Genomic DNA, 53,755 nt, shown 5'->3' with positions numbered 1-53,755 from the left:
ATACCGGAACCAACGCGGCTCCTGTGCCTGTGGGTTGAGACTTCGAACACCTCCCCCAACGGCACGGGAGCCTCGTGCGTTGCGCACCCTGTTGGCGTCACCCGATCGATGGCCGAGTTGAAAACGCTCAGTGTGTCGAGGCTTGGCTGGGTCTGCTAAGCAACGAATCCCTGCAAGCGGCCAGCGATCTCCGGGTTCGACAACTGAGACTGGGCCACTGCCAACACGAACTCCTCAGCCGCGTCCTCGTCCAGAGGTTCCTTCAGCGGATGTCCGTTGATGTCTAGGAAGACGATGGCGGATGCCCACCCAGTGCGCTTGTTCCCGTCTACCAGGCTGTGATTGCTGGAGATGGAGTGCAGCAGAGCTGCTGCCTTTTCGAAGAGCGTCGGGTAGGCATCCTCGCCGAACACGCTGGTCTGAGGGCGACCGACGGCGCTTTGCAGTAGCCCCCAGTCGCGTACGCCAACTTGGCCGCCAAGGGTGATCTCCGCGATCTGGATGACGTCGTTGGCGTCCAGGTACTCGGTTATGGCGGAGGTTCCTTACTTGTTGGCGAGGCGCTTGTTCAGGCCTGCGGAGATACGGGCAGTCCTGATAGCGGCAGCGGTCACCTTGCGCCGGTGGACCTCAGCCAGGACGGCGTCGTGCGCCAGTGCCTTCATACTGACATCCTCCTTTGCCGCCTGGTCGCGGAGCGTGGCCATCTCGTCGTCAGTGAAAGTGACGTTCAGTGCAGGCATGGTCAACTCCAATCTGGTACCTGTTCTGGTACCAAGGTAGCACTGCCGTCAAGCCCTCAGTCCCGCACCGTTGGTGATGATCGAACTTTCCAGTAAATATGCAGGTCAGATGCTTCTGATCATGAAGTGGGCTTGACGAAGGCCTATGCAGGTCGCGCTAGTCGCTTGGCTGAAGTCGCCGACGTCCTGTCGCGGCTCTGGCCGCCGTTCGGCGTTCCGCAAGGGGCGCGATACGTCGCTGTGTGCACAGCTGGCCGGAGCGCAGGCAGCCGGCGCTACCGGGGCACGGCACGGCTCCGGAGCACAAGCAGAGTTGAGCTTGCGTATGGGCTCTGACCATCGGATTCCTTGATCACGAGACTCGGGCGATGCGCTTGTGTATCGCAGATAGTGCGAAGCGGAGTTGGAGCGACAGATGTCGCGACTCCGTGAAACGCCCGCCCGGCGGGCCCACGGGCGCGACGACGCGCCCGGCGGGCCCACGGGCGCGACGACGCGCCCTCCGAAAGGCGCCGAAAGCATTCCGTTTCCACGGGGAGGCGCCAGGGAGGCGGGGAGTTCTCCCTGAGTGCCTCCCTGGGCTGCCTCTCCGTATCTGACCTGCATAGATCAACGATCAGGGAGGCGGGGAGGCGTGCAGGTCAATCCCGAGAAACCCCCTTCTGAGGGCCACCGCCAGCGGGTGTCTCTGCCTCCCTGGGCTGCCTCCGAAGAGATTCCGCTTACTGCTTGGGACCCCGGCTGTGGAGTCGGGTAGAGGGGGGCGTCCCGCATCCGCCCCGCTCCGCCGTGCCGTACAGCCGGACCGGAGCGGCACTCCGTGAGGGCCGTTGGGTAGACGGGGGGCCTTACCCCGGTAGAGGGGCAGGTAGTGCCCTCTGTGCTGCGAGGTAGGGCGGGTAAAGGGCATCTGCCGGGCCGTCGTGCGACGGCCCGAAGGGCAGGAAGGACCGCCCTTCGGGCGGGCGACCCTCAGGCGCCTACGGTCGCTGGGAGCTCCCGCCGTCCTGCGTCCGCCGCCCCCTCCTCCAGGGGGCGCTACTTCCGCTACCGCCGCTACCGTGCAGGTCGGAGCGCTGGTTGGGGTAGCGGGAAGGGGTAGCGGTAGCGGCTACGGCCACCCTCGGACGGCCCGCAGACAGCTCGGCTCGGGCCCCTGAAGAGCCCCTAGCGCTAGCGGCAGGGACCGCTAACGTTAGCGACCCCGCTAGCGACCAAAACCGCTGGTGACCAGCACGTTAGCGGTTAGCGAGCCGTCTGGGCAGATCCCCGGAATCGAGCCGTGCGGCGCCTCGGAGAGGGGCACCAAGGCGCCTTCTTGTCGAGCGCGCTACCACCGGAACTCCGGGCAACCCCCGCGCGTGGACGAGCTTGCCTAAGAGCCGTGGGTCGTGGACCGCATGGCTGAGAAGGAGTCTTCAGGGCGAACGAGGGAAATGTTGCCTCCCCGGATAATGAGTGGCGACGCGTTGGGATGCATGACCGCATGGACGAAAGGCGAGCTGAAACTGACGAAGAGCCCCCATCGAAGAGTCTGTCAAGGCGCCTTGTGACATGGATGGGTGTGGCGGCGAGTGCTGCTGGCGTCCTAGCCGGAGTGCTACTTGTAGTGGACCGTTGGGGCCCCAAGGAGATCTCGCTTGCCGACTGGCGGACCAAGGCTAATGCAGTCTGCGATAGATCCTTCAATCTATCCTCGGCGCTCAGTACGTGGAATTCTTTCCAGCAATTTGCGTATGAGTCAGATTCACTTTCGAGTAGCCAGTTTCAGAGTCAGCGGGAAAAGGTCGCACGCGAGTTGGATCAATTGGGTGATAGAGTGCGGCAGGGTAAAGCTGGTCTGAGTGGGATTGGAAGGCCAAAAGGAAATAAAGAGGAGGTTGATAAGCTCGTTGCTAGCCTTGATCGCAGCAGTGAAATGATTTTTCAGATTGCGTACGATCTGCGGAATACTGTTGATCAAGGTGAGGTCGAGAATCTTTTTGATGAGGCGCTGGAAGAAACCAGCGCGGTTGGAAGTGAGCAGAGAGATCTCTTCAAGAAGCTCGGCGCCGAGGAATGCTATGTGGAATCCGGCTCGTGAGGCGTCTCTGGGGGGCGCTGCTAGCCGGTCGGCCCCGCCATATGGGGTGGTCGGCTGCTGAGGAAGAGCAAGAAGGAGCGGCCTACGGCCGCGCGTCCCTTGGCGGCTCGCTGCGCTCGCGCGGGTCCGCCTACGGGGCTGGGGATGCCCCCTTGGAAGGCGTCCGAGAGCCTTCCAAGGGGCAGACGGCAGGCATGGGTGCGCGCCGCCGGGCCCCTCCCGCTCTGTGTGGCCAACCACGGCTCTTCAGGAGGGGCGCCCGGGGCCGGCGCACCACGTCCGCCCCCTCTGAAGAGCCGTGGTTGCGTTCTGCGCAAGCAAGAAGAGCACCAGGGCGGGCGCGGGGTGCTCTTCTTGCTGTTTCGGCGGCTAGCCGCTGCCCATAGTCGCGCCGCGAAGCGGCTCGTTCTTCACGATCTGAGGCGCACTGCACCAGTAAGAACCACCCCCCTCTTTTTTCCTAAGTAGGGAAGCTCTGCGTCACCGCGTCACCAGGCACCCAAAAAACGGCGTATCCACCTACTGGCGAGTGTGGGAGGAAGCGCGCGAGTACGCCCTCCCGCCTGAGCGCGTCGCCTCACCGTTGGCCGGCCGCCCGTACGATCTGCGGCACGCCTGCATCACGCGGTGGCTGAATGCCGGGGTGCCGATCGCGGAAGTGGCCCGACGGGTCGGCAACTCACCCGAGGTGATCCACCGCCGGTACCACGTCTGCATCGATGGCCACGAGGAAATGGCTAATGCCCGAATTGACTTGGCGCTGAGAGAAGACGGGGACTAGCGCCCAGTGATTTGGGGAAGGTCATCGTTTCCCCAAATCACTGCTGTTCCTAGAAGATATCTGCCGATCCGTGCTCTGTGATGACCCCGTGGAGCTCCCAAGTCAGGAGTTCGTCTGCGAGTTTCGGGTTGGCGTCCACGATCTCTTCGATCGCTTCCAGTAGCTGTTCTTTCGGCTTGGATTCAGTCGCCATGCGGTATTGATATAGATAAAGCATGATGACGGCAGCTTGCGTCTCGTCTGCTGAACAGGCTATCTGTACCGCCTCGGGAAGTTTCGCGGTAAGTTCTTCGTCCGTGAGTAGGAGCAGGAAAAGGCATTGTCCGCTGGACCCTCTTTGCCACTTTTCTGGCTCGTCTTGCGAATCTACTTCCCTGATCGTGTGGAAGATTTCCCGAGGCGTCCACGAGAAAGTCGAGGCAATTGATTTTCGGGTGCGTTGTGGGATCCAGTTACCTTCGTGCCAGAAAATATCGGGGTGGCTGATGCAGTGGGAGAGCACTCTCGCAGCTAGGCACAGAGCTGGTCCTGGAAGTCGCTCGATCAATTGCCTTAGCATCAGGAGCGCCCGCGCGTCTCCGCGTCCCAGCGCGAAGCAGTCCGCCACCGCTGCTTCCTGCTTCCACGGGTCGACGTCTACGAGGTTGAGAAGAGTGTGCCCTCCGGATCTCACCAAGTAAGCTCGTGCGGATTCTCGGAAATGCGGCCACGTCTCATGGTTGAGTATCTGTTTCTTCGGGAAAACTAAGAAGTGGCCTGTCAGTTCGTTCGCTGCGCCGCCCCCGCTTTTTCCCGTCGGTCTAAACTCGCGGTAAGCCACCATGTCCTCGCGCACGTAGGCACTGAGGTTCATCCAGTGAATCTCGTTCGTGGCGGGATCGTGCACTAATCCGAAAATTGGTATGGATGAATCGAGCCATAGGCGCAAATCCGCCGACTTGGCGGGAATTCCCCAATTTCCTGCTCGGAAGAAACTGGCGCCCCCCTTTACTTGGATGGCTATGGACTCGCCGGTTATCTCAAGATTCTCGGTGAGGTCCACGAGAAGATCTTTCCCGTAGTCATTGCCGGTATCCACCTCCTGGACAACGCACTCATGATCCTCCAAGAATGCCCTTGTCGCGTTGACGGCAGCTCGCTCGGTTTGTTTCGTGGGTAGCATGCGTTTTCTGGCCGAGCGAGATGATGGTTCCTGATTTGCGGCCATTGTTGGATGATGACAGAAAGTGCCTGGAAGCGTCGATGGTTTAGGAAGCCGGTCATGGTCGGCTGCCGACACGAGGGTGTAGCGCGTGTATCGCAGATAGTGCGTGAACGCTGAGAGACAACGAGAGAGAGCGGGAGTCAGTGAGACTGACTCCCGCTCTCTCATGTCGGCATCCGCACTGGTCAGCGCATGATTCACGCTGGCTGACTGGCGAGTGCCCCCGGCAGGATTCGAACCTGCGCACACGGCTCCGGAGGCCGTTGCTCTATCCCCTGAGCTACGGGGGCGTGTCAGGCGCGGAGTTGGTGGCTCGCGGCGACGGGTAGAACACTACCAGCTCCCTCGGGGTGATCAGGAACGGGTTTCGTGGCGGCGCCCCGGTGTGGGTTCCCGGGCGGGGTGGAAGTGGGGAAAACCCGGACGCGGTGGCCGGTCCGCACCTACTCTCGAGTTGTGCCAGGCGCGTCGGGTCGGGTGCTTGTTGTGGACGACAACAAGGTCATCCGGCAGTTGATCAGGGTCAATCTCGAGCTGGAGGGTCTCGAGGTCGTGACCGCGGCCGATGGTGTCGAGTGTCTGGATGTTGTTCATCAGGTGCGGCCCGATGTCGTGACCCTCGATGTGGTCATGCCCCGGCTGGACGGTCTGCGGACCGCCGCGCGGCTGCGTTCCGACCCCCGGACGGCTCACCTTCCCCTCGCCATCGTCAGTGCCTGTACGCAGCACGAGGTCGACAGCGGTCTCGACGCCGGCGTCGACGCCTTCCTCGCCAAGCCCTTCGAGCCCGCCGAACTCGTGCGGCTCGTACGGCAGTTGATGGAGGAGAGCGCGCAAGGGCGGGTTCCCGGTCCCGACGTCGAGGACGGTCGACTGGTCGGTGGTGTCCTCGGGGGCGGAGAGGCCGAGCGGGCCGGTCGCGCCGGCGGCTGATCACAGCACCTTGGGACAGCGGTTCTCAGTGACACACACCGACCTCCCCGTAGGGCGGACATTCCCTATCCCCCTTGACCCCCCGCCCGCGAAAGTTCGACCGTCCACATCCCGGACTCCCGCCCAAACCCGCTCGCCTTCCCACCCCCCTCCTCCCCTACGCTTGTCCCGTGACCCCCGTCGAGCTCTCCCGTACCGTGCTGCGCGCGGTGCGTCGTGCTGTCGACGACGGGGAGCTGGACGTGGCCGTGCCGGGGCAGACGAGCGTCACGCCCCCGGGGCCCGGTGGCTGTGGTGACTACGCCACCAGCGTCGCCCTCCAGCTCGCCCGGCCCGCCGGGCAGCCGCCGCTCCGGGTCGCCGAGATCCTCCGGGAGCGCCTCGTCCGGACGGACGGCATCAGCGCGGTCGTCGTCACCGGACCCGGGTTCCTCAACATCAGCCTGCGGGGGACCGAGACGGCCCTCGTGCGGGAGATCCTGCAGAGCGGTCACCGGTACGGTCACACCGACCGGCCCACCGACCGGCCCACCGACCGGCCCGCCGACCGCCTCGTGCAGCTGCACGCCCCCCACGAGGTCCGCGCCGTCGTCGTCATGGACGCCGTCGCCCGCATCCTCCGCTCCCAGGGCACCCTCGTCCGGACCAGCTGTGCCGGCAGGCCTGAGCCCGAGTGGGCCGACATCCTCGGCGTCGACATCGACGCGTACGGCACCCCCGACGCCCCCGCCCCCTCCGACGTCAACGCGCGCCCCGTACCGGCGACCCCCGACGCCCTCGCTCCCCTCGACGTCAACCTGCGCCCCGTACCGGCGACCCCCGACGCCCCCGCTCCCCTCGACGTCGACGTCAACCTGCGCCCCGTACCGGCGGCGCCCCCCGCCGACCCCACCCCCCTCGGCCGGGACGCCGCCCGCTGGGCCCTTCTCCACCCCGCCCTCCACGACCGGCCCCGCATCACCGCCGATCACCTGGTCCAGCGCGAGAGCAACCCTCTCTTCCGGGTCCGTTACGCCCACGCCCGCACCCGGGCGCTCACCCGCAACGCCGCCGACCTGGGCTTCCACGCCGAGCCCGGGGACACAGGCCTACGGGGCACACAGGCAGCCGCACCGGAAACCGTCGTACAGGACACTCACGACACGACCGCCCTGTGGCACGCCCTCGCCGATCACCCCCGCGTCCTCCAGGCGGCCGCCGCGCACCACGCCCCCGACCGCCTGGCCCGGCACCTCGTCACCGTCGCCGATGCCGTTCTCCCCTTTCTCGCCGCCGTCCTTCCCCGTGGTGCGGAGAAACCCTCGGCCGCCCACCGTGCCCGGCTCGCGCTCGCCGAAGCCGCCGGGGCGGTGCTGGCCGGTGGCCTGTCCCTGCTCGGCATCGACGCACCCGAACACCTCTAGAGAGCCAGTCAAGAAGATGAGCCGTTCCGCACATCCCGCCGGGCCCCGGCACGCCGACGTCCTTCCCGAAGGCCACTACTCCGCGCCGCCCGCCGATCTCAATACCCTCGACCCCAAGGTCTGGGCCCAGACGGTCGGCCGTGACGAGGACGGCGTCGTCACCGTCGGCGGCATCGACGTCAAGACCCTCGCCGAGGAGCACGGCACCCCCGCCTACGTCGTCGACGAGGCCGACTTCCGGGCCCGGGCGCGGGCGTGGCGCGGTGCCTTCGGAACCGATGCCGACGTCTTCTACGCCGGCAAGGCGTTCCTCTCCCGTGCCGTCGTGCGCTGGCTGGACGAAGAGGGGCTCAACCTCGACGTCTGCTCCGGCGGCGAGCTCGCCACCGCTCTCTCCGCAGGAATGCCCGCCGACCGCATCGCCTTCCACGGCAACAACAAGTCCAGCGAAGAGATCACCAGGGCCATCGAGAACGGCGTCGGACGCATCGTCCTCGACTCCTTCCAGGAGATCGTCCGCGTCGCCCACATCGCCCAGAGCCTGGGGAAGCGCCAACGGGTCCAGATCCGTATCACCGTCGGCGTCGAGGCTCACACCCACGAGTTCATCGCCACCGCTCACGAGGACCAGAAGTTCGGCATTCCGCTCGCCGGCGGACAGGCCGCCGAGGCCGTGCGGCGGGCGCTCAAGCTCGACGGTCTGGAGCTCATCGGGATCCACTCCCACATCGGGTCGCAGATCTTCGACATGTCCGGCTTCGAGGTCGCGGCACATCGGGTGGTCGGGCTGCTCAAGGACGTCCGTGACGAGCACGGTGTCGAGCTTCCGGAGATCGACCTCGGTGGTGGCCTCGGCATCGCCTACACCAGCGACGACGACCCCCGCGAGCCGCACGAGATCGCCAAGGCGCTGACCGAGATCGTCACGAGGGAGTGCGAGGCCGCCAGGCTGCGGACCCCGAGGATCTCCGTCGAGCCCGGGCGTGCCATCGTCGGCCCCACCGCGTTCACGCTCTACGAGGTCGGCACCATCAAGCCCCTCGACGGGCTGCGCACCTACGTCTCCGTCGACGGCGGCATGTCCGACAACATCCGCACCGCGCTGTACGACGCCGAGTACACCGTCGCCCTCGTGTCCAGGACCAGTGACGCCGCGCCCATGCTCGCCCGCGTCGTCGGCAAGCACTGCGAGAGCGGGGACATCGTGGTCAAGGACGCGTTCCTGCCGGCCGACCTGGCACCGGGTGACCTCATCGCCGTACCGGCGACGGGCGCCTACTGCCGTTCCATGGCGAGCAATTACAACCACGTGCTGCGTCCGCCGGTGGTCTCCGTCCACGAGGGCGAGTCCCGGGTCATCGTCCGCCGTGAGACGGAGGAGGACCTTCTGCGGCTCGACGTCGGATGACCGGAAAGCGGAGAAGGAAAGCGGCAAGGAAAGCGGACAAGGAAAAGCGGAGGAGGAAGATCTACGGTCTTCGCCCCCCGTACAAATGAAATAGATGTCTCATAATCCGGACGAGGGGCAGAAACTCCCGTCCGGTGAGTGAGACTGGTCCCACCGTAGACGGTATGAGGAAACGAGGTCGGATGATGCGTACGCGTCCGCTGAAGGTGGCGCTGCTGGGCTGTGGAGTGGTCGGCTCAGAAGTGGCGCGCATCATGACGACGCACGCCGACGACCTCGCCGCCCGCATCGGGGCCCCCGTCGAGCTCGCGGGGGTCGCGGTACGGCGGCCCTCCAAGCTCCGTGAGGGCATTCCGCAGGAACTCGTCACCACCGACGCCACCGCCCTCGTCAAACGCGGGGACATCGACGTCGTGGTCGAGGTCATCGGCGGCATCGAGCCCGCCCGCACCCTCATCACCACCGCCTTCGAGCACGGCGCCTCCGTCGTCTCCGCCAACAAGGCGCTCCTCGCCCAGGACGGCGCCGCCCTCCACGCCGCGGCCGGACAGCACGGCAAGGACCTCTATTACGAGGCCGCCGTCGCCGGTGCCATCCCGCTGATCCGTCCGCTGCGCGAGTCCCTCGCCGGCGACAAGGTGAACCGCGTGCTCGGCATCGTCAACGGGACGACCAACTTCATCCTCGACAAGATGGACTCCACGGGCGCCGGCTACCAGGAGGCCCTCGACGAGGCCACGGCGCTCGGGTACGCGGAAGCGGACCCGACCGCCGACGTCGAGGGGTTCGACGCCGCCGCCAAGGCCGCCATCCTCGCCGGAATCGCCTTCCACACGCGCGTGCGTCTCGACGACGTCTACCGCGAGGGCATGACCGAGGTCACCGCGGCCGACTTCGCCTCCGCGAAGAACATGGGCTGCACCATCAAGCTGCTCGCCATCTGTGAGCGCGCCGAGGACGGGCAGTCCGTCACCGCGCGCGTGCACCCCGCGATGATCCCGCTGAGCCACCCGCTGGCCTCCGTGCGCGGCGCGTACAACGCCGTGTTCGTCGAGTCCGACGCCTCCGGCCAGCTGATGTTCTACGGCCCGGGCGCGGGCGGCGCTCCCACCGCCTCCGCCGTCCTCGGCGACCTCGTCGCCGTCTGCCGCAACCGGCTCAGCGGCACGACCGGACCGGGTGAGTCCGCGTACACCGCCCTGCCCGTCTCGGGAATGGGTGAGGTCGTCACGCGCTACCACATCAGCCTCGACGTGGCGGACAAACCGGGTGTTCTCGCCCAGGTCGCGACCGTGTTCGCCGAGCACGGGGTGTCCATCGATACCGTTCGGCAGCAGGGGAAGGACGGCGAGGCCTCTCTCGTCGTCGTCACGCACCGCGCGTCCGACGCCGCCCTGGGCGGGACCGTCGAGGCGTTGCGCAAGCTCGACACCGTGCGGGGTGTCGCCAGCATCATGCGGGTTGAAGGAGAGTAACGAGCAATGACCCACCAGTGGCGCGGAATCATCGAGGAGTACCGGGACCGGTTGCCCGTCTCCGACACCACGCCGGTCGTGACGCTCCGCGAGGGCGGCACGCCCCTCGTGCCCGCGCAGGTGCTCTCCGAGCGCACCGGGTGCGAGGTCCACCTCAAGGTGGAGGGCGCCAACCCCACCGGGTCCTTCAAGGACCGCGGTATGACCATGGCGATCACGCGGGCCAAGGAGGAGGGCGCGAAGGCGGTCATCTGCGCCTCCACCGGCAACACGTCGGCGAGCGCCGCCGCCTACGCGGTGCGCGCGGGCATGGTCTCCGCCGTACTCGTTCCGCGAGGGAAGATCGCGCTCGGCAAGATGGGCCAGGCGCTCATCCACGGCGCGAAGATCCTCCAGGTCGACGGAAACTTCGACGACTGCCTCACCCTGGCCCGCGCGCTGAGCGACAACTACCCCGTGGCGCTGGTCAATTCGGTCAACCCGGTGCGCATCGAGGGCCAGAAGACCGCCGCCTTCGAGATCGTCGACATGCTCGGTGACGCGCCCGACATCCACGTCCTCCCGGTCGGCAACGCCGGCAACATCACGGCGTACTGGAAGGGCTACAAGGAGTACGCCGCCGACGGGGTGGCCGCCAGGACGCCCCGGATGTGGGGCTTCCAGGCCTCCGGCAGTGCCCCGATCGTGCGCGGCGAGATCGTCAAGGACCCGTCGACCATCGCCACCGCCATCCGTATCGGCAACCCCGCCTCCTGGCAGTACGCCCTCGCGGCGAAGGAGGAGTCCGGCGGGTTCATCGACGAGGTGACGGACCGTGAGATCCTGCGCGCCTACCGGCTGTTGGCCGCTCAGGAGGGTGTCTTCGTGGAGCCCGCCTCCGCCGCGTCCGTGGCCGGTCTGCTGAAGGCCGCCGAGCAGGGCAAGGTCGACCCGGGCCAGCGGATCGTGTGCACGGTCACCGGCAACGGTCTCAAGGACCCCGACTGGGCCGTCGCGGGCGCCCCGCAGCCGGTCACCGTCCCGGTCGACGCGGCCACGGCGGCCGAGCGCCTCGGGCTGGCCTGAGGACAAGGTCCGCGTCGTCCGAGCAGGGATTCCCTAGGAGGGGGGCACAGGGGGCTTACGACACGCATCGTGCGCCTCCTGTGCGCCCTATGTCGCCACAGAACCTTCCTTCGATAGGCTGTACCGAACCCGCCCGCTGCATATGCCCTCGCGTACAGCGGGGTGCCGCGTCGTCTCCGCGGTCGGCCGGGTCTTCGTACGTCATCGAATGTCATTCGACAATCACGCAGCTCAAGGAGAGTCATCGAGAGATGGCCGGTCCCGCATTCCGCGCCGCCGCCGTCCGGGTGCGCGTCCCCGCCACCAGCGCCAACCTCGGCCCGGGCTTCGACGCCCTCGGCCTCTCGCTGGGGCTCTACGACGACGTCGTCGTCCGGGTGGCCGACTCAGGGCTGCACATCGACATCGCGGGGGAGGGGAGCGAGACGCTCCCGCGTGACGAAAACCACCTTCTCGTACGCTCCCTGCGCACCGCCTTCGACCTGCTGGGCGGCCAGCCGCGCGGCCTGGAGATCGTCTGCGCCAACCGCATCCCGCACGGCCGGGGCCTCGGCTCCTCCTCGGCCGCCATCTGCGCCGGAATCGTCGCCGCGCGCGCCGTGACCATAGGCGGCGAGGCCCGGCTCGACGACACCGCGCTGCTGGAGCTCGCCACCGAGATCGAGGGCCACCCCGACAACGTGGCCCCGTGTCTGCTGGGCGGCTTCACGGTCGCCTGGATGGAGGCCGGCGCCGCCCGGGCGATCCGGCTGGAGCCCGACGATTCCATCGTTCCGGTGGTTTTCGTGCCCGGAAAGCCCGTCCTGACCGCGACCGCGCGCGGACTGCTCCCGCGCACCGTGCCGCACGTCGACGCCGCCGCCAACGCCGGCCGTGCCGCGCTGCTCGTCGAGGCCCTCACCAGGCGCCCCGGGCTGCTGCTGCCGGCCACCGAGGACCGTCTCCACCAGGAATACCGCGCTCCGGCCATGCCGGAGAGCGCCGCGCTGGTGGAGCGGCTGCGGGCCGACGGAGTCCCGGCAGTCATCTCAGGGGCAGGGCCCACCGTGCTCGCGCTGGTCGACGCCGACAGCGCCGACAAGGTGGCCCATCTGGCGGGCGAGGGCTGGGCCGCCAACCGGCTGGAGCTCGACGCCCAGGGGGCCTGTGTGCTCCCGCTCGCGGCCGCCAGTGACATGTGAGATCCGGCGTGTGCCGGATTTCGAGAGGGGGAATGTTTGTTGGATCCGGTAGTGTTAATCTCAAGTCTGCACCCGACCCCACCATGGCGAGGTGCTTCACGTCCCCGTCCGGGACAGACATTCTTCCGGGAGCCTCCCAAGCCGCACAGCGTTCCGTACGACGTACATGGGCAGTACCTCGTACGCGAGCACTGAGCGACTTGCCGGGCACGCTCCGGAACCGGTGTGACCAAGCCACGTGACACGGACACTCAGTGCCACGGCTCTCGGAAGCGCCGTCACCACATTCCTCCGCCACTCAGGCGGACCACCGCCCCGGCACGGTCCACAAGGATGGGACCGACGTCGGACAGCACAAACGGTCGCCGAGCCAGACAGGCCGACGTCCGCTCCAGGGAAGGACCCTTCGTGAGCGACACCACCGATCTGATGGGCGCACGTGTCGAGGAGACCGCTGCCGCGCCCTCCACGGACGCCTCCGCGCCTGCCACCGGTGCCGGCTCCCGGCGGCGCCGCGGTACCGGCCTCGACGGCATGGTGCTGGCCGAGCTGCAGCAGGTCGCATCCGGCCTCGGTATCAGGGGCACCGCGCGTATGCGCAAGAGCCAGCTGATCGAGGTCATCAAGGAGGCGCAGGCCGGGGGAGGTGCCGCCGCTCCCAAGGCCGCGTCTTCGCCCGCCGGGGACGCCACCGAGACCAAGCCGAAGCGCCGCGCCACCTCCAAGGCCCGTACGGGCGATGCCGCCGAGAAGAAGGCGGAGGCGAAGGCCGAGGCCCCTGCCGAGAAGGCCGTGGCCCAGCAGCAGATCGAGATCCCCGGACAGCCGGCCAGCGACGACGCTCCCGCGGAGCGCCGTCGTCGCCGCGCCACCGCCGACGCCGGCGCCCCCGCGGGCAGCCCCGAGACGGTCGTGGCCGAGGCGAAGAGCGAGCCCAAGGCCGAGACGCCGGCGCAGCAGCAGCCGCAGGGCGACGCCGGTGACGGCGACGGCCGAGGCCGCCGCGACCGCCGTGACCGCGACCGCGGCCGTGACCGCGGCGAGCGGGGCGACCGCGGGGACCGTCGCAAGAGCGACGACCAGCAGGGCCAGGGCGGTCAGCGCCAGCAGCAGAACCAGCAGCAGGGCGGCGGCCGTCCGGACCGCCAGGACCGTCAGCAGCGCGACAACGGTCCGCAGGACGACGACGACTTCGAGGGCGGCCGCCGCGGCCGCCGGGGCCGTTACCGGGACCGCCGTGGCCGTCGTGGCCGTGACGAGATCGGTGGCGCGGGCGAGCCGCAGATCAACGAGGACGACGTCCTGATCCCGGTCGCGGGCATCCTGGACATCCTCGACAACTACGCCTTCATCCGTACGTCGGGCTACCTGCCGGGCCCCAACGACGTGTACGTCTCCCTCGCCCAGGTCCGCAAGAACGGCCTGCGCAAGGGCGACCACGTCACCGGTGCGGTGCGTCAGCCCAAGGAAGGCGAGCGGCGCGAGAAGTTCAACGCGCTGGTGCGGCTCGACTCCGTCAACGGCATGGCGCCCGAACACGGCCGTGGCCGCCCGGAGTTCAACAAGCTCACCCCGCTGTACCCGCAGGACCGCCTCCGCCTGGAGACGGACCCCGGCATCCTCACCACCCGCATCATCGACCTCGTCGCGCCGATCGGTAAGGGCCAGCGTGGTCTGATCGTGGCCCCGCCGAAGACCGGCAAGACCATGATCATGCAGGCCATCGCCAACGCGATCACGCACAACAACCCCGAGTGCCACCTGATGGTCGTCCTGGTCGACGAGCGTCCGGAAGAGGTCACCGACATGCAGCGGTCGGTCAAGGGCGAGGTCATCTCCTCGACCTTCGACCGTCCGGCCGAGGACCACACCACGGTCGCCGAGCTCGCCATCGAGCGCGCCAAGCGTCTGGTGGAGCTGGGCCACGACGTGGTCGTGCTGCTCGACTCCATCACGCGTCTGGGCCGTGCGTACAACCTCGCCGCGCCCGCCTCCGGCCGCATCCTGTCCGGTGGTGTCGACTCGACCGCCCTGTACCCGCCGAAGCGCTTCTTCGGTGCGGCCCGCAACATCGAGGACGGCGGCTCGCTGACCATCCTCGCCACCGCGCTGGTGGACACCGGGTCCCGCATGGACGAGGTCATCTTCGAGGAGTTCAAGGGCACGGGCAACGCCGAGCTCAAGCTCGACCGCAAGCTCGCCGACAAGCGCATCTTCCCGGCGGTGGACGTCGACGCGTCCGGTACCCGTAAGGAAGAGATCCTGCTCGCTCCCGACGAGCTCGGGATCGTATGGAAGCTGCGCCGGGTGCTGCACGCCCTCGACCAGCAGCAGGCGGTCGAGCTGCTTCTCGACAAGATGAAGCAGACGAAGTCGAACGCCGAGTTCCTGATGCAGATCCAGAAGACGACGCCCACGCCGGGCAACGGCGACTGACGTCAAGCGTTCGCGAAGAGGACCGTCCCCTTTTGCCGGGGGGCGGTCCTCTTTGGTTTAGGATCGCGCTCTTCGGTCGAATTTTCGATCTCTGAACTTCTGATCCCTAGGGGGGACTTGCATGGGCATATCCATGTCCGGAGGCACCGGGCGCCACAGACGGCGGCTGCGGATCGCTCTGCCCGTCGCCGTGGCCGCCGCCGCGCTGCTGGCCACGTCGGCCAACGCCGCCACCGTCGTGCCCGAGCCGCAGGCACCGGTCAAGGCCGCCGCCACCGCCTCCACGCCGTCGCAGGCCGAGCTGGAGCAGCGGGTCGCCGAGGCAGCCGCGGTCGTGGACACCTCCCGCACCGCGACCCGGACGCCGACGAGCGGTGGCACGGTCGACACCACCATCTCGCCGATGATCATCGGCGGTACGACGACCACCATCAGCTCGGCCCCGTGGATGGCCCAGCTCTGGTACACCGACGACCAGGGCACCACCGACACCAGTGACGACACCGGCTTCTTCTGCGGCGGTGCCGTGATCGCGCCGACGAAGATCCTCACCGCCGCGCACTGCGTCAAGGGCGCCGACTGGGCCAAGGGCGGCTTCGTTGTCACCGGGGCCACCCAGCTCCTTTCCGAGGACGGCGACCTGCACGGCGGTACCGCCACGGGCGTGCTGCGGCAGTGGTACCACCCGTCGTACAACGCGGACACCATCGACAACGACATCGCTGTCCTGACCCTGGCGACCCCCGTCAAGGCCACCCCCATCCGCATGACGACGTCGACCGACACCGCCTCGTACGACCCCGCCACGACCGGTGCCAAGAGCGCCAAGGTCTACGGCTGGGGCCGTACCAGCTCCACCAGCGACGCCGTCTCCCCGACGCTGAAGACGGCCACGCTGCCCATCAAGTCGGACGCGACCTGCGCCGCGGCCTACGGCTCCTGGTTCATCAAGGGGCACATGACCTGCGCCGGACCGCCCGCCAGCGGCCGCGACTCCGGTACGACCGCCATCTGCAGCGGTGACTCCGGCGGCCCCCTCGTCGTGAACGGCCGGATCGTCGGCGTCGTCTCCTGGAACGTGACGGACTGCGTCGCCAAGGGCGCCTACAGCGTCTTCACCAAGGTCAGCAAGTACGTCGGCGCCGCCTATCCGCGCGTCGACGACACCAACCTCAGCTTCGACCACAAGGCCGACCTGTGGGTGCGCAAGTCCTCCACCAAGGTCGGCTACGAGCTGGACTCCAAGGGCACCACCCTCGCCGCCCGGCTGTCCTGGGGTGACTGGAACGGGGTGAACCTCGTCCGGCAGACCGACCTGAACCGGGACGGCTACCAGGACCTCGTGTACCGCGTCTCCGCCACCGGTGACGTCTATTGGCTGCGGTTCGTCCCGTCGTCCACCGGCGGGGCCTGGGCCGACCCGAAGAAGGTCTTCACCGACTGGAAGACCCGTACCCGGATCGTCACCCCGGGCGATGTCACCGGCGACTACAAGCCCGACCTGCTCTCCGTCGACTCCGCGGGCGTCCTGTGGATCTACCCCGGCAAGGGCGACGGCAGCTTCGCGGCCCGGGTGCGGGTCGGCGGCGGCTGGAGCCAGTACAACCAGCTGCTCGGCCACGGCGACTTCACCGGCGACGGCAAGGCGGACGTCCTCGCCCGCAACAAGAGCACCGGCGACCTCTACCTGTACAAGGGCACCGGCAAGTCCGGCACGGGCGTCTTCGCCGCCCGGGTCAAGGTGCGCACGAACTGGAGCGGCTACAACGCCTTCGACGCCGTCGGTGACATCACCGGCGACGGCAGGGCCGACCTCGTGGCCCGTACCACGGCCGGCACGCTCTATCTGTACAAGGGCACCGGCAAGGCGACCAGCGAGATCTTTGCCACAAGGGCCAGCCTGGGGACCGGTTTCCAGCAGTACGACATCTTTGGCTGAAACCGCTGGTGAACAGGGCTTGCCCTGATCCTTCTGTGACGTGCTGTGACCGCTGCTTCACGTGGCGGTCACAGCACGTTGTGCAACCCTTTCTCGAGTTTCGCCGTCTGACCAGGCGGAGCGAACATGGTGCGGTACGGGTCTTTTTGTGACCACGTCTGACCCTGAAAACAGGGGGTAACCGACCGGACGAGATTCGAGGAGCGCATGTCAGCCGAGGGCAGTGGCAAAGGACGTCGTCGCAAACCCCGCAGCAAGGGGCGAAAAGGCCTGCTGATCACGGCCTGGATCGCCGCGGGGATCGTCGTGCTGGGCGGTACCGGGGCGGGCTACCTGTACTTCAAGCTCAACGGCAACATCAAGAGCGTCGACATCGACCAGGTCCTCGGCAGTGAGCGGCCCACGAAGGTCGACAACGGCTCCGAGAACATCCTCGTCCTGGGTTCGGACACCCGCTCCGGCTCCAACAAGAAGCTCGGCGGCGGCACCGACGACGGCAGCGCCCGCTCCGACACCGCGATGATCATCCACGTGTACGAAGGCCACAAGAAGGCCACCGTGGTCTCCATCCCGCGCGACACCTTGATCGACCGCCCCGAGTGCACCGACACCGACGGCAAGGACCACGACGCCGCGTCGGACGTCATGTTCAACTCCGCGTACACGACCGGGGGCGCGGCCTGTGCCGTCAAGACCGTCGAGTCCATGACCGACATCCGCATGGACCACTACCTGGAGGTCGACTTCAGCGGCTTCGAGAAGCTGGTCGACGAACTCGGCGGGGTCACGGTCACCACGACCAAGGACATCAAGGACACCGACAGCCACCTGGACCTCAAGGCCGGCCCGCACGAACTCACCGGCGCCCAGGCCCTCGGTCTCGTCCGCACCCGGCACGGCGTCGGCGACGGTTCGGACCTCGGCCGTATCCAGCTCCAGCAGGCCTTCATCAAGGCGCTGGTCAAGCAGGTCAAGAGCGTCGGCGTGCTGACCAGCCCCAAGAAGCTGTACGACCTCGCGAACACCGCCACCAAGGCCGTCACCACCGACTCCGACCTCGGCTCGGTCAACTCCCTGGTCTCCTTCGCGAGCGGCCTCAAGCACATCAGCCCGTCGGACATGACCATGGTCACGATGCCGGTCCGCTACGACCCGGCGAACCCCAACCGCGTGCTCGTGCAGAAGACCAAGGCCCAGCAGATCTGGACGGCGCTGGAGAACGACCGGACGATCCCGAAGTCGGCCACCGAAGGCACCGCGACGGGCCAGGCCAAGGGCGTCGTCACGTCGTAGGACACCCTCTGCCGAGGGCTGGGAATAGATCGCGGGGCCCCCTCGTTTTGGGGGATGCGGCCAGTCCTGGCAGACTGGTACGTCGGCCCCGGTTCACGCCCCCGCAGCCCGCGGCGGCGACCCGGTGCCCTCCCGAAACTAGGAGACACCTTGAAGCGCGACATCCACCCCGAGTACGTCGAGACGCAGGTCAGCTGCACCTGTGGCGCGTCGTTCACCACCCGTAGCACGATCCAGAGCGGCGCCATCCGCGCCGAGGTCTGCTCCGAGTGCCACCCGTTCTACACGGGCAAGCAGAAGATCCTCGACACCGGTGGCCGTGTGGCCCGCTTCGAGGCCCGCTTCGGCAAGGCTGCTGCCAAGAAGTAGCGAGCCACCAGCGCCGGTCCACGCCGCACTCCTCGGAGTGCGCCGGGACCGGCGTTTTTGGTCGCCCGCCTTCCCCCTTCATCCGCAGTACAGGAGCCCTGAGATGTTCGAGGCCGTCGAGGAACTCGTCGGTGAGCACGCCGACCTGGAGACGAAGCTCGCCGACCCGTCGGTCCACTCCGACCAGGCCAACGCGCGCAAGCTGAACAAGCGCTACGCCGAGCTCACCCCGATCGTCGCCACGTACCGCTCCTGGAAGCAGACCGGCGACGACATCGAGACCGCGCGCGAACTGGGCGCCGACGACCCGGAGTTCGCCGCCGAGGTCAAGGAGCTGGAGAAGGCCCGCGAGGAGCTGACGGAGAAGCTGCGGCTCCTCCTCGTCCCGCGCGACCCCAGCGACGACAAGGACGTCATCCTCGAGATCAAGGCGGGCGCGGGCGGCGACGAGTCCGCGCTGTTCGCCGGCGACCTGCTGCGCATGTATCTCCGGTACGCCGAGCGCGTCGGCTGGAAGACCGAGATCATCGACGCCACCGAGTCCGAGCTGGGCGGCTACAAGGACGTCCAGGTCGCCGTGAAGACCAAGGGCGGCCAGGGCGCCACCGAGCCCGGCCAGGGCGTCTGGGCCCGGATGAAGTACGAGGGCGGCGTGCACCGCGTGCAGCGCGTCCCGGCGACCGAGTCCCAGGGCCGTATCCACACCTCCGCGGCCGGTGTGCTGGTCACCCCCGAGGCGGAGGAGGTCGACGTCGAGATCAACCCCAACGACCTCCGCATCGACGTCTACCGCTCCTCCGGACCCGGCGGGCAGTCCGTCAACACCACCGACTCCGCCGTGCGCATCACGCACATTCCCACCGGAGTCGTCGCCTCCTGCCAGAACGAGAAGAGCCAGCTGCAGAACAAGGAGCAGGCCTTGCGTATCCTGCGCTCCAGGCTGCTCGCGGCGGCGCAGGAGGAAGCGGAGAGGAATGCCGCCGACGCCCGGCGCAGCCAGGTCCGCACCGTCGACCGCTCCGAGAAGATCCGCACGTACAACTTCCCGGAGAACCGCATCTCGGACCACCGTGTCGGCTTCAAGTCGTACAACCTGGACCAGGTCCTGGACGGCGACCTCGACGCGGTGATCCAGGCCTGCGTCGACGCGGACTCGGCGGCGAAGCTGGCGGCCGCGTAAAGAGGTACCTACGCACGACCCAGTACCGAGTACGACACGGAGGACTTGCGTGAACCTGCTGCTCGCAGAGGTGGCCCAGGCCACCCAGCGGCTGGCCGACGCCGGCGTGCCCTCGCCGCGCAACGACGCGGAGGAGCTCGCCGCGTTCGTGCACGGCGTGAAGCGGGGCGAGCTGCACTCCGTGAAGGACGCGGACTTCGATGCCCGCTACTGGGAGACCATCGCACGCCGTGAGCAGCGCGAGCCGCTCCAGCACATCACCGGGCTCGCCTACTTCCGGTACCTCGAACTCCAGGTGGGCCCCGGTGTGTTCGTGCCGCGGCCCGAGACCGAGTCCGTGGTCGGCTGGGCCATAGACGCCGTACGCGCGATGGACGTCGTCGAGCCGTGCATCGTCGACCTGTGCACCGGCTCCGGCGCCATCGCGCTCGCCCTGGCCCAGGAGGTCCCGCGCTCCCGCGTGCACGCCGTGGAGCTGTCCGAGGAAGCCCTGCGGTGGACCCGTAAGAACGTCGAGGGGTCGCGGGTCGACCTGCGGCAGGGCAACGCCCTGGACGCCTTCCCCGACCTCGACGGCCATGTCGACCTGGTCATCTCCAACCCGCCCTACATCCCGCTCACCGAGTGGGAGTACGTCGCTCCCGAGGCGCGGGACTACGATCCCGAACTCGCCCTGTTCTCGGGGGAGGACGGCCTCGACCTCATCCGCGGTCTGGAACGGACCGCACACCGGCTCCTGCGCCCGGGCGGCGTCGTCGTCATCGAGCACGCCGACACCCAGGGCGGCCAGGTGCCGTGGATCTTCACCGAGGAACGGGGCTGGGCCGACGCGGCCGACCACCCCGACCTCAACAACCGCCCCAGGTTCGCGACGGCCCGCAGGGCGATGCCGTGAGCCGCACTCCCCAGACTTCAGAGCAGTACGTGTACGAGGAGGCCCGCTAGATATGGCACGGCGATACGACACCAACGACGCGACGGACCGCACGACCGGTCTGCGCGAAGCCGCGTCCGCCGTCCGCCGTGGCGAGCTCGTGGTCCTCCCGACCGACACGGTGTACGGCATCGGCGCCGACGCGTTCTCCTCCGAGGCCGTCTCCGACCTCCTGGAGGCCAAGGGCCGGGGCCGCAACATGCCCACCCCCGTGCTGATCGGCTCCCCGAACACCCTCCATGGTCTCGTCACCGACTTCTCCGAGCTGGCCTGGGAGCTCGTCGACGCCTTCTGGCCGGGCGCGCTCACCCTCGTCGCCAAGCACCAGCCGTCCCTGCAGTGGGACCTGGGTGACACGAGGGGCACGGTGGCCGTCCGTATGCCGCTGCACCCGGTCGCCATCGAGCTGCTGACCGAGGTCGGCCCCATGGCGGTCTCCTCCGCCAACCTGACCGGTCATCCGGCACCGGAGAACTGCGACGCGGCCCAGGAGATGCTCGGCGACTCGGTCTCGGTGTACCTCGACGGCGGCCCCACCCCCGGCATCGTGCCGTCCTCGATCGTCGACGTCACCCGTGAGGTGCCCCTGCTGCTCCGTGCGGGCGCGATCTCCGCCGAAGAGCTCAGGAAGGTCGTACCCGACCTCGAGGTGGCGAATTGACGGCCCCTGACGCGGGGCGTGGCATATGGGACGGGGAAGAGACGCGGACCTTCACAGGGCTCCCGCTCGACAGCTTCCGCATCCTCCACGTCAGCACCGGCAACGTGTGCCGCTCGCCGATCACCGAGCGGCTGACCCGGCATGCCCTGGCGGACCGGCTCGGCGACCCGCTGTGGGGCGGCCTGGTCGTGGAGAGCGCGGGGACCTGGGGTCACGAGGGCGCGCCGATGGAGGCCAACGCGGAAACCGTGCTTGCCGAGTTCGGCGCGGACCCCTCCGGCTTCATGGGCCGGGAACTGCTGGACGAACACGTGATCATGGCGGACCTGGTCCTGACCGCCACCCGCGACCACCGTCAGCAGGTGATCTCGATGGGCCACTCGGCGGGCCTGCGCACCTTCACGCTGAAGGAGTTCACCCGTCTGGTGAAGGCGATAGACACGGCGACCCTGCCGCCCCTCGAGGAGGGCCTGGTGATCCGCGCACGCGCCCTGGTCCGCGCGGCGGCGGCTCTACGCGGGTGGCTCCTGGCCCCGACCGCCGAGGCCGACGAGGTCTTCGACCCGTACGGAGCACCGCTGCCCTTCTTCCGCTCGATCGGGGACGAGATAAACGAGGCGCTGGATCCGGTGGTGACGGCGCTGACGGGGGTTCCTGCGCGCGCGTGACGCAGGGCGGGACCCGAGCCGGCGGACGGAGTCCGACGCAGCGGCCCGAAGCCCGGGAGGCCCGCCAGGGCCGAGCGGTGCGAGGGGCGCGTCGGGGATGGGGCTGAACGAGGCGCTGGATCCTGTCGTCACCGCGCTCACGGGTGTACCCGCAAGGACGTAACGACCGGGCACCCCACGGGCCCCGGGCCTACATTGGACGTACGTCACCGTCGACGCCCCGGAGTCCACCATGTCGGTCACCCATGCGCCCCAGACCACCGACGTCCTCGCGCGGCAGGACCCCGAGCTGGCCGAGATCCTGCTCGGGGAGCTCGACCGGCAGTCGTCGACGCTTCAGCTCATCGCCGCCGAGAACTTCTGCTCCCCGGCCGTACTGGCCGCGCTGGGCTCGCCGCTGGCCAACAAGTACGCCGAGGGTTATCCGGGCGCCCGGCACCACGGCGGCTGCGAGATCGTGGACGTCGCCGAGCGGCTGGCGGTGGAGCGGGCGAAGTCCCTGTTCGGCGCCGAGCACGCCAACGTGCAGTCCCACTCCGGCTCTTCGGCGGTCCTGGCCGCCTACGCCGCGCTCCTGCGCCCCGGCGACACCGTCCTGGCCCTCGGCCTGCCCTACGGCGGCCACCTCACCCACGGCTCGCCCGCCAACTTCTCCGGCCGCTGGTTCGACTTCGTCGGCTACGGCGTCGACGCCGAGACCGGGCTCATCGACCACGACCAGGTCCGGACACTGGCCCGCACGCACCGGCCCAAGGCGATCGTGTGCGGCTCCATCGCCTATCCCCGGCACATCGACTACGCCTTCTTCCGCGAGGTCGCCGACGAGGTGGGCGCGTATCTGATCGCCGACGCCGCGCATCCCATCGGGCTCGTCGCCGGGGGAGCGGCGCCCAGTCCGGTGCCGTACGCCGACGTCGTCTGCGCCACCACGCACAAGGTGCTGCGCGGCCCCCGCGGCGGAATGATCCTCTGCGGCGGCGAACTGGCCGAGCGGGTCGACCGGGCCGTCTTCCCGTTCACGCAGGGCGGCGCGCAGATGCACACCATCGCGGCCAAGGCGGTCGCGTTCGGCGAGGCGGCGACACCGGCGTTCACCGTGTACGCCCATCAGGTGGTGGCCAATGCGAGGATCCTCGCGGCCGCGCTGGCCGCCGAGGGGCTCGTCGTCACCACCGGCGGGACCGACACCCACCTGGTGACGGCCGATCCCGCGCCCCTCGGCGTCGACGGACGCACGGCGAGGGGACGGCTCGCGGCCGCGGGCCTGGTGCTCGACTGCTGTGCGCTGCCTCACGCGGAGACCCGCGGGCTGCGCCTCGGCACCGCTGCCGTCACCACCCAGGGCATGGCCGAGAAGGAGATGGCGAGGATCGCCGCCCTGCTCGCGGGGGTGTTGCGCGGTGAGGTCGAGAGCGTCCCGGCACGTGAAGAAGTACGGGATCTGGTCGGCGGATTTCCGCCCTATCCGGCCTGAGCGGGGGTATCCGCACCTGCGGGCACAGCCGCACGTGCAACCATCGGCTCTACCCGGAAGTCCCCAACCGTATGCGTGCGTCGCTAGTGTGTGGGGCTGAGATGGCCAGCGAGACCTGTGGGGAAGCCTGTGCGTGAATACCTGCTGACGCTCTGCATCACGGCCGCGGTGACGTATCTGCTGACAGGGCCGGTACGGAAGTTCGCGATCGTGGCCGGAGCGATGCCGGAGATCAGGGCCCGTGACGTGCACCGGGAACCGACTCCGAGGCTCGGCGGTATCGCCATGTTCTTCGGACTGTGCGCGGGCCTGCTGGTCGCCGACCACCTGACCAACCTCAGCGAGGTCTTCGAGAAGTCGAACGAACCGCGCGCCCTGCTCTCCGGGGCGGCCCTGATCTGGCTGATCGGTGTCCTGGACGACAAGTTCGAGATCGACGCCCTGATCAAGCTGGGCGGCCAGATGATCGCCGCGGGCGTGATGGTCATGCAGGGTCTGACGATCCTGTGGCTGCCCATCCCCAGCGTCGGCTCGGTCGCGCTGACCCAGTGGCAGGGCACCCTGCTGACGGTCGCGCTCGTCGTCATCACCATCAACGCGGTGAACTTCGTCGACGGCCTCGACGGTCTCGCGGCCGGCATGGTCTGCATCGCGGCGGCGGCGTTCTTCCTGTACGCCTACCGGATCTGGTACTCGTACGGCATCGAGGCCGCCGCCCCGGCGACGCTGTTCTCGGCGATCCTGATGGGCATGTGCCTGGGCTTCCTGCCGCACAACATGCACCCCGCGCGGATCTTCATGGGCGACTCCGGCTCGATGCTCATCGGCCTGGTGCTGGCGGCGGGCGCGATCTCCATCACCGGGCAGATCGACCCGGACGCCCTGAAGCTGTTCGCCGGGTCCGAGAAGGCGGCCGTGCACCAGACGGTCCCCGTCTACATCCCGCTGCTGCTGCCGCTGAGCATCATCGCGGTGCCGGCCGCCGACCTGATCTCGGCCATCGTGCGCCGTACCTGGCGCGGCCAGTCGCCGTTCGCCGCCGACCGCGGGCACCTGCACCACCGGCTCCTGGAGATCGGGCACTCGCACAGCCGCGCGGTGTGGATCATGTACTTCTGGTCGGCGCTGATCGCGTTCGGCTCGCTCGCCTACTCGGTGAACTCCGCGTCCATGTGGATCGTGCTCGGCGTCGTGTTCCTCAGCGCGATCGGTCTCGTGCTGCTCCTGCTGCCGCGCTTCACCCCGCGCGTCCCGATGTGGGCCCAGACCATCGTGCCGCCGCGCTACCGCCGTCGGCGTCCCGTGGCCGCGGAGTCCGTGGAGGCCGTGGAGGTGGAGCAGCGCACCCCGGTCGCCGTCGGGGTGGCGGGCGTCAACGGCGCCACCGCGCTGAGGTCGCGTGCGCACGCCCCGGAGAGGCGTAAGGCCGAGACCTCGCGCTGACCGCCAAGGTAAGAATCTGACTAAAGCATTGCCAACGCGTGGGAGTTCGACGGGGCGACAAACTGCCCTTATACCAGACAAGTCGACCACGTTTCTGCACAGACGTGCAGCTTCACTCTCATGTGTGACAGCGAGCACACCTTCTAGGTAAAGACCGCATCAAATAGTTTGTGATACGGTTCACGAGAACCCAGGGCGGAGCCGAAGGACCGTAGTGCGACGGTCCCTCGGCGTGAGGGTCACCCTCAGCCCGGGACTACGCTCGTCCATGACGACACACCCCCCCTTTGAAAGCGGAGTTGCCGCCATGCCGTCCAACGACGTCCGGATCCTGGCTCAGGCCGCCGTGCCCACGGCTGCCGTCGGCGCGATCGCCGCCGTCGTCAGCGGCTTGGTCGTCGGTGGCAAGGGTGCGATCGGGTCGGCTGTCGCGACGGTGATCGTGATCCTGTTCATGGGTCTCGGTCTGTACATCCTGCAGCGCACCGCCAAATCGCTTCCGCACCTGTTCCAGGCGATGGGCCTGATGCTGTACGCGACGCAGATCCTGCTGCTTTTCGTCTTCATGGCCGCGTTCAAGAACACCACGCTCTTCCACCCCAAGGCCTTCGCGTTCACGCTGGTCGCCGGCACCCTCGCGTGGATCGCCGCGCAGACCCGTGCGCACATGAAGTCCAAGATCCTCTACGTCGAGCCCGATAAATCGGAGCATTCGTCGTGAGGGGTAGGGCCGGGATAAAGACGCCTGAGATCTCCTGCTATCGTCCGGTGCCAACTGCGGCATCGCGGGCGCGGGCATCTGAGCTGACGCCTGCTCAATCGCGAGGCGAGATGCCCACCAGCCGCCCCCACATCCGTAACACCAGTCCCGTGCCGAACCGCGACAGTATGCCGCGCCGACACAACGAGGTTGCCGTACCCATGCGTCACGCTGAAGGAGCCCGCGGTGAGTGCTGACCCGACGCAGGTGCTCGCCTTCGAGACCGATTGCCACATCTTTGACGGCTGTGGCTTCCCCTCTCCCGGCCTGCACTCGTTCCTGTTCGAGCCCATCTGGGGCGACGGGGACAGCAACGTGTACTTCAACAAGACGATGCTCCTGGCGCTCCTCGGGTCGATCATCATCGTCGGGTTCTTCTGGGCCGCCTTCCGCAAGCCGCAGGTCGTCCCCGGCAAGCTCCAGATGGTGGCCGAGGCGGGCTACGACTTCATCCGCCGTGGAGTCGTCTACGAGACCATCGGCAAGAAGGAGGGCGAGAAGTACGTACCCCTCGTCGTCTCGCTCTTCTTCTTCGTCTGGATGATGAACCTCTGGTCCATCGTTCCGATCGCTCAGTTCCCGGTCACGTCGATCATCTCGTACCCGCTGGTACTGGCCCTGATCGTCTACGTCCTGTGGGTGTCGCTGACCTTCAAGCGGCACGGTTTCGTCGGCTTCTTCAAGAACGTGACGGGCTACGACAAGTCGCTCGGCCCGGTGCTTCCGCTGGCGATGCTGATCGAGTTCTTCTCGAACATCCTGATCCGCCCGTTCACCCACGCCGTGCGACTCTTCGCCAACATGTTTGCCGGTCACACCCTGCTGCTGCTCTTCACGATCGCCAGCTGGTACCTGCTGAACGGCATCGGCATCGCCTACGCGGGTGTCTCGTTCATCATGACCGTGGTGATGACGGCCTTCGAGCTGTTCATCCAGGCCCTGCAGGCCTACGTGTTCGTCCTGCTGACCTGCACCTACATCCAGGGCGCCCTGGCCGAGCACCACTGAGCCACCCGCACCCGACCTCCACGAATCGTCCGGTGGCCAACCCCCACCGGTCCGTAAAGAAAAGGAAGAACTGGCATGTCCCAGACCCTTGCTGCTGTCGAAGGCTCCCTCGGCTCCATCGGTTACGGCCTCGCCGCGATCGGCCCCGGCGTCGGCGTCGGCATCATCTTCGGTAACGGCACCCAGGCCCTGGCCCGTCAGCCCGAGGCGGCCGGCCTGATCCGCGCCAACCAGATCCTCGGCTTCGCCTTCTGTGAGGCGCTGGCCCTGATCGGTCTGGTCATGCCGTTCGTCTACGGCTACTGATCGCTGATCACAGACCAGCCGACTAGACGAAAGGCATACACATGAGCCCGCTGCTCACGATCGCGGCCGAGGAGATGGAGAATCCCCTCGTCCCGCCGATCCCCGAGCTCGTCATCGGCCTGATCGCCTTCGTCATCGTCTTCGGCTTCCTGGCGAAGAAGCTCCTCCCGAACATCAACAAGGTTCTGGACGAGCGTCGCGAGGCCATCGAGGGCGGTATCGAGAAGGCCGAGGCCGCGCAGACCGAGGCCCAGAGCGTCCTTGAGCAGTACAAGGCACAGCTCGCCGAGGCCCGCCACGAGGCCGCGCGCCTGCGCCAGGAGGCTCAGGAGCAGGGCGCCACGCTCATCGCCGAGATGCGCGCGGAAGGCCAGCGGCAGCGCGAGGAGATCGTCGCCGCCGGTCACGCGCAGATCGAGGCCGACCGCAAGGCCGCCTCGTCCGCGCTGCGCCAGGACGTCGGCAAGCTCGCCACCGACCTGGCCGGCAAGCTCGTCGGTGAGTCCCTCGAGGACCACGCCCGGCAGAGCCGCGTGATCGACCGCTTCCTCGACGACCTCGAGGAGAAGGCCGAGGCCGCGCGATGAACGGAGCGAGCCGCGATGCCCTGGCAGCCGCACGCGAGCGTCTCGACGCGCTGACGGACAACACGTCCGTGGACGCCGGCTCGCTCGCCGACGAGCTGGCCGCCGTCACCGCGCTGCTCGACCGCGAGGTGTCGCTGCGTCGGGTCCTGACCGACCCGGCGCAGCCCGGCGAGGCCAAGGCCGAACTGGCCCAGCGCCTGATCGGCACGCAGGTCGGCGGCCCCGCCACCGACCTGGTGTCCGGCATGGTGCGCTCCCGCTGGTCGCGCTCGCGTGACCTGGTGGACGCGCTGGAGGAGCTGGCCGACGCCGCCGACCTCACCGCCGCGCAGCAGCGGGGCAAGCTCGACAACGTCGAGGACGAGCTGTTCCGTTTCGGCCGGATCGTCGTCTCGAACACCGAGCTGCGCGCCGCGCTGACCGACCGCGCCGCAACGGCCCCGGCCAAGCGTGAGCTGCTCGGCAGCCTGCTCGGCGGCCGCGCCGATGCGACGACCGAACGTCTGGTGACGCGCCTTGTGGCCGCGCCCCGGGGACGTAGCCTGGAGGCGGGACTGGAGTCCCTGTCCAAGCTCGCCGCCGAGCGCCGGGACCGCATGGTGGCCGTCGTCACCTCGGCGGTTCCGCTGAGCGACCAGCAGAAGCAGCGTCTGGGCGGTGCCCTGGCGAAGCTCTACGGCCGCCAGATGCACCTCAACCTCGACGTGGACCCCGAGGTCCTCGGCGGGATCCGGGTGCAGGTCGGCGACGAGGTCATCAACGGCTCCCTCGCGGACCGCATCGAGGACGCCGGCCGCCGCCTGGCGGGCTGACAGCAACTTCATAGCAGTACGTACTTACGACGGCCCTGGTTGGGCCGTACATGAAGAATCCTGGGGGCCGACCCCAGACCCCCAAAGTGAAACTTCGGGCCCAACAAGGAGAGCAGGGAACCCAGATGGCGGAGCTCACGATCCGGCCGGAGGAGATCCGGGACGCGCTGGAGAACTTCGTCCAGTCGTACAAGCCGGACGCGGCCTCGCGCGAGGAGGTCGGTACGGTCACCCTTGCCGGCGACGGCATCGCGAAGGTCGAGGGTCTGCCCTCGGCCATGGCCAACGAACTGCTGAAGTTCGAGGACGGCACCCTCGGCCTCGCGCTCAACCTGGAAGAGCGCGAGATCGGCTGCGTCGTCCTCGGTGAGTTCAGCGGCATCGAGGAGGGTCAGCCGGTCTCCCGTACCGGTGAGGTCCTCTCCGTGGCCGTCGGCGAGGGCTACCTCGGCCGCGTCGTCGACCCGCTCGGCAACCCGATCGACGGCCTCGGCGAGATCGAGACCAGCGGTCGTCGTGCCCTTGAGCTGCAGGCTCCGGGCGTCATGGCCCGTAAGTCGGTGCACGAGCCGATGGAGACCGGCTACAAGGCCGTCGACGCGATGACCCCGATCGGCCGTGGCCAGCGTCAGCTGGTCATCGGTGACCGTCAGACCGGCAAGACCGCCCTGGCCGTCGACACGATCATCAACCAGCGCGACAACTGGCGCTCCGGCGACCCGAAGAAGCAGGTCCGCTGCGTCTACGTCGCCATCGGTCAGAAGGGCTCGACCATCGCCTCCGTGCGTGGCGCCCTGGAAGAGGCCGGCGCGCTGGAGTACACGACCATCGTCGCCGCCCCGGCGTCCGACCCTGCCGGCTTCAAGTACCTGGCGCCGTACACCGGTTCGGCCATCGGCCAGCAGTGGATGTACGAGGGCAAGCACGTCCTCATCATCTTCGACGACCTCTCGAAGCAGGCCGACGCCTACCGCGCCGTGTCCCTCCTGCTGCGCCGCCCGCCGGGCCGTGAGGCCTACCCGGGTGACGTCTTCTACCTGCACTCCCGTCTGCTGGAGCGCTGCGCCAAGCTCTCCGACGAGCTGGGTGCCGGCTCGATGACCGGTCTGCCGATCGTCGAGACCAAGGCCAACGACGTCTCGGCGTTCATCCCGACCAACGTCATCTCCATCACCGACGGCCAGTGCTTCCTGGAGTCGGACCTGTTCAACGCCGGTCAGCGCCCCGCGCTGAACGTCGGTATCTCCGTCTCCCGAGTCGGTGGTTCCGCGCAGCACAAGGCGATGAAGCAGGTTTCCGGCCGTCTGCGCCTGGACCTCGCCCAGTACCGTGAGCTGGAGGCGTTCGCCGCCTTCGGTTCCGACCTGGACGCCGCGTCGAAGGCGCAGCTGGAGCGCGGTCAGCGACTGGTCGAGCTGCTCAAGCAGGCTCAGTACCAGCCGATGGCCACCGAGGACCAGGTCGTCTCCATCTGGGCGGCCACCACCGGCAAGCTGGACGAGGTACCGGTCTCCGACATCCGCCGCTTCGAGAAGGAGCTGCTGGAGTACCTGCACCGCAAGGAGCAGGGCCTCATGACCTCCATCAAGGAGGGCGGCAAGATGTCGGACGACACGCTCACCGCCATCGCCGACGGCATCGCGGACTTCAAGAAGCAGTTCGAGACCTCGGACGGCAAGCTTCTCGGCGAAGACGCGCCGGCCGCCACGGCCAAGTGACGACGGAAGGGACCTGACTCATGGGAGCCCAGCTCCGGGTCTACAAGCGTCGCATCCGATCCGTCACCGCGACCAAGAAGATCACCAAGGCGATGGAGATGATCGCCGCCTCGCGCGTCGTCAAGGCGCAGCGCAAGGTGGCGGCCTCCACGCCGTACGCGCAGGAACTGACGCGTGCGGTCACGGCGGTTGGTACCGGTTCGAACACGAAGCACCCGCTGACCACGCAGGCCGAGACGGTCGTGCGGTCCGCGGTGCTGCTCCTGACGAGCGACCGTGGTCTTGCCGGTGCCTTCAACTCCAGCGCCATCAAGACGGCGGAGAAGCTCACCGAGCGGCTGGAGCGCGAGGGCAAGGAGGTCGAGATCTACATCGTCGGCCGCCGTGGTGTCGCGCACTACAACTTCCGTGAGCGCAAGATCACGGAGTCGTGGGGCGGCTTCACCGACCAGCCCACGTACGCGGACGCCAAGAAGGTCGCGGCGCCGCTGATCGAGGCCATCGAGAAGGACACGGCCGAGGGCGGCGTGGACGAGCTCCACATCGTCTTCACCGAGTTCGTCTCGATGATGACGCAGACGGCGCTCGACGACCGTCTGCTCCCGCTCAGCCTCGAAGACGTGGCGAAGGAGGCCGCCCCCCAGGGCGAGATCCTCCCGTTGTACGACTTCGAGCCCTCGGCGGAGGACGTCCTCGACGCCCTTCTGCCGCGCTACGTCGAGAGCCGTATCTACAACGCGCTGCTCCAGTCGGCCGCCTCCAAGCACGCCGCCACGCGGCGCGCGATGAAGTCGGCCACCGACAACGCGGGAGACCTGATCACCAGCCTCTCCCGACTTGCCAACGCGGCCCGCCAGGCCGAAATCACCCAGGAAATCAGCGAGATCGTCGGTGGCTCCGCAGCCCTGGCCGACGCGTCCGCGGGGAGTGACAGGTAATGACGACGACAGTTGAGACGGCCGCTGCCACGGGCCGCGTCGCCCGGGTCATCGGCCCGGTCGTCGACGTGGAATTCCCCGTCGACGCGATGCCGGAGATCTACAACGCTCTGCACGTGGAGGTAGCCGACCCGGCCCTCGACGGTGCGAAGAAGACGCTGACCCTGGAGGTCGCCCAGCACCTGGGTGACGGCCTGGTCCGCACCATCTCCATGCAGCCCACCGACGGTCTGGTCCGCCAGGCCGCGGTCACCGACACCGGTGCCTCCATCACCGTGCCGGTCGGCGACTTCACCAAGGGCAAGGTGTTCAACACCCTCGGTGAGGTGCTGAACACCGACGAGAAGTACGAGGGCGAGCGCTGGGGCATCCACCGCAAGGCCCCGAACTTCGACGAGCTCGAGTCGAAGACCGAGATGTTCGAGACCGGCGTCAAGGTCATCGACCTTCTCACCCCGTACGTCAAGGGTGGAAAGATCGGTCTGTTCGGTGGTGCCGGCGTCGGCAAGACGGTGCTCATCCAGGAGATGATCTACCGCGTCGCCAACAACCACGACGGTGTCTCCGTGTTCGCCGGTGTCGGTGAGCGCACCCGTGAGGGCAACGACCTCATCGAGGAGATGGCGGAGTCGGGCGTCATCGACAAGACCGCCCTGGTCTTCGGCCAGATGGACGAGCCCCCGGGCACCCGTCTGCGCGTGGCCCTCGCCGGTCTGACCATGGCGGAGTACTTCCGCGATGTGCAGAAGCAGGACGTGCTGTTCTTCATCGACAACATCTTCCGCTTCACGCAGGCCGGTTCCGAGGTCTCGACCCTGCTCGGCCGGATGCCCTCCGCGGTGGGCTACCAGCCGAACCTGGCCGACGAGATGGGTCTCCTCCAGGAGCGCATCACCTCGACCCGTGGTCACTCGATCACCTCGATGCAGGCGATCTACGTCCCCGCGGACGACCTGACCGACCCGGCCCCGGCCACCACGTTCGCCCACCTCGACGCGACGACGGTTCTCTCCCGTCCGATCTCCGAGAAGGGCATCTACCCGGCCGTGGACCCGCTGGACTCCACGTCCCGGATCCTGGACCCGCGCTACATCTCGGCGGACCACTACAACACGGCCATGCGTGTCAAGGGTGTCCTGCAGAAGTACAAGGACCTCCAGGACATCATCGCCATCCTCGGCATCGACGAGCTCGGCGAGGAGGACAAGCTGGTCGTCCAGCGTGCCCGCCGCGTGGAGCGCTTCCTGTCCCAGAACACCCACGTCGCCAAGCAGTTCACCGGCGTGGACGGCTCGGACGTGCCGCTGGACGAGTCGATCACCGCGTTCAACGCGATCATCGACGGCGACTACGACCACTTCCCGGAGCAGGCGTTCTTCCTGTGCGGTGGCATCGAGGACCTCAAGGCCAACGCCAAGGAGCTCGGCGTCTCCTGAACTCACTGAGTTCTGAGTGAACCCTGTGGTTCACGCTCGAGGGGGCGGGGCACGTCCCGCCCCCTCACTCACGCCCACTAGACTTGTAACCAACACCCGGCCGAACCGCCGGGTGGTGACCCGAGGAGCCACCTTGGCTGCTGAGCTGCACGTCGCGCTGGTCGCGGCCGACCGAGAGGTCTGGTCCGGCGAGGCCACCCTGGTCGTCGCGCGCACCACGTCCGGCGACATCGGCGTCATGCCCGGTCACCAGCCGCTGCTCGGTGTGCTGGAGTCGGGCCCGGTGACCATCCGTACGAGTGATGGCGGGACGGTCGTCGCCGCGGTGCACGGCGGTTTCATCTCGTTCGCGGACAACAAGCTGTCGCTGCTGGCCGAGATCGCCGAGCTGTCGGACGAGATCGACGTCCAGCGCGCGGAGCGGGAGCTGGAGCGCGCGAAGGCGGAGGGCGACGCCGCCGCCGAGCGTCGCGCGGACGTACGACTGCGTGCGGCGACTGCGCGCTGAACCAGCGCGGAGCCGTATGACGTTCCTCAGCCGCGGCCGGCACCGGAGTGATCCGGAGCCGGTCGCGGCTGAGGCAGATCTGGATGTTTTTTCCGTTCCGTTACCTATTGAAGGTACCTAGGAGACGAGGAGGTCGGTGTCGATGGTCCTCGCTCTGACTGTGTGCGGAATCGTCGTGGCCTTGGTGGTGCTGGGGCTGTTCGTCTTCGGTCTGCGGCGCAGACTCATCCAGCGCTCCGGTGGCACCTTCGACTGTTCCCTGCGCTGGGACGTGCCGGAGAAGACCGACACCAGCGGCAAAGGCTGGAGCTACGGCGTCGCCCGCTACAACGGAGACCGTGTCGAGTGGTACCGCGTCTTCTCCTACGCCTATCGCCCGCGCCGGGTGCTGGAGCGCGCCGCGATCGAGGTCGCCGGCCGTCGCCTCCCCGAGGGCGAGGAGGAGCTGGCGCTGCTCTCCGACCACATCGTGCTGACCTGTCTGCACCGCGGCACGCGTCTCGAGCTCGCGATGAGCGAAGACGCGCTGACCGGTTTCCTCGCGTGGCTGGAGGCAGCCCCGCCCGGACAGCGAGTGAACGTGGCGTAGCCGCGTTCACTCGCCGGGTGGGGGTCCCCCGGACGAAGTCTGGGGGAGCGTCAATGTCGCCTGGCGATTCGGTTACGACAGCCCGCTGCTGATGGCGCTCACCAGCTCTCCGTTACCGGTGTCGCCGCTGAACTCCCAGAAGAACGCGCCGCCCAGGCCCTGGTTCTTGGCCCAGGTCATCTTGCCGGCGATCGTCGCGGGGGTGTCGTAGGACCACCAGTTGTTTCCGCAGTAGGCGTACGCCGTGCCGGCGACGGTGCCGGTGGTGGGGCAGGACGTCTTGAGGACCTTGTAGTCCTCGATGCCCGCCTCGTAGGTTCCGGGTGCCGCGCCGGTCGCCGAGCCGCCGGGGGCGGCCTGGGTGACGCCGGTCCAGCCGCGGCCGTAGAAGCCGATGCCGAGCAGCAGCTTGTTCGAGGCCACGCCCTTCGACTTCAGCTTGGCGATCGCATCGGCCGAGTTGAAGCCCGCCGTCGGGATCCCGGCGTACGAGGTGAGCGGGGAGTGCGGGGCGGTCGGGCCGTCCGCGTCGAAGGCGCCGAAGTAGTCGTACGTCATCACGTTGTACCAGTCGACGTACTGGGAGGCGCCGCCGTAGTCGGCCGCGTCGATCTTGCCGCCGGAGGAGCCGTCGGCCGTGATGGCCGCGGTGACCAGGTAGCTGGGGCCGAACTCCGAACGCAGCGCCCCCATCAGGTTCTTGAAGGCGGCGGCCCCGCTCGTGTCGCAGGTCAGACCGCAGGCGTTCGGGTATTCCCAGTCGATGTCGATGCCGTCGAAGACATCCGCCCAGCGCGGGTCCTCGATGACCGACTTGCAGGAGGCGGCGAAGGCGGCGGGGTTGGCCGCGGCCTGCGCGAAGCCGCCGGAGTAGGTCCAGCCGCCGAAGGAGTAGAGCACCTTGATGTGTGGGTACTTGGCCTTGAGCTCACGCAGCTGGTTGAAGTTGCCGCGCAGCGGCTGGTCCCAGGTGTCGGCGACGCCGCTGACGGACTGGTCGGCGGTGTACGCCTTGTCGTAGGCGGCGTAGGTGTCGTCGACGACGCACTTGCCGTCCTTGACGTTGCCGAAGGCGTAGTTGATGTGCGTGATCTTCGAGGCGGAGCCCGAGGTCACCAGGTTCTTGACGTGGTAGTTGCGGCCGTAGACGCCCCACTCGGTGAAGTAACCGAGCTTGACCTTGGAGCCGGTGGGCGGCGGGTCGGTGGTGCCGCCGGTGGTGTGCACGGCGACCGCGCCGCTGGCCGGTCCGGTCTGGTCGGCGGTGTCACGGGCCTGGACCGTGTAGGAGTAGCCGGTGCCGGCGGTCAGACCGGTGTCCGTGTACGAGGTCGTCGTCACGGTCGCCACCTTGGCACCGTCACGCAGCACGTCGTAGTTCTTGATGCCCTTGTCGTCGGTGGCGGCGCTCCAGGCCAGCTTCACCGAGGTGTTGGTGATGCCGGAGGCGGTGGGGGTGCCGGGGGCCGACGGGGCCGCGTCTCCTGGAGTGCTGCCGCCGTCGCAACTGCCGCCGTTCAACTTGCAGTTGGCGGGGGACCCGCTGCCGGCGCCGTTGAAGCCGAAGGAGACGGAGGCCCCGGGGGCGAGGGAGCCGTTCCAGGACTTGTTCTTGGCGGTCCAGTGGGTGCCGGACGAGGTGACGTCGGCGTCCCAGGCCGAGGTGACGGAGGTGCCGGAGGGGAAGTCCCACTCGACGGTCCAGGAACTGAGGCTGGTGGTACCGGTGTTCTTCACCGTCCACTTGCCTTCGAAGCCGGTGCCCCAGTCCTGGGTCTTGGCGTAGGTGGCGGTGGCGGATGCCGCGGCCTGGGCGGGGCTCGCGAGGCCGACCAGGCCGGCGAAGGGGAGCAACAGCGTCGCGAATCCTGCCGCGGCTCTGTGTCTGAAGCGCATCGTGCGCCTCCTAGGGGAGTTGGGGGCGTGACTGAGCCTTCACACCCACGGTGCCGCGAGAATAGAAAGGTCTGGACCACGGGTCAATAGGTCTGGACCACTCTGGTGCAAGAGGCAACTAGACGCCCAACTCCTGTGCCAGTACGGCCGCTTGCACCCGGCTGCGCAGCTCCAGCTTCCCCAGCAGACGGCTGACGTGCGTCTTCACCGTGGCCTCCGCCATGTCGAGGCGGCCGGCGATCGCGGCGTTGGACAGTCCCTCGCCGAGACAGGACAGCACTTCGCGTTCCCGGCGGGTGAGGGTGTCCAGGACGGCCGGGTCGGCGTTCGTCCCGCGGACCGGCCTGGCGGCGAACTCGGCGATCAGACGCCGGGTGACGGCAGGGGCGACGATTCCCTCTCCCCGTGCCACCGTGCGCACGGCGGCGATGAGGTCCTTGGCCTCCGTGTTCTTCAGCAGGAAACCGGCGGCCCCGGCCCGCAGGGCCCCGAACACGTACTCGTCGAGATCGAAGGTGGTCAGCACCAGGACGTCCGCGAGCCCTTCCCCGACGACCTGCCGGGTCGCCGACACCCCGTCCAGACGCGGCATCTGAACGTCCATCAGCACGAGGTCCGGCCTCAACTCACGGGCCAGCGCCACCGCCTGCTCACCGTCCGCCGCCTCGCCGACCACCTCGATGCCGGGGGCGCTGCGCAGAATGAGGACCAGCCCGGCGCGGACGGCGGACTGGTCCTCGGCGACGAGGACGCGGATCATTCAAGGACTCCTTCACGCAGGGGCAGGGTGGCGCGTACGGTCCAGTGCGGCCCGTCGGGACCGGCGTCGAACGTGCCGCCGAGCAACGCGGCCCGCTCGCGCATCCCGACCAGCCCGGCGCCGGAACCGGGGGCGCGAGGTCCGTCCCGGTCGCCGTACGGACTGCTCACCGCGACGGTCAGCTCACCGTCCCGCTCCGCGAGGCTCACTCTGACCCGGCCCGGACACGCGTGCTTGAGGGCGTTGGTCAGGGACTCCTGGACGATGCGGTAGGCGGCGAGTTCGACGGGAGCGGGCACGGCGTCGTGGTGGCCGGCGTCCAGGGTGACGTCCAGGCCGTTGGCGCGGGCGCCGTCGACGAGAGCGGTGAGACCGTCGAGGGTGGGGACGGCGGCGGGCTCGTGGTCGCCGGCGCGCAGGATGCCGATCAGCCGGCGCATCTCGGCGAGCCCGTCGACGCTGTTCTCCCGGATCACCGAGAGCGCCTCCCGGGAGGTCGCGGGGTCGTCGATGGACAGCGCGGCAGTGGAGTGGATGGCGATCGCCGACAGATGGTTGGCGACCATGTCGTGCAACTCCCGTGCCATCCGGGCGCGTTCGGCGGTGACGGCCTGCGTGCGGTCCATCTCGGCGAGCAGCGCGGTCTGTTCGGCGCGCAGCCGGGCGGCCTCGGCGGCGTCACGGTGGTTGCGCACGATCCACCCGGTGGCGGCCGGCGCGTACGCCACGACACCGACGACCACGCCGATCAGCAGTGCCTCCGGCACCCGCCACACCGCGAACGGCACCAGCGTCCCGGCCACGGTCAGCAGACCGGTGATCCACTGGATGCGGCGGGCCGAGGCGAGCGGGCCGTAGAGCACGGCCGCGTAGACGACATCGGTGAACATCAGGATCGTGGCGAGGCTGCCCTGGGTCACGAGGTCGGCGCAGATCGCGGCGGTGCCGGTCAGCAGGGCCGTGCGGGGCGCCGTCCGGCGCAGCAGTTCGCAGCCGGCCAGCACGGTGAGCGGCACGAGAACCGGCCAGGGGCCGTCGAAGAGGGTCATCGGGTCGCTGGACGGCCGGGTGCCCAGACCGATGCCCACCAGCAGCAGGCCGCCGAGCAGCCCGCCGGCCGCGATGTAGACGTCGAAGCGGTGCGGGCGGGGGAGGGCCATGACTCCATCCAACACGGTGTCCGCGCGCCGCGCGTGATGCCCGGGAACGGTCCTGGACTGCATCTTTCGATGTACGGCGGTTTCGTCACCGGCGACGACGCAAGGGATCGCGCGCGCCGGGAGCCTGGAGAGCGGACGAAGGGAGCGGTCGTGATCGTCGGACTGATCGTCGCGTGTGAGGTGGCCTTCTGGGTGCTGCTGGCAGCCGGGCTGACCTTCCGTTACGGGCTGCGCATGCCGCGCGTCGGGCTGGCCCTGCTGCTGTGCGAGCCGTTGCTGGAGCTCGTGCTGTTCACGGTCACCGCGATCGATCTCAGGAACGGTGCCGAGCCCGACTGGAAGCACGGCCTGGCCGCCGTCTACATCGGTTTCACCGTGGGCCTCGGTCACTCCACGATCAAGTGGGCGGACGCCTGGGTCGCCCACCGGTTCGCGGGCGGCCCGCCGCCGGTGAAGGCGCCGAGGTACGGCACGGCCCGCGCCGTTCACGAGTGGAAGGTCGCGGGCCGCTGGATCCTCGCCGCGGTCGTCGCCGTGGCTCTGCTCCAGGCCGCGGTCTGGTACGTCGGCGACGGGCAGACCGACTCGCTGCGCGCCTGGCAGCAACGCATGCTCTGGCTGATCGGCATCAACGTGGTCATCGCCGGCAGCTACACGCTGTTCCCCAAGCGCGGGCGCTAACGCTCCCCGCCCGGGACCCAGAGCACGTCCCCGACGTCCTTGTTGGCCGTACGGGCCAGGATGAACAGCAGGTCGGACAGGCGGTTCAGGTAGGTCGCCGTGAGCGGGTTCATCGCCTCGCCGTGGACCTCCAGCGCTGCCCACGTCGAGCGCTCGGCGCGGCGTACGACCGTGCAGGCCTGGTGGAGCAGGGCCGCGCCCGGGGTGCCGCCCGGGAGGATGAAGGAGCGGAGCTTCTCCAGCCGCTCGTTGAAGCGGTCGCAGTCCGCCTCCAGCTTGTCGACGTAGAACTGCTCGACACGCAGGGGTGGGAACTCGGGGTTCTCGACGACGGGCGTCGAGAGATCGGCGCCGACATCGAACAGGTCGTTCTGTACACGGGTGAGGACCTTGACGACCTCCTCCTCGAGACCGCCCAGGGCGATCGCCGTGCCGATCACCGCGTTCGCCTCGTTGGTGTCCGCGTACGCGGAGATCCGCAGATCGGTCTTGGCGACCCTGCTCATGTCGCCGAGGGCGGTGGTGCCCTGGTCGCCGGTCCTGGTGTAGATGCGCGTCAGATTGACCATGAGGTCAGCGTAAGTACGCTCCGGCCGTCGAGGCGAGCCGGGAGGAGGCCTGATCGCCGGTCAGATCGGCCGCCGGACGCAATCCGGACGAAGTGGCACGAGAGGTGCTCGTGCTTCTCGACGAGAAGGAGGAGCTGTTGAGCGATAAGGTGCTCAACTACGCCGTACGAGACCACTAGTGACAGCTGCCGGTGTGATGTCCGTCAGATGAGACGTGACGCGCATTACTAACCGGTCACACAGCACCTCACGAGCGCTAGGGTCCGCCGAAGAGGCAACGTAAACAGGGTGTAAGGCGTTTCAAAGGGGAGTCGCAACAGTGGCACGGAAGCTTGCCGTCATCGGCGCCGGCCTGATGGGTTCCGGCATCGCCCAGGTCTCCGCTCAGGCGGGCTGGGACGTGGTCCTCAGGGACGTCACCGACGAAGCGCTGAAGCGCGGCACCGACGGCATCAAGGCTTCGTACGACAAGTTCGTGAGCAAGGGCAGGCTGGAGGCGCACGACGCCGACGCCGCCCTCGCCCGGATCACCGCGACCACCGACCTGGACGCGGCCGCCGACGCCGACATCGTCGTCGAGGCCGTCTTCGAGAAGCTCGAAGTCAAGCACGAGATCTTCCGCACGCTGGACAAGATCGTCCGCGCGGACGCCGTGCTCGCCTCCAACACCTCCGCGATCCCGATCACCAAGATCGCGGCGGCCACCGAGCACCCGGAGCGGGTCGTCGGGGTGCACTTCTTCTCGCCGGTGCCGATGATGCAGCTCGTCGAGCTGGTCCGCGGCTACAAGACGAGCGACGAAACCCTCGCCGCCGCGCGGGAGTTCGCCGAGTCGGTCGGCAAGACCTGCATCGTCGTGAACAGGGACGTGGCGGGGTTCGTGACCACCCGTCTCATCTCCGCCCTCGTCGTCGAGGCGACCAAGCTCTACGAGTCGGGCGTCGCGACCGCCGAGGACATCGACCTCGCCTGCAAGCTGGGCTTCGGCCACGCCATGGGGCCGCTCGCCACGGCGGACCTGACCGGCGTCGACATCCTGCTGCACGCCACCAGCAACATCTACACCGAGTCCCAGGACGAGAAGTTCGCCCCGCCGGAGCTGATGCGCCGGATGGTGGACGCCGGTGACATCGGACGCAAGAGCGGGCAGGGCTTCTACAAGCACTGAAACCGCACAAGCCCCTCAGGTTTCACACTCGAGGGTGAATTCGGTATCGGTTCGCTTACAGACGGCAACCTCCGACCGCTCAACGCAGTCAGAGGTGTCATCACTGGACATCAGATCGTGGAGTACTACACGCACTCACGGGGAGCGCATATGTACATCAGGGGCGACCACGCCGAGCTGGTCGTCGGGGGCCGCCTCGACGTCCGCAGCGCGGCGGACGCCCGTACGGTCCTGCACTCGGCCGTCGACGACGGAGCCGGCGACCTGGTGCTCGACCTGTCCGAGCTGGATTCCTGGGACGCCACCGGGCTCGGGGTGATCATGGGGGCGCACCGCAGGGCCGGTCGCTGCGGTCGCCGGCTGGTGCTGCGCGACGTACCGCCGCAGATGCAGCGCCTCCTGGTCGCCACCCGACTGCACCGCATCCTGGCGATCGAGGGCGGCATCGGGGTGGAGTCACTGCCCCGCGTGTGACCCCGGCCACCCAGGCGAAACGTATCCCGCGCGCAATCCTCACGAGACTGTGACGTCTCGGACGGCGCGGGACCCCGGGCTGTCGTAGATACTGTGCGAAGGTTTAGGGTTCGGTCGCCTGCTGTCTGTATCCCTTCCAGCGGGCCCGGACCAGAAGCGACAGCGCAGTGTGCTGCAGGCCGGGAGGGGCCACTGACGGCACACGAGACGCTTTTGGGGGGCTTGAACCTATGGACCCGAACAACCGGGGACCCGAGGAGTACGGCCATGACGACGACGGTGGCTCGCCGCGTCAGCGGCCTCCCAGGGACTCCCTCACCACGGACTTCGGCCAGCACTCGCCCACGCTCGCCCGCACCGTGCAGCTCGTCGCCGGTGACTTCCTGCTGACCGTCAACCCCGTCGACGGCAGCGAGATAGAGGCCTGCCCGCCCGGCGAGCGGCCCGGACGGCCCGAGAGATACGGCGCCGCCGAACGCGCCGAGGTGGACCGGGCGGCCCGCCCGCCCGTCCCACCCGGACCGTCCCGCACCGCGCTGTCGCTCCTGGCCCGCCAGGACGAGCGCGAACGACTCGTGCGGCTGCTCGCCCGCGGCCGCTCGGTGCGCCTGACCGGCCCCGCCGGCTCCGGCCGCACCAGCCTCCTCGACCTCGTCGCCGAGGACTGCGGCGACCTCGCTCCCGACGGGGTGGTCCGCCTCACCGGCTTCAACCGCACGGCGAGCGAGCTGCTGTACGACCTCTTCTACGCCGTCTTCACCTCGCCCCTGCACCGCCCCGACCGGGACGAGCTTCTCTCCTGCGTGCGGGAGATCGGCGCGGTCGTCGTCCTCGACGACATCGAGTTCGGCGGCGCGGCCCTCGACGAACTGCTGGACGCCACCCCCGAGTGCGCGTTCGTGATCGGCGCGACGCCCGACGTGCCCGCGCCCTCGGCCGACTCCGCCGTCGAGGAGATCTTCCTCAGCGGCCTGGAGCGCGCCGACGGTGTGGAGCTCCTGGAGCGTTCCGTCGGCCGGGTGCTGACGGAAGAGGAGTCGAACTGGGCGGGCGACCTCTGGTTCGAGTCCGAGGGTCTGCCCCTGCGCTTCGTCCAGGCGGGTGCTCTGCTCAGGCAGCGCGACATGCTGCGGGCCGGGGCGAACGCCGTCGACGAGTTCGGCGTCTTCGCGGACGCGGCCCCGGTCGACGCCCCGTTCACCTCCGACGAGGGCGAGGAGATACCCCTGCCCGCGCTCGGCGAGGCCGCGGCCCCCGCCCCGCTGCTCGCCTCCCGGCTGAGCGAATCCGCCCGCGCCACCCTGCGGTTCGCCGTCGCGCTCGGCGGCGAGGTGCCCCACCAGGCGCACCTGCCCGCGCTGATCGGCGACACCCACGCGGACGCCGCCCTCGGTGAGCTTGCGGACTGCGGTCTGGTCTCCCCGGTCGGCTCCCGCTACCGGCTCGCCGCCGGTGTCCTCGCCCAGCTGGAAGCCGCCGGATACGGCGACGACCCCGAGAGCCTCGCCCTCACCGCCGCCCAGCACTACAACTGGTGGGCCGGGCACCCCTCGGTCACCCCCGAGCGGGTGTGCGCGGAGGCAGACGCCCTGCTGGCCGCCCTCGCCGTCCTGGTCCCGGTCACCACCATGCCCGACGAGGGCGAGCAAGCCGTCACGGTGCAGCTCGCCCGCACGGCGGCGCCCGCGTTCGCCGCCGGCGGCCACTGGGGTGCCTGGGAGCGTTCGCTGCGCGCCGGTTCCGAGGCCGCCCAGCTCGCCGGTGAGGTGTCCGAACAGGCCTACTTCCACCACGAGCTCGGCATCCTCGCGCTCTGCGGCGGACAGCTCGACCGGGCCCGCGCCGAACTGGAGGCCTCCATCGGCCTGCGCGGAGCCATCGCCGACAAGCGCGGCACCGTCGCCGGCCGCCGCGCCCTCACCCTGGTCTCCGACCGGGACGGCAGCGCGCCCGGCCTGGCCGCGGTCCTCGGCGCGACAGCGGGCGAGGAGGTGCCCGACGCCCGGTACGACGAGTCCGCCTCACCGCCCGGGGGAGTTCCCGCGGCCTTCCCGCCCCTCCAGCTGCCCGCAGACTCGCAGACGATCGTCGTCCACCGCTCACCCTCCACGCCCGCGCCCTCGCGCAAGGCCCGCGGCGGACTCAAGGGCCTCGCCAAGCGCAACCTCGTCGCGGCCGGCGCGGGTGCGCTGCTGGTCGCGGTGCTCGGCACGGTCGTGACGCTGGGCGCCACCTCCGACAACGACCCGAACTCCCCGTCCAACGAGGTGGGCGTCAACCCGTCGGCCAGCGTCGGCATCGACGACGGCAACCTCGGCGCCGACGTCCCGAAGAACGACGACAACCCCGGGGACACCGGCACGGCGACGTCCCGTCCGACCGACCCGGGGCCCGATGGGACGTACGGGACTTCGGACGATCCGACGCCCACGGATGTGGCGGAGCCTTCGGACAGGCCGAGTGGGACGCAGCGTCCGGGGAGCGGCACGCCGAGCTCGCCGAAGCCGACGACGCCCAAGCCGTCGACGAGTCCGTCGACGCCGTCCACGCCGACGGGGCCCGGATCCCCGTCGTCGACGCCGTCCGGTACGTCGGAACCGCCGTCGAGCACGCCCACAGCCACCCCGACCGACACGACCCCGACCAACTCCAACTCGGCCAGCGGCCCCGCCTCCACCACCCCGGTGGAGACCAGCAGCTCGGCCAGTGCCCCGCAGAGCAGCACCGTGAGCTCACCGAGCAACTCGGCGCAGGTCATCTGACGCACAGCGCGACACCAGAGGGCCGGGTCCACGTATCGGACCCGGCCCTCGTCGTCGTAGAGGAAGAGGCGCTGTCAGAACAGCCGCAGCTTGTCGTCCTCGATGCCCCGCAGCGCGTCGTAGTCCATGACGTGGCAGCCGATACCGCGGTCGGTCGCCAGGACACGGGCCTGGGGCTTGATCTCCTGGGCGGCGAAGATGCCGCGGACCGGAGCGAGATGGGGGTCGCGGTTCAAGAGGTCGAGGTAGCGGGTGAGTTGCTCGACGCCGTCGATCTCGCCGCGCCGCTTGATCTCCACCGCGACCGTCTGGCCGTCGGCGTCCCGGCACAGGATGTCGACCGGGCCGATGGCCGTCATGTACTCGCGGCGGATCAGGGTGTAGCCGTCGCCGAGCGTTTCGATGCGGTCGGCGAGCAGCTCCTGGAGGTGTGCTTCCACGCCGTCCTTGATCAGGCCGGGATCCACGCCGAGTTCGTGCGAGGAGTCGTGGAGAACCTCCTCCATCGTGATGATGAGCTTCTCGCCCGCCTTGTTGATGACGGTCCAGACGCCTTGCTCGTCGCCGGTCCCCTCCTTCAACGTGCAGGGCGGCGACATCCAGTTCAGGGGCTTGTAGGCCCGGTCGTCGGCGTGGATGGAGACGCTGCCGTCCGCCTTCACCAGGATCAGACGGGGGGCCGAGGGCAGGTGGGCGGTGAGCCGGCCCGCGTAGTCGACGGAACACCGGGCAATGACGAGACGCATGGTCGGCAACGCTACTCGACGGGCGCATGTCCACGCGATTCGGCCCGTAAGGCTGTGGAGAAACCCTGTTCACTTGTGGCCGATTGTGGGCCTGTTGGGAGTGCCCTTTGTTCGCATTCTCCTGGTGCCGTCACCGGCGGTTGCCTACCGTAGTAAACGGGAGGTCGCGAGGCGTGTACTGAGCGTGTCCGGCATCGCGAACTCCCTCATCTGTCCGGCAACCCCTGAGGAATCGGGGGTGCGAGAGGAGAACCCATGTCGCTCGACGTCTCACCGGCCCTACTCGAGAAGGCCGAGCGAGGCGAGGTCGACGAAGCGGAATTCGTCGACTGCGTCCGGACCTCCCTGCCCTACGCATGGGAGATGATCAGCTCCCTGGTGGCCCAGCTGAAGGTCGACGGCGGCAACTTCGCCGACAACCAGACGCCCCCGCCGGACGAGCAGGCACGCGGTCAGCTGCTGCGTGCGCTTGCGAGTGACGCGATACGCGGCGCGCTTCAGCGGCACTTCGGTGTGCGGCTGGCCTTCCAGAACTGCCACCGGGTGGCGGTGTTCCCGTTGGACTCCTCGGTCGACGAGACGCTGGTCCGCTTCACCTCGGTGCGCAGTCAGCTGCTGAACCAGTCTCCGGAGTTCCGGGACTGCTGACGCGGCGCCGCTTGCTTGCCGCTCCGTACGCGGGAGGTGCATCAGTACCGGGGCGGCAAGCTCCCGCCGGGCAGGGTTGTTCCGTTTCAGGTCAGATGCGGCAGCACTTCCGCACCCAGCCGCCGTACGTTCTCCTCGGTGGCCGCCAGGTCTCCCGAGCCCTCGACGAGCAGGGCGAAGCGGGAGACACCCGTCCGTTCGCTGGTCGCCGCGAGGCGGTCGGCGCACAGTCGCGGGGTCCCCACCGGGTGCAGCCCGCAGAGCAATTCGGTGTAGGCCACCGGATCGCGCATCTGCCGTGCACGGCCGTCGACCGTGACATGGGCGCCGAGTCCCTGCCTGAGCCAGCCCGGCATCGCCTTCACCAGGGCCTCCACCGCGTCCGTGCGCCGGTCCGCGATCTGGCAGACGCCGGCCGAGACATGGGGCGCGTCCAGGACCGTCTCCGGCGCGTGTCCGGCGGCGCGCGCCTGCCTGCGCCACAGGGCGACCATCTCCGCCTTCTCCTCGTCCCCGACATGCATCCCGAGCAGCATCGGCAGCCCGCGCTCGGCGGCCAGCCGGACGCTCGCCGGGGAGGTGCAGGCGACGATCACCTCGGGACCGTCCGCTTCCGTGAGGGACTCCGACGGCCGTGGTACGACGGGCACTTCACGGAAGCGGAAGCGCTCGCCGTCGGCTCCGACGGAGGGTTCGCGCAGCCAGCGCACCAGCAGATCGAGTGATTCCGGGAACCCCTTCTCGTACGCCTGAAGTCCCGACCCGAACACCTCCAGGTCGACCCACGGGCCGCCGCGCCCCACGCCCAGCGAGAAGCGCCCGCCGCTCGTCATGTGCAGCAGCGCGGCCTGTTCGCCGAGGGCGACGGGGTGGGCCGTGGGCAGCACGCTCACGGCGGTGCCCACGCGGATACGGTGGGTGCGGCCCAGCAGCAGGGCCGCCAGGGTGATCGCCGACGGGCAGGTGCCGTAGGGCACGAAGTGGTGTTCTGCCAGCCAGACCGTGTCGAGTCCGGCCTCCTCCGCGACCTCGGCCGAGCGGACCGCGCGGTGCAGCGCCTCTCCCTGGCCCTGCCCCGGGAACTGGGCGGCCAACACGAAACTTCCAACGTGCATGTGCTTTTCCTGCTTCCTTGGCTCCGACACGGAGCTCCCCCACTCGGCATAACCGTCTGACACGTGCCGAGGACACGGCCTGGCGGAGAGATTTGCCGATTGTCTGCAGAATGGGTCGCCCCGGAGGGGCACTTGTGGGGGTTGGTGCCCTACGCGTACCCCGCCTCGTGCCGCGTAGGCTGGACGCGGTCCCTGCTCCCTGTATAGCCCCGTGAGGTGTCCTGTGTCCCCGCGTCGCAACCGACCCAAGGGTTCCGGTTCGTCGGACTCGGCCGGCCGGAGTGCCGAGGACGACCGTTCCGGCCGCTACGGCGGCTTCCAGTCCTCGACGCACTGGCAGGGCGAGGACTGGAACGTCCGGCATGTGGCGGGGGCGAGCGCGCAGGGCAAGACGTACCGCTGTCCGGGCTGCGACCAGATGATCCCGGACGGAGTCCCGCACATCGTGGCCTGGCCGGACCACTCGGGTGTCGACGAGCGCAGACACTGGCACAAGGCGTGCTGGAACGCACGGGACCGCCGCACCACGCGGGTGCAGCGGTCCCGTAACGCGCCGAGGTTCTAGGGGATCAGACGTCCCGCTTCTCCAGCAGGGCGAAGGCGCAGGCGAACGCCGCGGCCGTCACGCCGACGATGATCCACAGCGGGTCCCAGCCCGAGGGGCCGCTGTCGGTGAGGGAGTTGGAGTAGAACACGCTGAGCTGGTTCGGGATGGAGTACTCGAACAATGCCTGGCGCAGGCCCTCCAGGGACCGCGCGACCATGAACAGCGCGATGACCAGCGGGGCCAGCACGACACCGATCATGATGGTGATCGCGCCCGCCGAGTGCCGGATGATCGAGCCGATGATCAGCGAGAACAGGCCGAGCAGGGCGATGTAGAGCGAGATGCCGATGGTGCCCTTCAGCCACTCCTGGCCGGTCGGGGTCCGGGCTCCGTCCAGCAGGGCCACGTCCGCGAGGGCGACGACGAGGACCGAGACGAGGGTGGTCACGAAGGCGACGGCGAAGAACACGACCGCCTTCGCCGTGAGGACGCGGCCGCGGGAGGGGCAGGCGACCATCGTCGTACGGATCATTCCGGTGCCGTACTCCGAGGCCGTGGTCAGCACACCGAGCGTGATGACGCACATGCTGCCGAGCAGCAGCCCGAAGAAGCCCAACGACAGCGGACTGTCGTTGTTCAGGTCCTCGGGGGAGGCGTTGGCCGCGACCAGCGCGGCGACGCCGACCCCGATCCCGATCACGAGCAGCACGAACACGCCCAGCGTCCAGATCGTCGACCGCACCGTCCGGATCTTCGTCCACTCCGACGCGATGGCGTTCCCGAGATGGGTGCGCACGACGGGAATCGGCGAGGTGTAACCGGGGTACGACGACCCGTCCGCCGGCTGCCGGTTCGGCACGGCGGCCTGGGCCTGCGGCATCGAGGGCTGCGGGGTGCTCATCGGACGTCCTCGGGCTTGGTCGGGGTGGCGGGAGCGGAGGCCTGCGGCGCAGGAGCGGCGGTCTGCGGCTGCGGCGCGGGTGCGGTCGGGAAGGCTCCTCCGGGCGGGGCGGCGGAGGGCGGAGCCGCCGGCGCCTGGAAGGGCGGCTGAGGCAGGCCCTGGCGAGCCGCGGGGCCCGCCTGGGCGTACGGATTGGGCGTGCCGGCGCCAGGACCGCCGTACGGGCCCGCCTGCGCCTGCCCCTGCGGGGCTGCGAACGGCTGCCCGCCCTGCTGGGGCGGCGGCGGGGCGTACCAGCCCGGCTGGCCCTGGCCCGGGACCGGCATGGGGGGCTGCGCGCCCGGCGGCAGGGGCTGCATCAGCCCCGCCTTCTGGTCGATGGTCGAGCGGTAGTCCACCGCGCCCTGCGTCATCCGCATGTAGGCCTCCTCCAGCGAGGCCTGGTGCGGCGACAGCTCCCACAGGCGTACGTCCGTGTCGTGCGCGATGTCGCTGATGCGGGGGAGGGCCAGTCCCGTGACCCGCAGCGCCCCGTCCTGCTCGGGCAGGACGTGCCCGCCCGCCTCGGTGATCGCGGCCGACAGCTTCTCGCGCAGCTGCGGCTCGGTGTCCGGCGTCCGCACCCGCGCGAAGCCCGCGGAGTTCGCGGCGATGAAGTCCTGGATGTTCATGTCGGCGAGCAGCTGCCCGCGTCCGATGACGATGAGATGGTCCGCGGTCAGCGCCATCTCGCTCATGAGGTGGGAGGAGACGAAGACCGTACGGCCCTCCGCCGCGAGCGCCTTCATGAGGTTGCGCACCCACAGGATGCCCTCGGGGTCGAGCCCGTTGACCGGCTCGTCGAAGAGCAGCACCTGGGGGTCGCCGAGCAGCGCGGCCGCGATCCCGAGCCGCTGCCCCATGCCGAGGGAGAAGCCCTTGGAACGCTTCCTGGCCACGTCCTGGAGGCCGACCACGCCCAGCACCTCGTCCACCCTGCGGGCCGGGATCCCGGACAGCTGGGCCAGGCACAGCAGGTGGTTACGGGCGGCCCGCCCGCCGTGCACCGCCTTGGCGTCGAGGAGCGCGCCGACCTGCCGGGCCGCGTTGGGCAGCCTGCGATACGGGTAGCCGCCGATCGTCACCTGCCCCGAGGTGGGGTTGTCCAGGCCGAGGATCATCCGCATGGTCGTCGACTTGCCCGAGCCGTTGGGGCCCAGGAAGCCGGTGACGGCACCGGGACGTACCTGGAAGGAAAGGTTGTACACAGCGGTCTTGTCGCCATAGCGCTTGGTCAGGCCGACTGCCTCGATCATGCTCCGCACCCATCGCAAGGTTCAGGACAGCGGGGCACACGCCCCCCGTAAGGGTTAGGAGCTTATCGGGGCGCTGACGGTTCCGCTCAAATGAAAGCAAAGGCTCGTCGCGTCACGCGTCCCGCTTCTTCAACAGGACATAACCGCCGATCAGCGCCGCCGCCACCCACAGCGCCATGATCCCGAGCCCGCCCCAGGGGCCGTAGGGAGTGTCGTCGTTGATCGGCGTGACCACCTGCATGATCTTGCTGCCGGCCTGGTCGGGCAGGTACCGGCCGATCTTCTTGGTCGCCGAGACGTTGCCGAGGATGTTGGAGATGAGGAAGAAGAACGGCATCAGGATGCCCAGCGACAGCATCGGCGAGCGCAGCATCGCGGCGACGCCCATCGAGAACATCGCGATGAGGGTCATGTAGACGCCGCCGCCGATCACGGCCCGCAGCACGCCCGGGTCACCGATCTCCGCACGGTGCGACCCGAGCATCGCCTGCCCGAGGAAGAACGTGAGGAAGCTGGTGACGAGGCCGACGGCCAGCGAGAGCCCGGTGGCGACCGCGATCTTGCTGACCAGGAAGCTGCCGCGCTGCGGCACGGCGGCCAGCGAGGTGCGGATCATGCCGGTGCTGTACTCGTTCGAGACGACGAGCACCCCGAACACGATCATCGCGAGCTGCCCGAGGCTCATCCCGGCGAAGCTGATGAAGGTCGGGTCGAACGAGAGCTTGTCCTCGCGGCTCATGTTGTCGAACTCGTTCTTCGACAGGGCCGAGATCAGGATGCCGAGTCCGATGGTGACCACCACGGCGAGGGAGAGCGTCCACACCGTGGAGGCCACCGACCGGATCTTGGTCCACTCGGAGCGGATGACCTGGGTCGCCGCCATGGTCACTTCCCCTTCCAGCCGTCGCCCCACTGCTGCTGGGGCGGCAGCGGTGCGTCGACGGGTGTGTCGCTGTGGGCGTGGTACTCGACCGACTCCGCGGTCAGCTGCATGAACGCCTCCTCCAGGGAGGCCTGTTGGGGACTCAGCTCGTGCAGCACGAGCTGGTGCTGTGCGGCCAGCTCGCCGATGTACTCGGACTTGCTTCCGTCGACCTCCAGCGTGCCGTTGCCGGTCTCCACGACGGTGACCCCGGCCGCGTGCAGCACGTCGAGCAGCCGCTCGCGCTGCGGGGTGCGGATGCGGACGTAGGACCGCGAGTTCTGCGCGATGAAGTCGGCCATGGAGGTGTCGGCGAGCAGCCGCCCCTGGCCGATGACGACGAGGTGGTCGGCGGTCAGCGCCATCTCGCTCATGAGGTGGGAGGAGACGAAGACCGTACGGCCCTGCGCGGCAAGGGACTTCATCAGGTTGCGGATCCAGTGGATGCCCTCGGGGTCGAGCCCGTTGACCGGCTCGTCGAACATCAGGATCTGCGGGTCACCGAGCAACGCGCCCGCGATGCCGAGCCGCTGGCCCATGCCGAGCGAGAAGCCCTTGGCCTTCTTCCGCGCGACGGCGGTGAGACCGACCGTGTCGAGGACCTCGTCCACCCGCTTCTTCGGGATGCCGTTGCTCTGCGCGAGACACAGCAGGTGGTTGAAGGCGCTGCGCCCGCCGTGCATGGCCTTGGCGTCCAGCAGGGCGCCGATGTAGGTGAGCGGGTCCTTGAGCTGGTCGTAGTGCTTGCCGTCGATGCGGACGTCCCCGGCGGTGGGCCGGTCCAGGCCCAGCATCATGCGCATGGTGGTGGACTTGCCGGCGCCGTTGGGACCGAGGAAGCCCGTGACGATGCCCGGTCTGACGGTGAAGGTCAGATTGTTGACCGCCACCTTCTCGCCGTACCGCTTCGTCAACCCCGCTAGCTCGATCATGCGGACCACGCTAGGTGCGGGGTTCGGCAGATGCCAATCCTGTGGGCAAACGGAGACCGACGAGAGAGGCAAAGAATGTGAAAGCCGTCGACCAGAGGAAGGCGCGGGGGAAGCCGCCCTGGGCGAGTACGGCGGCGAGGACCGCGGTGCCGAAGGAGCCGCCGAGTTGCTGCACGATCCGGACGGCGGTGCTCGCGTGCGGCACGCGCGTGTGGTCGAGTCCCTGGTAGGCGCCGACCATGACGGCCAGGTTGGCGGCGCTCATCCCGAACCCCCGTATGACGAGGGCGAGGGGGAGGAGGGCGGGCATCGGGTGCCGAAGGACGAACGGCAGCGTGCCCAGTGCGGTCAGCAGTGTCCCGGCCACCACGACCGGACGGGCGCCCACACGGTCGGTGAGCGGTCCCGTCACCCGGGCCAGCAGACTGCCGAGCCCCTGTGGCGCGAGCAGCAGCCCGGCCGCGATCACGCCCTGGCCACGCGCCTGCTGGTAGTAGAGCGGCAGGAGGAACATCCCGCCGTACAGGGCGAGTCCGCTCAGGAACATCAGCGACGAGGAGACGGCGAAGCCGCGGTCGCCGAACAGGCGGAGGTCGACGAGGGGTTCGGGGGTGCGCAGGGCGTGGACCGCGAACAGGGCGGTGAGAACGGCGCCCACGGCAATCGCCGTCTCCCGGACGGCACCGGTCTCCGTCAGGCCGTAGACGAGCAGGGCCAGGCCGGGGGAGAGGAGCAGCAGCCCGGTGAGGTCGAGGCGGTGTCCGGGGCGCCGGGTGTCCTTCGGCACGCCCCGAACGGCCAGGGCGAGCGCGAGCAGGCAGACGGGCAGGTTGACGTAGAAGATCCAGCGCCAGCTGAGATGACCGACGATCAGGCCGCCCAGCACCGGTCCGAGGATCGGTACGACCAGGGCGGGCAGGGTGACGACGGCCATCAGGCGGCCCAGGTCGCGTCCGCCGGCGGCGCGCATGACCAGGGTCTGCATCATCGGGAGCATCGGTCCGGCGCCGACGCCCTGGAGGATCCGGAAGACGATCAGTGAGCCGATGTTCCAGGCGAGCCCGCACAGCACGGATCCGGTGAGGAAGAGCGTGAGCGAGCCGAGCCAGACCCGGCGGGCGCCGAAGCGCTCCACGGCCCAGCCGGAGACCGGGACCACCATCGCGAGGGCCAGCAGATAGGCGGTGCTCACCCACTGGGCGGCGGCCGTGGAGGTGTTCAGATCGCGGCTGAGGGTGTGCAGGGCGATGGAGACGATCGTCGAGTCGAGAAGGGGGGTGAGGGCGCCGAGGGCGAGGATGCCGGCGAGTTTGAGGACAGCGGGGTCGAGGCGGGATCCGGTGGGCATGAGGCTCCTTAGGAGACGTTGCGTCTCTTACGGCCACGATAGGCTCGTGCCAGTAGGAGACGCAAGGTCTCTTAAGCGGGAGGGTGTGCCGATGCCCGGCGAGACCACGCGGCGGCGCGGTGCCGCTCTGGAGGCCGATCTGCTGGACGCGGCCTGGGCCGAGTTGGAAGCGGTCGGCTACGCCCGCCTGACCATGGAGGGGGTCGCCGCACGGGCCCGAACCGGGAAACAGGTCCTCTACCGGCGCTGGAGCAACCGCGCCGAACTGGTCATCGCCGCGATGCGGCAGCGCACGGGGTCGATCGCCGACCGGGTGCCGGACACCGGGTCGTTGCGCGGGGACGTACTGGAGGTGCTGCGGGCCGGCGCCGGGCGGCAGCGGCAGATCGGTCCGGACACGCTCCACGGGCTGCTCGCCGAGGCCCGGGACGTCGACCCGTCATTCTTCGGCATCATGCGGGGGGTGTTGCGGACCGCCGTCGAGCGGGCGGCCGAGCGCGGCGAGATCCCGACGGCCGACCTCCCCCGACGAGTGCTGACGCTGCCGGCGGATCTCCTGCGGCACGAGATTCTGCTGAGCCGGGAACCGGTCACTGAAGACACCCTGGAAGAGATCGTCGACGACGTCTTCCTGCCCCTCGTGCACCGGTGACCCGAGGACACGCCAAAGGCCCGCACCTGTCGGGGGAGAAGGTGCGGGCCCTTGATGAGCTGTCAGGCGGTGTTACCGGGACTGCTGGGCCGGAACCCCACGGGAGATCGGCTCGTCGTCGGCCGGGCTGCCGGCGGCGGCCACCGCGGCACCCGTGAGCGTGGCGAGCATCTCGCGGACGTTCGTCAGCTGGGCGTTGATCGAGTCGCGACGGTTCGTCAGAGCCGCGAGCTCCCGCTCGGATTCCGAACGGATGCGGTCGGCCTTGGCGTTGGCGTCGGCCACGATGTCCTCGGCCTGGCGCTGCGCGGTCTCCACCGTCTGGCGGGCGCGACGCTCGGCGTCGGTGCGCAGCTTCTCGGCCTCCAGGCGCAGCTGCTCCGCGCGGTGCTCGATCTCCGCGAGACGCTTCTCCGCCTTCTGCTGACGCGAGGCCAGGTCGCGCTCGGACTGCTCGCGGCGCTTGGCGAGGTTCGTCTCGAAGTCGGCGGCGGCCTGCGCGGCCTTGGCGCGGGTCTCCTCGAAGAGGGCGTCCGCCTCCTCGCGCTTCTGCTGCGCGTCCTTCTGCGCCTCCTGACGGAGCTGAGAGGAATCGCTCTTGGCCTTCTCGACAATACGGACGCCCTCGTCCTCGGCCTTGGCCTTGCGCTCCGCAGCGAACGATTCTGCGTCGTTGCGGACCTGCTGGGCCGCCGACTCGGCGAGTTCTCGGTGCTGCTCGGCCGCGCGACGGGCCTCCTCGCGCAGGTCCTTGGCCTCCTCCTCGGCGAGGCGGAGGATCTTCTCGACACGCGCGCCGAGGCCGGCGTACGACGGCTCGGCGTCGGAGACCTGGGCCTGGGCGTTCTGCGTCTCGAGGTGGAGCTCCTCGATGCGCTTCTCCAGGGCGGTGATGCGGGAGAGAGCGCTGTCACGGTCGGAGACGAGCTTGGAGATCCGTTCGTCCACCTGAGCGCGGTCGTACCCACGCCGCACAAGCTCGAAGCCGTAGGGGGAAGTGTCGCTCATGGGGTTCCTGTCAAATGAGACCGGTGAGGTGATAGGGGGAATCCTAGGGGCCGAAGCGGTGTGTCATCGAGCGGATACGTGTTTGATCTGGAGAATGACACCCCTTTTGAGTGGCTAACCCTGGGACGGCTTGCCAAAAACTTGGTCAAAGGCCCCAGACGGCACCGGATTCCGACCAGTCGGTCAGCTGTCCGAGGGCTTACCCGAACGAGGGGCGCCGACCGCGGCTCCCGCCTTGACGCCGCCGTCCTTGCCCGCCGACGGGGCCTCGAAGGACTCCAATGCCTCCAGGACATCCTGGACACGGGAGATCTCGGTGTTGATGTCCTCGCGGCGGCGGACGAGGACCTCGAGCTCGCGCTTGCCCTCCTCGACCGTGCGCTTCGCCTCGCGGATCGCCTCGGCCTTGAGCTCCTCGGCCTCCCGGACCAGGGTGGCCTTCTTCTGCTCGGCCTCCTTGAGGAGCCCCTCGGCCTTCTTGACCGCGGCGATACGCACCTTGCCGGCCTCCGAATTGGCCTCCGAGACCAGCTCCTTGGCCTTCGCCTGGGCCTTGGCGAGCTGCTCCTCCGAGGCCTTGATGAGCGCGTCGCAGCGGTCGCCGGTCGACTTCATGGTCTCCGCGGCCTCACGGCGGGCCCGCTCGTGCAGCGCCTCGATCTCGCCCGTGATCCGGTCGCGCAGCTCCTCGGCGCGCTCCCTTATCGCGGTGGCGTCCCGGCGGGCACCGACGAGCAGTTCGTCCGCGTCCGTGCGGGCCTTCTCCACGCGCGCGTTGCCCTCGACCGTCGCCTCGGACACCAGCCGGTCGGCCTCCTTGCGGGCCGCGCCCACCA

The 53,755-nt window shown here is 68.8% G+C and carries 50 protein-coding genes, 1 tRNA gene and 2 pseudogenes (1 of these 53 running past the window's edge); 36 read left to right on the top strand and 17 right to left on the bottom strand.

Features of this window, described 5'->3' with window-relative positions; genetic code table 11:
• Nucleotides 1-155 precede the first annotated feature (155 nt).
• Nucleotides 156-521: a type II toxin-antitoxin system death-on-curing family toxin gene (locus AQJ46_RS46535; protein WP_225887610.1), complete on the bottom strand. Its 366-nt coding sequence runs from the start codon at nucleotides 519-521 to the stop codon at nucleotides 156-158.
• A gap of 24 nt (nucleotides 522-545) precedes the next feature.
• On the bottom strand, nucleotides 546-743 hold the full coding sequence (locus tag AQJ46_RS46530; protein ID WP_059211403.1) for a hypothetical protein: 198 nt from the start codon (nucleotides 741-743) through the stop codon (nucleotides 546-548).
• 1,558 nt (nucleotides 744-2,301) lie between these two features.
• On the opposite strand from AQJ46_RS46530, the gene AQJ46_RS55800 reads away from it, so the two are divergent.
• Nucleotides 2,302-2,826: a hypothetical protein gene (locus tag AQJ46_RS55800; RefSeq protein ID WP_159064192.1), complete on the top strand. Its 525-nt coding sequence runs from the start codon at nucleotides 2,302-2,304 to the stop codon at nucleotides 2,824-2,826.
• A 508-nt stretch (nucleotides 2,827-3,334) separates the two neighbouring features.
• A pseudogene (locus tag AQJ46_RS57970) lies at nucleotides 3,335-3,607 on the top strand (tyrosine-type recombinase/integrase); the annotation flags it as partial.
• Between the two features lie 49 nt (nucleotides 3,608-3,656).
• Here the strand turns inward: AQJ46_RS57970 and AQJ46_RS53445 are convergent.
• Entirely contained in the window at nucleotides 3,657-4,814 is a 1,158-nt protein-coding gene (locus AQJ46_RS53445) for a DUF4365 domain-containing protein (RefSeq protein ID WP_159064191.1), read from the bottom strand.
• A 215-nt stretch (nucleotides 4,815-5,029) separates the two neighbouring features.
• A tRNA-Arg gene (locus tag AQJ46_RS46525) sits at nucleotides 5,030-5,101 on the bottom strand.
• Nucleotides 5,102-5,219: 118 nt separating this feature from the next.
• On the opposite strand from AQJ46_RS46525, the gene AQJ46_RS46520 reads away from it, so the two are divergent.
• From AQJ46_RS46520 to AQJ46_RS46395, 26 genes are all read left to right on the top strand, one after another.
• Nucleotides 5,220-5,744: a response regulator gene (locus tag AQJ46_RS46520; RefSeq protein ID WP_079072772.1), complete on the top strand. Its 525-nt coding sequence runs from the start codon at nucleotides 5,220-5,222 to the stop codon at nucleotides 5,742-5,744.
• 170 nt (nucleotides 5,745-5,914) lie between these two features.
• A complete protein-coding gene (nrtL, locus tag AQJ46_RS46515) occupies nucleotides 5,915-7,147 on the top strand; it encodes an ArgS-related anticodon-binding protein NrtL (RefSeq protein ID WP_059211401.1) in 1,233 nt (410 codons plus the stop codon).
• Between the two features lie 16 nt (nucleotides 7,148-7,163).
• The gene (gene lysA / locus AQJ46_RS46510) at nucleotides 7,164-8,555 is read left to right on the top strand and encodes a diaminopimelate decarboxylase (RefSeq protein WP_057612094.1); all 1,392 of its coding nucleotides are present in this window, start codon (nucleotides 7,164-7,166) and stop codon (nucleotides 8,553-8,555) included.
• Between the two features lie 182 nt (nucleotides 8,556-8,737).
• Nucleotides 8,738-10,030, top strand: a complete 1,293-nt coding sequence (locus AQJ46_RS54930) for a homoserine dehydrogenase (protein WP_059211400.1) — start codon at nucleotides 8,738-8,740, stop codon at nucleotides 10,028-10,030.
• Between the two features lie 6 nt (nucleotides 10,031-10,036).
• A complete protein-coding gene (thrC, locus tag AQJ46_RS54925) occupies nucleotides 10,037-11,095 on the top strand; it encodes a threonine synthase (RefSeq protein WP_057612092.1) in 1,059 nt (352 codons plus the stop codon).
• 251 nt (nucleotides 11,096-11,346) lie between these two features.
• Entirely contained in the window at nucleotides 11,347-12,276 is a 930-nt protein-coding gene (gene thrB / locus AQJ46_RS46495; RefSeq protein WP_059211399.1) for a homoserine kinase, read from the top strand.
• 408 nt (nucleotides 12,277-12,684) lie between these two features.
• A complete protein-coding gene (rho, locus tag AQJ46_RS46490; RefSeq protein WP_059211398.1) occupies nucleotides 12,685-14,712 on the top strand; it encodes a transcription termination factor Rho in 2,028 nt (675 codons plus the stop codon).
• 121 nt (nucleotides 14,713-14,833) lie between these two features.
• Nucleotides 14,834-16,651: a trypsin-like serine protease gene (locus tag AQJ46_RS46485; protein ID WP_225887609.1), complete on the top strand. Its 1,818-nt coding sequence runs from the start codon at nucleotides 14,834-14,836 to the stop codon at nucleotides 16,649-16,651.
• Between the two features lie 207 nt (nucleotides 16,652-16,858).
• Complete coding sequence (locus AQJ46_RS46480; RefSeq protein ID WP_059211396.1) at nucleotides 16,859-17,944, top strand: LCP family protein; 1,086 nt, start codon at nucleotides 16,859-16,861, stop codon at nucleotides 17,942-17,944.
• A gap of 150 nt (nucleotides 17,945-18,094) precedes the next feature.
• Nucleotides 18,095-18,313 (top strand): 50S ribosomal protein L31, encoded by a 219-nt coding sequence (gene rpmE, locus AQJ46_RS46475; protein ID WP_059211395.1) that lies wholly within the window; start codon nucleotides 18,095-18,097, stop codon nucleotides 18,311-18,313.
• 103 nt (nucleotides 18,314-18,416) lie between these two features.
• A complete protein-coding gene (prfA, locus tag AQJ46_RS46470) occupies nucleotides 18,417-19,493 on the top strand; it encodes a peptide chain release factor 1 (protein ID WP_057612087.1) in 1,077 nt (358 codons plus the stop codon).
• 49 nt (nucleotides 19,494-19,542) lie between these two features.
• Complete coding sequence (prmC, locus tag AQJ46_RS46465; RefSeq protein WP_031040661.1) at nucleotides 19,543-20,388, top strand: peptide chain release factor N(5)-glutamine methyltransferase; 846 nt, start codon at nucleotides 19,543-19,545, stop codon at nucleotides 20,386-20,388.
• A 52-nt stretch (nucleotides 20,389-20,440) separates the two neighbouring features.
• Entirely contained in the window at nucleotides 20,441-21,088 is a 648-nt protein-coding gene (locus tag AQJ46_RS46460; RefSeq protein ID WP_059211394.1) for an L-threonylcarbamoyladenylate synthase, read from the top strand.
• A complete protein-coding gene (locus AQJ46_RS46455) occupies nucleotides 21,085-21,756 on the top strand; it encodes an arsenate reductase/protein-tyrosine-phosphatase family protein (protein ID WP_059211393.1) in 672 nt (223 codons plus the stop codon). The genes AQJ46_RS46460 and AQJ46_RS46455 overlap by 4 nt, the downstream gene beginning before the upstream one ends.
• A 232-nt stretch (nucleotides 21,757-21,988) precedes the next feature.
• Nucleotides 21,989-23,230, top strand: coding sequence for a serine hydroxymethyltransferase (locus tag AQJ46_RS46450; protein ID WP_059211392.1), 1,242 nt, complete (start codon nucleotides 21,989-21,991; stop codon nucleotides 23,228-23,230).
• Nucleotides 23,231-23,359: 129 nt separating this feature from the next.
• Nucleotides 23,360-24,673: an MraY family glycosyltransferase gene (locus AQJ46_RS46445; protein ID WP_059211391.1), complete on the top strand. Its 1,314-nt coding sequence runs from the start codon at nucleotides 23,360-23,362 to the stop codon at nucleotides 24,671-24,673.
• A gap of 307 nt (nucleotides 24,674-24,980) precedes the next feature.
• Nucleotides 24,981-25,394 (top strand): hypothetical protein, encoded by a 414-nt coding sequence (locus tag AQJ46_RS46440; protein ID WP_059211390.1) that lies wholly within the window; start codon nucleotides 24,981-24,983, stop codon nucleotides 25,392-25,394.
• A gap of 225 nt (nucleotides 25,395-25,619) precedes the next feature.
• Complete coding sequence (gene atpB / locus AQJ46_RS46435) at nucleotides 25,620-26,441, top strand: F0F1 ATP synthase subunit A (RefSeq protein ID WP_037901436.1); 822 nt, start codon at nucleotides 25,620-25,622, stop codon at nucleotides 26,439-26,441.
• A gap of 75 nt (nucleotides 26,442-26,516) precedes the next feature.
• A complete protein-coding gene (gene atpE, locus AQJ46_RS46430; protein WP_009321656.1) occupies nucleotides 26,517-26,747 on the top strand; it encodes an ATP synthase F0 subunit C in 231 nt (76 codons plus the stop codon).
• Between the two features lie 41 nt (nucleotides 26,748-26,788).
• Nucleotides 26,789-27,334 carry a F0F1 ATP synthase subunit B gene (locus AQJ46_RS46425; RefSeq protein ID WP_059211389.1) on the top strand — a complete coding sequence of 182 codons (546 nt, stop codon included), beginning with the start codon at nucleotides 26,789-26,791 and terminating at the stop codon, nucleotides 27,332-27,334.
• A complete protein-coding gene (locus tag AQJ46_RS46420; protein WP_059211388.1) occupies nucleotides 27,331-28,146 on the top strand; it encodes a F0F1 ATP synthase subunit delta in 816 nt (271 codons plus the stop codon). Before AQJ46_RS46425 ends, AQJ46_RS46420 begins: the two co-directional genes overlap by 4 nt.
• 125 nt (nucleotides 28,147-28,271) lie before the next feature.
• Nucleotides 28,272-29,864 (top strand): F0F1 ATP synthase subunit alpha, encoded by a 1,593-nt coding sequence (atpA, locus tag AQJ46_RS46415; protein WP_057612078.1) that lies wholly within the window; start codon nucleotides 28,272-28,274, stop codon nucleotides 29,862-29,864.
• Between the two features lie 20 nt (nucleotides 29,865-29,884).
• Nucleotides 29,885-30,802, top strand: a complete 918-nt coding sequence (locus AQJ46_RS46410) for a F0F1 ATP synthase subunit gamma (protein WP_059211387.1) — start codon at nucleotides 29,885-29,887, stop codon at nucleotides 30,800-30,802.
• On the top strand, nucleotides 30,802-32,238 hold the full coding sequence (atpD, locus tag AQJ46_RS46405) for a F0F1 ATP synthase subunit beta (RefSeq protein ID WP_059211386.1): 1,437 nt from the start codon (nucleotides 30,802-30,804) through the stop codon (nucleotides 32,236-32,238). The genes AQJ46_RS46410 and atpD overlap by 1 nt, the downstream gene beginning before the upstream one ends.
• A gap of 133 nt (nucleotides 32,239-32,371) precedes the next feature.
• Nucleotides 32,372-32,746 (top strand): F0F1 ATP synthase subunit epsilon, encoded by a 375-nt coding sequence (locus tag AQJ46_RS46400; RefSeq protein ID WP_007384727.1) that lies wholly within the window; start codon nucleotides 32,372-32,374, stop codon nucleotides 32,744-32,746.
• 142 nt (nucleotides 32,747-32,888) lie between these two features.
• Nucleotides 32,889-33,335: a DUF2550 domain-containing protein gene (locus AQJ46_RS46395; RefSeq protein ID WP_057612075.1), complete on the top strand. Its 447-nt coding sequence runs from the start codon at nucleotides 32,889-32,891 to the stop codon at nucleotides 33,333-33,335.
• 72 nt (nucleotides 33,336-33,407) lie between these two features.
• Here the strand turns inward: AQJ46_RS46395 and AQJ46_RS46390 are convergent, their stop codons facing one another.
• The 3 genes from AQJ46_RS46390 to AQJ46_RS46380 all read right to left on the bottom strand — a co-directional run bounded on the left by AQJ46_RS46390 (nucleotide 33,408) and on the right by AQJ46_RS46380 (nucleotide 37,151).
• Nucleotides 33,408-35,231, bottom strand: coding sequence for a glycoside hydrolase family 18 chitinase (locus tag AQJ46_RS46390; RefSeq protein ID WP_059211385.1), 1,824 nt, complete (start codon nucleotides 35,229-35,231; stop codon nucleotides 33,408-33,410).
• Between the two features lie 118 nt (nucleotides 35,232-35,349).
• Nucleotides 35,350-35,991: a response regulator gene (locus AQJ46_RS46385; protein WP_057612073.1), complete on the bottom strand. Its 642-nt coding sequence runs from the start codon at nucleotides 35,989-35,991 to the stop codon at nucleotides 35,350-35,352.
• Nucleotides 35,988-37,151 (bottom strand): sensor histidine kinase, encoded by a 1,164-nt coding sequence (locus tag AQJ46_RS46380; protein WP_059211384.1) that lies wholly within the window; start codon nucleotides 37,149-37,151, stop codon nucleotides 35,988-35,990. The genes AQJ46_RS46385 and AQJ46_RS46380 overlap by 4 nt, the downstream gene beginning before the upstream one ends.
• A 150-nt stretch (nucleotides 37,152-37,301) precedes the next feature.
• Here AQJ46_RS46380 and AQJ46_RS46375 point away from each other — a divergent pair, with 150 nt between their 5' ends.
• Nucleotides 37,302-37,832 (top strand): hypothetical protein, encoded by a 531-nt coding sequence (locus AQJ46_RS46375; protein ID WP_059211411.1) that lies wholly within the window; start codon nucleotides 37,302-37,304, stop codon nucleotides 37,830-37,832.
• On the opposite strand, the gene AQJ46_RS46370 is transcribed toward AQJ46_RS46375, so the two are convergent.
• On the bottom strand, nucleotides 37,829-38,401 hold the full coding sequence (locus AQJ46_RS46370; RefSeq protein WP_059211383.1) for a cob(I)yrinic acid a,c-diamide adenosyltransferase: 573 nt from the start codon (nucleotides 38,399-38,401) through the stop codon (nucleotides 37,829-37,831). The two genes, AQJ46_RS46375 and AQJ46_RS46370, sit on opposite strands and share 4 nt — an antisense overlap.
• 71 nt (nucleotides 38,402-38,472) lie before the next feature.
• Between AQJ46_RS46370 and AQJ46_RS57965 the strand changes: the two are divergent.
• From AQJ46_RS57965 to AQJ46_RS46355, 4 genes and pseudogenes are all read left to right on the top strand, one after another.
• Nucleotides 38,473-38,580, top strand: a pseudogene (locus tag AQJ46_RS57965) (TetR/AcrR family transcriptional regulator); the annotation flags it as partial.
• Nucleotides 38,581-38,720: 140 nt separating this feature from the next.
• Nucleotides 38,721-39,569 carry a 3-hydroxyacyl-CoA dehydrogenase family protein gene (locus AQJ46_RS46365; protein WP_059211382.1) on the top strand — a complete coding sequence of 283 codons (849 nt, stop codon included), beginning with the start codon at nucleotides 38,721-38,723 and terminating at the stop codon, nucleotides 39,567-39,569.
• Between the two features lie 150 nt (nucleotides 39,570-39,719).
• A complete protein-coding gene (locus tag AQJ46_RS46360) occupies nucleotides 39,720-40,043 on the top strand; it encodes an STAS domain-containing protein (protein ID WP_020136551.1) in 324 nt (107 codons plus the stop codon).
• Nucleotides 40,044-40,273: 230 nt separating this feature from the next.
• Nucleotides 40,274-42,805: an ATP-binding protein gene (locus AQJ46_RS46355; protein ID WP_059211381.1), complete on the top strand. Its 2,532-nt coding sequence runs from the start codon at nucleotides 40,274-40,276 to the stop codon at nucleotides 42,803-42,805.
• A gap of 74 nt (nucleotides 42,806-42,879) precedes the next feature.
• On the opposite strand, the gene nucS is transcribed toward AQJ46_RS46355, so the two are convergent.
• Complete coding sequence (nucS, locus tag AQJ46_RS46350) at nucleotides 42,880-43,551, bottom strand: endonuclease NucS (protein WP_059211380.1); 672 nt, start codon at nucleotides 43,549-43,551, stop codon at nucleotides 42,880-42,882.
• A gap of 255 nt (nucleotides 43,552-43,806) precedes the next feature.
• Between nucS and AQJ46_RS46345 the strand changes: the two genes are divergently transcribed.
• On the top strand, nucleotides 43,807-44,199 hold the full coding sequence (locus AQJ46_RS46345; protein WP_007384741.1) for an SCO5389 family protein: 393 nt from the start codon (nucleotides 43,807-43,809) through the stop codon (nucleotides 44,197-44,199).
• A gap of 86 nt (nucleotides 44,200-44,285) precedes the next feature.
• Here the strand turns inward: AQJ46_RS46345 and AQJ46_RS46340 are convergent, their stop codons facing one another.
• Complete coding sequence (locus AQJ46_RS46340) at nucleotides 44,286-45,314, bottom strand: LLM class flavin-dependent oxidoreductase (RefSeq protein WP_059211379.1); 1,029 nt, start codon at nucleotides 45,312-45,314, stop codon at nucleotides 44,286-44,288.
• Between the two features lie 223 nt (nucleotides 45,315-45,537).
• On the opposite strand from AQJ46_RS46340, the gene AQJ46_RS46335 reads away from it, so the two are divergent.
• Nucleotides 45,538-45,879, top strand: a complete 342-nt coding sequence (locus AQJ46_RS46335) for a hypothetical protein (RefSeq protein ID WP_059211378.1) — start codon at nucleotides 45,538-45,540, stop codon at nucleotides 45,877-45,879.
• Between the two features lie 4 nt (nucleotides 45,880-45,883).
• On the opposite strand, the gene AQJ46_RS46330 is transcribed toward AQJ46_RS46335, so the two are convergent.
• The 5 genes from AQJ46_RS46330 to AQJ46_RS46310 all read right to left on the bottom strand — a co-directional run bounded on the left by AQJ46_RS46330 (nucleotide 45,884) and on the right by AQJ46_RS46310 (nucleotide 51,259).
• Complete coding sequence (locus AQJ46_RS46330; protein ID WP_059211377.1) at nucleotides 45,884-46,762, bottom strand: ABC transporter permease subunit; 879 nt, start codon at nucleotides 46,760-46,762, stop codon at nucleotides 45,884-45,886.
• Nucleotides 46,759-48,057, bottom strand: a complete 1,299-nt coding sequence (locus AQJ46_RS46325; protein WP_059211376.1) for an ABC transporter ATP-binding protein — start codon at nucleotides 48,055-48,057, stop codon at nucleotides 46,759-46,761. Before AQJ46_RS46325 ends, AQJ46_RS46330 begins: the two co-directional genes overlap by 4 nt.
• A 112-nt stretch (nucleotides 48,058-48,169) precedes the next feature.
• Complete coding sequence (locus AQJ46_RS46320) at nucleotides 48,170-48,940, bottom strand: ABC transporter permease (RefSeq protein WP_059211375.1); 771 nt, start codon at nucleotides 48,938-48,940, stop codon at nucleotides 48,170-48,172.
• A 2-nt stretch (nucleotides 48,941-48,942) separates the two neighbouring features.
• On the bottom strand, nucleotides 48,943-49,911 hold the full coding sequence (locus AQJ46_RS46315; RefSeq protein WP_057612254.1) for an ABC transporter ATP-binding protein: 969 nt from the start codon (nucleotides 49,909-49,911) through the stop codon (nucleotides 48,943-48,945).
• A gap of 10 nt (nucleotides 49,912-49,921) precedes the next feature.
• Nucleotides 49,922-51,259 carry an MDR family MFS transporter gene (locus AQJ46_RS46310; protein WP_059211374.1) on the bottom strand — a complete coding sequence of 446 codons (1,338 nt, stop codon included), beginning with the start codon at nucleotides 51,257-51,259 and terminating at the stop codon, nucleotides 49,922-49,924.
• A gap of 91 nt (nucleotides 51,260-51,350) precedes the next feature.
• Here AQJ46_RS46310 and AQJ46_RS46305 point away from each other — a divergent pair, with 91 nt between their 5' ends.
• A complete protein-coding gene (locus AQJ46_RS46305) occupies nucleotides 51,351-51,911 on the top strand; it encodes a TetR/AcrR family transcriptional regulator (RefSeq protein ID WP_059211373.1) in 561 nt (186 codons plus the stop codon).
• 72 nt (nucleotides 51,912-51,983) lie between these two features.
• On the opposite strand, the gene AQJ46_RS46300 is transcribed toward AQJ46_RS46305, so the two are convergent.
• Both AQJ46_RS46300 and scy read right to left on the bottom strand, forming a co-directional pair.
• On the bottom strand, nucleotides 51,984-52,919 hold the full coding sequence (locus AQJ46_RS46300; RefSeq protein WP_057612062.1) for a coiled-coil domain-containing protein: 936 nt from the start codon (nucleotides 52,917-52,919) through the stop codon (nucleotides 51,984-51,986).
• A 183-nt stretch (nucleotides 52,920-53,102) separates the two neighbouring features.
• Nucleotides 53,103-53,755, bottom strand: partial view of a polarized growth protein Scy gene (gene scy / locus AQJ46_RS46295; protein ID WP_059211372.1) — the 3' portion only. Its footprint extends 3,226 nt past the window's final position; only the last 653 of its 3,879 coding nucleotides appear in the window; the start codon falls outside the window, past its right edge; the stop codon is at nucleotides 53,103-53,105.

This window comes from Streptomyces canus (assembly GCF_001514145.1).
In the GTDB taxonomy this organism is placed as follows: domain Bacteria; phylum Actinomycetota; class Actinomycetes; order Streptomycetales; family Streptomycetaceae; genus Streptomyces; species Streptomyces canus.
This window is presented reverse-complemented; position numbering and strand designations above follow the sequence as displayed.

What these genes read in the sequence shown, in the direction of transcription:
- AQJ46_RS46395 (WP_057612075.1), top strand. Translation starts at nt 32,889, where the DNA reads ATGGTCCTCGCTCTGACTGTGTGCGGAATCGTCGTGGCCTTGGTGGTG.
- AQJ46_RS46390 (WP_059211385.1), bottom strand. Translation starts at nt 35,231, where the DNA reads ATGCGCTTCAGACACAGAGCCGCGGCAGGATTCGCGACGCTGTTGCTC.
- AQJ46_RS53445 (WP_159064191.1), bottom strand. Translation starts at nt 4,814, where the DNA reads ATGGCCGCAAATCAGGAACCATCATCTCGCTCGGCCAGAAAACGCATG.
- AQJ46_RS46440 (WP_059211390.1), top strand. Translation starts at nt 24,981, where the DNA reads ATGCCGTCCAACGACGTCCGGATCCTGGCTCAGGCCGCCGTGCCCACG.
- AQJ46_RS46485 (WP_225887609.1), top strand. Translation starts at nt 14,834, where the DNA reads ATGGGCATATCCATGTCCGGAGGCACCGGGCGCCACAGACGGCGGCTG.
- AQJ46_RS46360 (WP_020136551.1), top strand. Translation starts at nt 39,720, where the DNA reads ATGTACATCAGGGGCGACCACGCCGAGCTGGTCGTCGGGGGCCGCCTC.
- AQJ46_RS46330 (WP_059211377.1), bottom strand. Translation starts at nt 46,762, where the DNA reads ATGAGCACCCCGCAGCCCTCGATGCCGCAGGCCCAGGCCGCCGTGCCG.
- atpA (WP_057612078.1), top strand. Translation starts at nt 28,272, where the DNA reads ATGGCGGAGCTCACGATCCGGCCGGAGGAGATCCGGGACGCGCTGGAG.
- AQJ46_RS46315 (WP_057612254.1), bottom strand. Translation starts at nt 49,911, where the DNA reads ATGATCGAGCTAGCGGGGTTGACGAAGCGGTACGGCGAGAAGGTGGCG.
- AQJ46_RS46300 (WP_057612062.1), bottom strand. Translation starts at nt 52,919, where the DNA reads ATGAGCGACACTTCCCCCTACGGCTTCGAGCTTGTGCGGCGTGGGTAC.
- thrC (WP_057612092.1), top strand. Translation starts at nt 10,037, where the DNA reads ATGACCCACCAGTGGCGCGGAATCATCGAGGAGTACCGGGACCGGTTG.
- AQJ46_RS46320 (WP_059211375.1), bottom strand. Translation starts at nt 48,940, where the DNA reads ATGGCGGCGACCCAGGTCATCCGCTCCGAGTGGACCAAGATCCGGTCG.
- AQJ46_RS46355 (WP_059211381.1), top strand. Translation starts at nt 40,274, where the DNA reads ATGGACCCGAACAACCGGGGACCCGAGGAGTACGGCCATGACGACGAC.
- AQJ46_RS46385 (WP_057612073.1), bottom strand. Translation starts at nt 35,991, where the DNA reads ATGATCCGCGTCCTCGTCGCCGAGGACCAGTCCGCCGTCCGCGCCGGG.
- thrB (WP_059211399.1), top strand. Translation starts at nt 11,347, where the DNA reads ATGGCCGGTCCCGCATTCCGCGCCGCCGCCGTCCGGGTGCGCGTCCCC.
- atpD (WP_059211386.1), top strand. Translation starts at nt 30,802, where the DNA reads ATGACGACGACAGTTGAGACGGCCGCTGCCACGGGCCGCGTCGCCCGG.
- AQJ46_RS46370 (WP_059211383.1), bottom strand. Translation starts at nt 38,401, where the DNA reads ATGGTCAATCTGACGCGCATCTACACCAGGACCGGCGACCAGGGCACC.
- AQJ46_RS46305 (WP_059211373.1), top strand. Translation starts at nt 51,351, where the DNA reads ATGCCCGGCGAGACCACGCGGCGGCGCGGTGCCGCTCTGGAGGCCGAT.
- AQJ46_RS46410 (WP_059211387.1), top strand. Translation starts at nt 29,885, where the DNA reads ATGGGAGCCCAGCTCCGGGTCTACAAGCGTCGCATCCGATCCGTCACC.
- AQJ46_RS46530 (WP_059211403.1), bottom strand. Translation starts at nt 743, where the DNA reads ATGCCTGCACTGAACGTCACTTTCACTGACGACGAGATGGCCACGCTC.
- AQJ46_RS46425 (WP_059211389.1), top strand. Translation starts at nt 26,789, where the DNA reads ATGAGCCCGCTGCTCACGATCGCGGCCGAGGAGATGGAGAATCCCCTC.
- AQJ46_RS46480 (WP_059211396.1), top strand. Translation starts at nt 16,859, where the DNA reads ATGTCAGCCGAGGGCAGTGGCAAAGGACGTCGTCGCAAACCCCGCAGC.
- AQJ46_RS46450 (WP_059211392.1), top strand. Translation starts at nt 21,989, where the DNA reads ATGTCGGTCACCCATGCGCCCCAGACCACCGACGTCCTCGCGCGGCAG.
- atpE (WP_009321656.1), top strand. Translation starts at nt 26,517, where the DNA reads ATGTCCCAGACCCTTGCTGCTGTCGAAGGCTCCCTCGGCTCCATCGGT.
- nucS (WP_059211380.1), bottom strand. Translation starts at nt 43,551, where the DNA reads ATGCGTCTCGTCATTGCCCGGTGTTCCGTCGACTACGCGGGCCGGCTC.
- AQJ46_RS46325 (WP_059211376.1), bottom strand. Translation starts at nt 48,057, where the DNA reads ATGATCGAGGCAGTCGGCCTGACCAAGCGCTATGGCGACAAGACCGCT.
- AQJ46_RS46380 (WP_059211384.1), bottom strand. Translation starts at nt 37,151, where the DNA reads ATGGCCCTCCCCCGCCCGCACCGCTTCGACGTCTACATCGCGGCCGGC.
- AQJ46_RS46345 (WP_007384741.1), top strand. Translation starts at nt 43,807, where the DNA reads ATGTCGCTCGACGTCTCACCGGCCCTACTCGAGAAGGCCGAGCGAGGC.
- AQJ46_RS54930 (WP_059211400.1), top strand. Translation starts at nt 8,738, where the DNA reads ATGATGCGTACGCGTCCGCTGAAGGTGGCGCTGCTGGGCTGTGGAGTG.
- AQJ46_RS46420 (WP_059211388.1), top strand. Translation starts at nt 27,331, where the DNA reads ATGAACGGAGCGAGCCGCGATGCCCTGGCAGCCGCACGCGAGCGTCTC.
- AQJ46_RS46340 (WP_059211379.1), bottom strand. Translation starts at nt 45,314, where the DNA reads ATGCACGTTGGAAGTTTCGTGTTGGCCGCCCAGTTCCCGGGGCAGGGC.
- lysA (WP_057612094.1), top strand. Translation starts at nt 7,164, where the DNA reads ATGAGCCGTTCCGCACATCCCGCCGGGCCCCGGCACGCCGACGTCCTT.
- prfA (WP_057612087.1), top strand. Translation starts at nt 18,417, where the DNA reads ATGTTCGAGGCCGTCGAGGAACTCGTCGGTGAGCACGCCGACCTGGAG.
- AQJ46_RS46310 (WP_059211374.1), bottom strand. Translation starts at nt 51,259, where the DNA reads ATGCCCACCGGATCCCGCCTCGACCCCGCTGTCCTCAAACTCGCCGGC.
- AQJ46_RS46460 (WP_059211394.1), top strand. Translation starts at nt 20,441, where the DNA reads ATGGCACGGCGATACGACACCAACGACGCGACGGACCGCACGACCGGT.
- AQJ46_RS55800 (WP_159064192.1), top strand. Translation starts at nt 2,302, where the DNA reads ATGGGTGTGGCGGCGAGTGCTGCTGGCGTCCTAGCCGGAGTGCTACTT.